Here is a 57671-nt window from a genome sequence, read left to right as displayed (position 1 = left end):
TCTGCAATAGATAAGGCTTTTTCAGCCTGAAGAGCTCTAATTTTTTCATGTTCTTCATTAACTTTATCCAGAATACTTATAAAAGCAGATATACCGACAGCATTTGTTAGAGCCATGGGAATAGATATTACTTTTACAAGCTGTAGAGACTGTGAAAATGGCCTGCTTAAAAATAGAATAATTATCATTTCTATTGAAAGGGCCAGCAAGCCAATAAAAAATCCATTTTTATAATTTATTTGTCCCTTTAAATATTTTTTATGGAAAAGGCCGCCAATAAGTCCAGTTGTAATAGTGCCAGCCGCACAGGCAAAAGCAGTAAATCCACCCAGGGTATAACGATGTATACCACCGATCATTCCCGCTAAAATTCCAACTGCCGGACCGCCCAGCAGGCCTCCCATAAAAGCACCAATACCTCTAATATTAGCATAGGCTTCTAAAATATATATTCCCAGATATGTTCCCAGCAGTGAAAGTATACCAAAAAATATAATTAAAAAAGTTTTTTCTAGTCTCTTCATCGGAGAAATAAAGAAAAGTTTAATGCTGTTAATTCTGCTTAATATATAAGCAAAAGTTACTATAACAGACATACTTTTAAAAAGAGTAAATAATAAATTAAAAACTGCAGAATAGTTCATTTTATACCTCCAAAAAATTTCTTCTGTGAACCCCTTCACCTAAATCAAAAACAAGATTTAGATGGAGTTTTTTTTGGCTGTTTTAGATAAATTACCTTCTATAATTGCATAATACTACAAGATGATATAATATTCAAATATTAGTCAGGAAGACTCTTTGCTTAATGAGCCTTATTTAGCATCATAGTTGAGTTTTAGATAAATTTAAAAATTTCATTTATGACGCAATTTCTTTTTTGCAGTTCTAAAATTAATTTTGAAGAAACTCTTATTATTGCTATTTAATTTCTAAATTGATATACTAAAAGTTAACAAAAACAAAAATTGTGAGTGATTATATGAAAAATGAAGAATTGCGCTATCAGGAAGGAAAAAGAATAAGCATAATCAGTTTGATTACAAACCTATTACTTGCTGCTTTAAAAATTATAGTTGGTTATACTGCTAACAGTAAGGCACTGATTGCAGATGGATTTCATTCTTTTTCTGATATGGCATCCACTATTATTGTAATGTTCAGCATCAAATTTTCAAAAGCTCCTGCTGACAGCAATCATCCATACGGCCACGAAAAAGCTGAAGCTCTGGGAACCAACATTTTATCTGTTATTCTTCTGCTGACTGGTTTTTTACTGGCAAGAGATGCTGTTTATTCACTTATGGAAAGAGAAATCATTATCCCCGGCACTATTGCTTTAATAATTGCTTTTATTTCTATTATTAGCAAGGAAATACTTTACAGATATACAATTAAAATTGGAAAAAAAATAAACAGCAGAGGATTAATTGCAGATGCACATCACCACCGCTCTGATGCACTTTCATCTGTTGCAGCACTAATTGGTATAGGGGGAGCTAAACTTGGATTCTGGTATCTTGATCCCTTGGCTGGTTTTGTTGTAGCTGTATTGATATTAAAGGTAGGCTATGAAATAATGAGAGACTCTTCTAATGAGCTGATGGATGGTTTACCGGAAGAAGGGAAAATAGAACAAATAAAAAAATTATCCCAAAATGTTTCCGGTGTAATTGAGGTTGAGGAAATAAAAATAAGAAGTTATGGGCCAAAATTTATTGCGGATATAATAATTGTGGTTGATGATAATCTTACAGTTGGAGAAGGACATGACATTGCAGCTAAAGTTAAAAGAAATATAATGGATGTAGAAAAAGATTTTAAAGATGTTCTTGTTCATGTTGATCCTGAATCAGTTCACCAGTGATAGAAGTTAAAGTCTGTTAGCAGAGCACGTGGGATGGTTCAAGGGTGGACAAATTTTAGAAAAAACTACACAAAATGAAAGTTATCCACAATTTGTACACAAAACATGTGTTTTATCCACAAAAAAATAGTATATATTAACAAATACTGTGGATAATATAGTTATTCACAAGTTATCAACAATTTGTGGATATCAAAAATAATTACTATTAACGATTACTGTTTTTAAAGAGGTGGGCTTTATGAAAAATAATAATTTCTGCAGATTTGTTATAATAAAAAATATAAAAGGTGTTTTAAAAAATGGCTGTAAATGAGATATATACTGCAGCTGCAGGAGTTCTTTCAGGTGCTTTAACTGGATATCTGACAAATAATCTGGCTTTAAAGATGATATTTAAAAAATACGGGCCCTTTGGCGGAATTGTATTAAAAACCAGAGATGAATTTATAGCAAGTATCGCAGATTTAGTTGAAAATGAGCTGATAGATAAACAGCTTCTAAAAGAAGAGTTTTCTCGTAAAGAGTTCAAAAATAATTTCAAAAAAATGATAGAGGATTTTTATGGAAAATATCTGTACCGGAGAACAGGTAAGGTTAAAATTGGTGAAATACCGGCTTTTGAAGAAAATATGGATCTGCTGGCAGAATTTATCTGCAGAGAAAGCAGTGATTTTGTTGGAGATATTCTATCAACTTTCCGCAGTAATTTTGATTTTAAACTGCTGTTAAATGAGCAGGAATTGGAAAATATATTTCTGGAGATGTATAATTTTTTTGTAAAAAAAATGGATGACAGAGATTTTTTTATTAAGATCCTATTTTCGCTATTTGATGATTTAAAAGACTATCGAATAGAGGATATGACTGGGCAAAAATTTAAGGATGATTTCAAAGAAAATATTTTACAGCTAATAGAAACAATAAAAAAGGAAAAAACTGCAGATGAATCAAACTTTTTAACAGATTTATTAAATTTATTTGATCTGGATAAAACGATTGAGGATTTTTTTGAACAGCTGGAAAATAAAAGAATAAACTGTATATTAAATGATCCTGCAGAAATAGAAAAGTTTATTTTTTCGGATGATTTTTCAGATATAGAAAAAAATCTGAGCAGCAATTTAAAAGATTTTCTTTTGGAATCCAGCAGTTCATTTTCGGATTTATTAAATAAAGAACAGAAAAAAAAGATCGAAGCAGATATAATTGTAATACTAAAGTTTTTTCGGGAAGAAATAAAAAACTTTATAATTGAGAAAGATGATAAAATAAACTCCTTTATTTTCGAAATTTTTGCAGAAGAAATAGAATCATCTTCAGGTTTAAAAAAATTAAGTCGAGAATCGATCTATTCTCACTACAGAAAAAATATGACAGCAGATAATTCTCCTTCAGCACTGCTGTTAAATTATCTGGATAATTTAAAGCAGGATGATTTAAAAAAATTAAGCAGCCGTATTTTGAATCATCTAAGCAGCCAAAAAATTGATGAGAAATATTTAGACTTTGAAAGTATAAATTATGATAAAGAGAAATTAATTTCTCTGCTTTCTCAAAAATATAATAGTAAGATCTCAGAAATTTTTCCAGAACTATTCAAAAAAGATAAAATAAAAAACAGCAAAAAAAAGATATCAGAAAAAATGCCTGATATGCTTGAGGAGTTGCTTGAAGATCCAAAGAATATTAATAGAGTAACTGATTATATTTTTGCACTTAGTATTGAGAAAGCAGATTTTTCTTCACTGATTGAAAATAATATAGAGTTTTACTCATCACAGATAATAAAGTTCATGCAGCTGAAAAATAAAAGTATAATAAATAATTTTACTGCAGTTTTTAGAAAAAATTTAGATATGGAAAATAATCAGTTTTTAAGTATCCAAAAAGCCAAAAAGTCCGTCGAACAATTTTTGGATAAATTTTTTGCTGAGCAACGGGAAGGATTAAAAAAGAAAGAGCTGATCAATTTTTATGATCTACTAAGAAAAGAAGAAAAAACTGCTTCAGAAATTAGTGATTTTATTTTAGAAGTTCTCTATGTAAATATTCCGGAATTTCTTGAAGGAAAGATTAAAGAGACAGTTTCAGCCAATTTAAATAAGCTCAGCGATAGAGAAGTCCAGTCAGCACTGGAAGATTTTATCGGGAAAGAACTTAAGCCAATTACTTATCTTGGTGGATTTTTAGGTGCTGTAGTTGGTGGTCTATTTTCTGTATTTGCACCAGAACTTTCTTTAATTTCTACCAGTTCATCACTATGGATCGAATATTTAAGCTCAGCTTTTATTTATGGTGGAGTAGGATGGCTTACAAACGTTATTGCTCTATGGATGATTTTTCATCCATATGAGAAAAAATATTTAGCAGGAATTTCTATTCCGTTTTCACCTGGAATTGTTGCCAAAAACAGGTACAGATTTGCAGAATCAATGGGTTATTTTGTGGATAGAGAACTTCTGGAATCGGGTTCGACTGCTTCTTTAATAAATGATAATAGAGATAGATTAACAGAAGAATTACTGTCTCAGCTTGAGGAAGATAATTTTGCAGCTGTATACAGCTTTCTTGCGGATAATTCAGGTCTTATTTCCAGAAAAATAATGGAAATAATTAAATCTTTTATAGATAATTATCAGTTTAATGATGAAGATAGAAGTGTTGAATTTATTTCTGAATTTGCAGTCAGAAAAACTGCTGATTATTTATCACAGCAGGATATTGATAGTATATTACAGTTTGCAAGCGGCAGTCTGGAACATATTTATAGCAGAGAGTTATTTAAAAATTTAAATATTAGTAATAAACAATTAAACAAAATTATTCCTCAGAGGAACAGCTGGAATTTATACAGCCGTGATGTACAGAAATTATTGTTGAGCGGTGCAGCAGGAGATGTAATAAAATATATTCTTCCGAAAAATATAAAATATGAATTTTTTAATATTGATCTTTTAAATAGAGCTGAAAGATTTCTTTCTGAAATAAAACTTTCTACTCTGAACAGTCTGGTTCAGCAGAATATGTCTTATATAGCAGAGATTCTCAAAGAAAAGATGGAAGAGCTAATTGAAAGAGAAAAAAGAAAAAGAACGGGAATTATTGAAAATACGCTTATGTCAGGTGCAATTTATTTTGCAGATCTGGATGAGTTTTTGCAGAATACTTTAATGAGGATTAATGAGCGAAGGTTGGATAAATTTCTGCAGGAAGAAGAAAGTAATATACAAAATATTGTAGAGAAAGTTTTTCAGAAAGCACGGGAATCTAAAAAAAACCTTTATATAAATAATTTTAATGCTGCAGATTCTTTAATTAATTTAATGACTTCCAGTAGAGGAGATAAATTTATAGATGAGTTTTTTGCAAAAAACAGAGTAGAGATAGAAAAAATCACTGCAGAACTATTAAAAGACAGTGATGATACTTTAATTAGATTAATATTTGATATTGATAAAATAGAGCTCGAGAACTTTTTGCATAAATATTTTGTTCAGGGTCTATTTAAAGAAATTGCAGAAGGAGAAAATTATTTATTCAGTAGAGATAATATAAAATCTGTGCTGAAAAATATATCAGCAAACATTAGATTTTTGTCTACAAATAAATGCATAAATAATTTCTTTTCAGATATTGATCTGGAAAGAAGTGATGAATCAGTAATCATTAGTGCTGAACATTTAAATGAAATACTAAAAAAAATTAGAGATTTGACTGAAGATAAAAAATTCCAGACTGATATTAATAATATTTTGGAAAAAGAGACCCTCTCTCTGATAAATTATTTTAATGATAGAGGTTCTTATATAACATTTAATTATTTTGCTAAACTGTTTTTAATGGCAGGATTTGACAGTCTGGAAAACAATATCATTTCACTGTTTAATAGTGTTAAAATTAAAGAAATGGCCACTAATCAGGTTAAAGCAATGGATCCAGCTGAGATTGAAGCAATGTTCAACAGTTTTGCTGGAAAATATTTTTCGCATTTAAAACAGTATGGATGGTTTGGAGGCATATTTGGAGTGATTCAGATTTTGCTAAAAAACATAATCGAAGAAGGTGGTTTGTTTTGAGAAAGAATAGATATTATAATTATTTATATGTTATGCTTTTGGGAATAATTATGTTATTTTTTAGTTCCAGTATTATTTCCGGAGCTGTTTCAGAAAAACCGGCTGCTGCTCTTACGATAGCACCTCAGAAAGAGATGTTAAATGCTGTTGCAGGTGGAGAGGTTGATTCTTTTGTAATGGTTCCTCCAGGATACAGCCCGGCAAATTATGCACCTGCTCCTCAAGAAATCAGGGATTTTTCGGAAGCAGAAATATATTTTTCTATAGGTGTACCGGCAGATATACAGAATATCCTGCCACAAGCAGAAGAACTGAGTGGTAATTTAAAAATAGTAAAATTATTTGAAGCTGTTGACAAAAAATTCCCCCCAAGAGTTTTCAAAGATGGAGGAAGAGATCCACATATCTGGCTTTCACCATTAAGGTCAGCCTATATGGTAAATATAATGGCAGAAGAACTGGCAGAATTAATGCCTGAAAAAAAAGATTTTTTTATAAAAAATGCTGACAGTTATATTAAAAAAATTAAAGAAGCTGACAGAAGAAATAAAAAACTTCTTGCAAAATATAAAGGAGAAAAAATTCTTGTATATCATCCATCAATAGGTTATTTTACCGATCACTACAATCTGGAAATGATAACTATAGAAGATCACGGAAAAGAACCAGGGCCAAGACAGATACAAAAAATAATTGATGAAGCAAGAAAAGAAAATATAAAAACAGTCTTTTATCAATCTGAAATTGACAGCAAAAAATCGAGAGCAGTGGCAGAAGAGATTGGTGGGAAAGTGATTCAGCTTGATCCACTTGCAGAAAATTATTTGGGTAATCTAACTCAGATGGCTGAAATCATGGCTGAAACTCTAAGTAAAAGAGATGATCTAAAGTGAGTTATGCAGTTGAGTTAAATGGAATAACAGTTAAATATGGCAATTTACCTGTACTGGAAGATATAAATTTAAAGGTCAAAAATAAAGAGTTTTTGGGCATTATAGGGCCCAATGGTGGTGGAAAAACAACTCTGTTAAAGGTGATACTGGGGCTGATTGAGCCTGTAAAAGGTGATGTTATTATCTGTGGCTCCAGTTCAAAAAAAGCACTTAATAATATTGGTTATGTGCCGCAAATTTCTGCATTTGACAGAAATTTTCCTATTGATGTGCTCGATGTTGTTTTAACTGCCAGATTAAAGGGTAATATAAACTTTTTCCATCATTATAAAAAAAAGGATATCAATAAGGCAGAATCTATTTTAAATAAACTGGATCTTTATGACCTAAAAGACAGGCAGATAGGACAGCTTTCTGGAGGTCAGCTGCAGCGGGTGCTGATTGCCAGAGCACTGACAATGGATCCAAAAATATTACTTTTAGATGAACCTACTGCAAGTGTTGATACTGCTTCTACTTCCGCAATCTATGAAATTTTAAAAGATTTAAATAAAGAAAAAACTATTATTGTAGTTACACATAATCTGTCAGCAGTATCTTCATATTTTGACAGCCTGGCCTGTCTGAATAGAAGACTTTATCATCATGGCGAAAAGAATCTTAAGCAGGATATTACAGATAAAGTTTTCGGCTGTCCTGTTGATCTTATTGCACATGGACATCCACATAGGGTTTTTTCTCCTCACAGAGAAGAGGTAAATAATGATTGATGCTATTTTGAATTATCAATTTATGCAGAATGCTGTTATAAGTGCTGTTCTGGCAAGTATAGTATGTGGATTAATCGGCACCATAATAGTAGAAAAAAAACTGGTTATGCTCAGTGGTGGTATAGCACATACTTCTTTTGGAGGTATAGGGCTTGGCTATCTTATGGGATTTGAACCTATTTATGGAGCTTTTGGTTTTGCAGTTTTTTCTTCACTTACTATTGCTTTTGTGAGGCACAGGGTAGGAACAGGTTCTGATACTTTAATAGGTATGTTTTGGTCACTTGGTATGGCTTTAGGTATACTGTTTATAGGTTTTACCCCAGGTTATCCACCTGATATTTCATCCTATTTATTTGGAGATATTTTAACAGTAACAGCAGATGATGTCAGATTAATATCTATTTTAACAGTATTTATTCTTTTTTCTGTTATCAGTCTTTTTAATTACTGGAAGGCATATCTTTTTGATGAGGAATTTTTGAGTGTAATAGGTGTTAATGCTAAATTTTTTGAATATTTCCTGTTTATTATGATTGGCCTGGCTGTAGTTGTACTAATAAGAGTGGTGGGGATTATACTGGTTATAGCACTGCTGACTGCTCCTCCAGCAGCAGCCAGATTATTTACAAATAACCTAAAGAAAATAATGATTTTTGCCATTATTTTAGGTCTTATATTTTCTTTTAGTGGTTTAATACTTTCATATTATTTTAATCTACCTTCAGGTGCAGTGATAATCATAACAGCTGCTGTATTTTATTTTTCTTTTGCCTTTTCGAAGATGAAGGAAATAAAAAAATAATTACAGAAATTTAGTGTATATTTCTAAAATAAAAGTGCTTATTTCTAAAATAAAACAGAAGATAAAAAAAGAAAAATTTAATTATATAAAAGAAAAATAAAAGGAAAATCGGATTTGTTATAGAAACATATTTAAAACACCTGACAGATTTGAGTCAGGGTCTCTTTTATTAATTTAGGAGGTCTGCGTATGACATTAGAATTTGTAAGAAAAAGAGATGGCAAAAAAGTAAGGTTTGATAGGGAAAAGATTAAACAGGCTGTCTTAAAAGCAGCTGATGCGGTTGGCATAGAAGATGAACAGATTGGCACAGAAACAACAAAAGAAGTTCTGGCATATCTAAAAATTTTCTTTAAAAATGGCGGCATACCAGAAGTTGAGCAGATTCAGGATCTGGTGGAAAAAGTTCTTATTGAAAAAGGTTATGCAGAAGTAGCTAAGGCATATATTCTCTACAGAGAAAGACACAGCAAACTAAGGGACACTAAAAAATTATTTCAGGATGCTGTTGGGGCAATGAATGATTACCTTGACAGAAGTGACTGGAAAGTTAACGAAAACAGCAATATGGGATATTCTCTTCAGGGACTTAATAATTTTATTGCTTCACAGATTACAGGTCAGTACTGGCTTCAGGAAATATATCCTGAGGAGATTGCTGTACATCACACAAGTGGAGATATACATATACATGATCTGGGAAATTTGAGTGTTTACTGCTGTGGTTGGGATCTGGAGGATTTGCTTAGAACAGGTTTTTGTGGAGTTCCGACAAAGGTTGAAAGTTTACCCCCCAAACATCTAAAAACAGCTTTAGGACAGATAGTGAATTTTTATTATACTTTACAGGGTGAAGCAGCTGGAGCAATAGCTTTTTCCAATTTTGATACATACCTGGCTCCATTTATTGCATATGACAATTTGAGCTATCAAGAAGTAAAACAATCCATGCAGGAATTTTTGTTCAATATGAATGTACCAACAAGAGTTGGATTTCAGACACCTTTTACAAATATTACGATGGATCTTAAAACACCCAATTATCTTAAAGATCAGGCAGTAATAATTGGAGGAGAATATCAGGAAAAGACTTATGGAGAGTTTCAGAGAGAGATGGATATGCTCAACAGAGCTTTTGCAGAAGTTATGCTGGCAGGAGATGCAAAAGGCAGAATGTTTTCTTTCCCAATTCCTACGTATAATATCACAGAAGATTTTGAGTGGGAAAATCCGGTTCTTGATCCTGTTTGGGAGATGACTGCCAAATATGGGATACCGTATTTTTCAAATTTTATTAACTCAGATATGAATCCTGAAGATGCACGTTCAATGTGCTGCCGGCTCCGTCTGGATAATACAGAGCTGCGCAAAAGAGGAGGAGGATTATTTGGTGCCAATCCGATGACAGGATCAATAGGAGTTGTGACACTTAATATGCCTCGAATCGGTTTTTTAGCAGAAGATAAAGAAGACTTTATAGAAAGAGTTCACTGTCTAATGGATATAGCTAAAGAAAGCCTCGAAATAAAGCGAAAGGTTCTTGAAGGACTTACAGAACAGGGTCTGTACCCTTATTCTAAATTTTATCTTCGTGATGTAAAAAAGCGTTTTGGTGAATACTGGAAAAATCATTTTAATACTATAGGATTAAATGGTATGAATGAAGCAGTTATTAACTTTCTGGGCAGCAACATTGCTTCTAAAGAAGGAAGGAAATTTTCTCTTGAGGTAATGAACAGAATGAGAGATAAGCTGCAGGAATATCAGGAAGAAACAGATAATCTTTATAATCTGGAAGCAACCCCTGCAGAAGGTACAGCATATAGATTTGCGAGACTGGATAGGGAAAGGTATGGTGACAGCATAATTTCTGCCAATGAAGAGAGAGTGCAGAATGAAGGTGCTGATCCATATTATACTAATTCTACTCAGCTGCCTGTTGGTTATACAGATGATATATTTACTGCACTTGAACTTCAGGATGATCTGCAGTCCCAGTATACAGGTGGAACTGTACTACATGGATTTTTGGGAGAGCGAATGCCTTCTATTAAAAATACAAAAAAATTGGTTAAGAGAATTGCAGAAAACTTTAAGCTGCCTTATTATACTATAACTCCGACCTTCAGCATCTGTCCTGTTCACGGCTATATTCCGGGAGAACATTATTACTGCCCTAAATGTGCGGCTGAAGTAGAAGCAGAAGAAGAGGCAGAAACAGTTGGTGCTTAATATGAGGCTTGCTGGTTTAAGAAATACTTCACTGCTTGATTTTCCGGATAGAATATCAGCTGTGGTTTTTACCAGAGGCTGTAATTTTAGCTGTGGATACTGCCACAACAGTCAGCTGATACCTATGAAAGCTCCACCAGGTGATGAAGACCTGCCGGAAGATATATTCTTTTCATTTTTAGAGAAGAGAAGAGATCTTTTAGATGGAGTTACTATCACAGGTGGAGAACCAACTCTTCAGCCTGATTTAAAAGATTTTATAGTAAAAATAAGAGAAAAACATAATCTGCAGATAAAGCTTGATACAAATGGAACAGATTCTAAGAAAATAATTGAACTGCTGGAAGATGGTTTGCTTGAATATATTGCAATGGATGTTAAGCTGGGTCTGGACAGCTATCCTCTCCTGGCACCAAAAGGAGTTATCCCGGAAATTAAAAAATCAGTAGAACTCATTAAAAACTCTAATATTGACTATGAGTTTAGAGCCACTGTTGTGCCGGGAATGCATGATGAGAAGGAATTGAATGAAATCGGCAGAATTGTTGAAGGGGCCGAGAAATTTTTTATCCAGAATTTCCGTCCTGTAAACACTCTTGATCCTAAACTTAGAGAATCCAGAACTTTTGCACCTTCAGAACTTAAGAAATTCAAATACGTTATGGAAAACTATGTTTCTAAAGTTAAAATTAGAAATTGATTTAACTTTTTCAGAACTTATTTTTCACTGTTTCGAAGTGATATGCTGAAGCTGATAGTTATAATATGCTTTAAGATAGTTTAATTTAGGGTTAAAATTTAAGGAGGTAAAATTGTGGCTAAAAAACAAAAATGTGAAGTTTATTCTCGTGTTGTAGGATATCTTTCTCCTGTTTCGGACTGGAACAAAGGAAAGAAGGAAGAATTTAAGGACCGCAAAACTTTTTCAGTTAAAAAAGAGTTTTCTTCTTAAAAGATCTCAAATGATGCCGGATGTATGATTATTTTAAACATACTATCCGGCATTTTTTTGTGCAAAAATTTGTTGAAAAGAAAAACTTCTTATGCTATAATTGTCTGCAGTGGGTGAAGTTTAAATGAACGAACCCCATAAAGAAATTTTCCTAGGGGGAATGTATTAATTATGATTTACACAGGTAAAGTAAAATGGTTTGATGCAAAAAAAGGTTATGGTTTTATTGAGAGAGAAGATGGAGACGATGTATTTGTTCATTTTTCCGCAATTCAGGATGAAGGATTCAAAAGTCTTGAAGATGAACAAGAAGTAGAATTTGAAATCGTTGAAGGCGACCGTGGACCTCAAGCTGCCAACGTTGTAAAATTATAGAGTTTAACTGTAAAACTGTATAATAAAACAACTAACCCTGACTGGTATAATTCTGGTCAGGGTTTTTTAGCGTTTTTTCCAGAATGAATTTCTATTTCCAGATATTTGTCCATCCTCTTCTACTCTTAATCCAGAATAGAACTTATATCCAATTATATCGGTAACAAAAAATGCATTAGGGATATCTACAGCTTCCATTTTCTGGGTCAGGAAGTTCTCTGACCAGATATATCCCTGGCCTGAATAACCTTCAAAAGTTAATGTTTTTTCTTCAATATTTTCTAAAGAACCCAATGGTTCTCCTGTTATGGCATTAAATAATATTTTTCCATTTAATGAATATGCATACCAGGGTAGTGAACGGGTCCCCCCCAAATACATTTCAGCTTTTCCATGCAGAGAAGATAGAGTTTTTTCGGTTTCAAATGGATAATTTGGATGAGTCACACAGTTGATATATTTATGTCCCATAAATATTAATTCTTTTCCACCTTTAGGAATTGTATAATCTGCCAGCAGATCACTATCAAAATTGGTTAGATCATCTACTATTTTCCAGCTGGCTAACTTTATTTTTTCTGAACCATCATTTTTAGCAAAGTGAGAGGCAAAAAGATCGGCAATATCACTGGATATGAATTCAGCATCACTTCTATTAATTAGTTTGGGACCCTTTTCAAATTCTATTTTATCTCTTTGAATACCATGAAAGTTAATTAAGTTTGATTCTGTAAGTACAAGCAGACTGACATTGCTTTCCCCATGATCAGACTTTGTTATTTCTAATGGGTAATATAATTTATCACTTTTAAATTTATAGTAAATAGCTTCATTAAAATAAGGCTTTGGACCTACATCTACAGTATCAAAAACGAAAAAATTATAATCTTTGTCAATATATTTTTTTATTGTTTTCTTTAATTCTTCTGGTATAACAGGATTATCTTTTCCCTTCTGCTTCAAATAGTTATTAACCCAGTTTGTAAATGTATTTTCGTTTAACACTTTTACAACTGTGATATCATGTGAGCCAATAACAACTTCCTGCTTTACTTCTCCACCCTGAAGTTGTCTGCTGTCTGAAGATCGTGTTATAGGTTGAACCAGCTGTTTTGAATGATCTAGAGTTAAAAGTTCATTTGCTTTTCTCAAAACATTTCGACTGGATTTTTTTATTTCTGGTTCGTGAGGTAAGGGTAATACTTCAAGAATTTTTGTATCCTGATCAGCATAAAGTTTGGTAGAAAGAATAAGAATTTCTTCTTTTCCATTCCAGGCGATTAATGCCTGCTGATTGGGTTCAAATATTCTTATCGCTGGCTGAAAAGGAATAGAACCTCTATCAGCAAAAACATAAGATGATATAGTAAACATTAATGCAAATATAATGAATAATATAAGTGATTTCTTCAACAAAATCACTCCTTTCCAATAGATTTATATATTCTAATTCTTCTTAGAGATTATTTTTCCTGCCATTTTATTAAAAAATAGTGGTAATATTTAATTAATTTAAATGATTTCGAATATATTTAGATACCTTTCAGAAGGTGGGAAATATTTGACAGTTGAACTGTAAAGTAATATACTTAAAGAGAAAGAAACTAATAAATTTACCTTACTAATAGGAGGGAAAATTATAATGGCAAAAGTAATGAAGACTATGGATGGAAACACTGCTGCAGCTCATGTAGCATATGCATTTACAGATGTTGCGGCAATCTATCCAATTACTCCTTCATCTCCAATGGCTGAGCTGGTTGATTCATGGAGTGCACACGGCCGAAAAAATATTTTTGGTCAGAGAGTTAAGTTGACAGAAATGCAGTCTGAAGGTGGAGCTTCTGGTGCAGTACATGGTTCACTTGCAGCAGGTGCACTGACGACAACATTTACAGCTTCACAGGGTTTGCTGCTGATGCTGCCTAATATGTATAAAATTGCAGGTGAGTTATTACCTGGAGTTTTCCATGTTAGTTCTCGTACGGTTGCAACCCACGCTCTTTCAATTTTTGGTGATCATTCTGATGTAATGGCTGTTCGTCAGACTGGAACAGCAATGATTGCTTCTGGTAGTGTACAGGAAGTTATGGATTTAGCTGGTGTAGCCCATTTAGCTTCAATAAAAAGCAGTATTCCATTTGTACATTTCTTTGATGGATTTAGAACATCTCACGAGTATCAGAAGATTGAGGTTATGGATTATGATGACCTGGCAGAACTGGTTGACTATGGAAAAGTAAGTGAATTCAGGCACAGAGCTTTAAACCCTGAACATCCAGTTACAAAAGGTACAGCTCAGAATCCGGATATTTTCTTTCAGGCTAGAGAAGCATCCAACCGTTTTTATGAGGCAGTACCTGATATTGTAGAAGAATATATGCAGGATATCAGCGAGATTACAGGTAGAGAATATCATCCATTTAATTATGTTGGTGCAGAGGATGCAGAATACATTATAGTTGCAATGGGTTCTGTGACAGATACAATTGAAGAAACAGTCAATTATCTTGTTAATCGGGGAGAAAAAGTTGGGCTGATAAAAGTTAGACTTTATCGTCCATTCTCTGAAAAATATTTCTTTAAAGCATTCCCTGAAACAACAAAGAAAATTGCTGTATTAGATAGAACTAAAGAACCTGGTGCAGTTGGAGAACCTCTTTACGAAGATGTTAGATCTCTATTTTATGACAGAAAAGAAAAACCTGTTATAGTAGGCGGCCGCTATGGTTTGAGTTCCAAGGACACTACTCCATCTCAAATTAATGCTGTATTTGAGAATCTCAAAAAAGAAGAACCTAAAGACAGGTTTACTATCGGTATTATTGATGATGTAACACATACTAACTTAGAAATAAAAGAACATATTAGTACAACACCTGAAGGTACAGTGCGCTGCAAATTCTGGGGCTTTGGTTCAGATGGTACTGTTGGTGCTAACAAAAATGCCATTAAGATTATTGGTGACAATACAGATAAATATGCTCAGGCATATTTCTCATATGATTCCAAAAAATCTGGTGGTGTAACAGTATCTCACCTTAGATTTGGTGATGAACCAATTAAATCAACCTATCTTATTGATAAAGCAGAATATGTTGCCTGTCATAAAGAATCTTATGTAGATAAGTTTGATATGGTTTCAGATCTAAAAGAAGGTGGAACATTCCTATTAAACTGCAGATGGTCAGAAGATGAACTTGAGGAAAATCTGCCTGCAGAAATGAAGAAATTTATTGCTGAAAATAACATAAATTTTTATATTATTGATGGTGTAAAGATTGCTCAAGAAGTTGGCCTTGGCGGCCGTATTAATATGGTTATGCAGACCGCTTTCTTTAAACTGGCTGATATTATTCCAGTTGATGATGCTGTTAAATATCTTAAAAATGCTATTAAAGACACTTATGGTCATAAAGGTGATAAAATTGTAGAAATGAACTATAAAGCTGTAGATAAGGCATTAGATGCACTTGTTAAAGTTGATGTTCCTGCTGACTGGGCAGATGCGGAATCAGTTAAAGAAGAAGAAAAAGAGGCACCTGAATTTGTAAAAAATGTGCTTGAAGTTGTTAATAAACAGGAAGGTGACAGTCTACCTGTAAGTACATTTGTTGGACGTGAGGATGGACACTTCCCTCCAGGACTATCACAGTACGAAAAACGCGGTATTGCGATCGATGTTCCGGACTGGGATTTCGATACCTGTATTCAGTGTAACCAGTGTTCGCTTTCCTGTCCCCATGCAGTTATCAGACCTTTCCTTCTTGATGAAGAAGAAGCAGCAAATGCTCCAGAAGGTTTTGTAACTGTTGATGCTAATGGTAAACAATTAGAAGGACTCCAGTATAAGATTCAGGTAAGTCCTTATGACTGTACTGGCTGTGGAGTTTGTGCTGACATTTGTCCGGCAGATGCTCTCGAAATGAAACCATTTGCAGAGATGGCAGAAAAAGAAGCAGAAAACTGGGAATATGCTAGACATGAAGTAACAGTTAAAGATGACCTGATGCCTGTTACCAATATAAAAGGTAGTCAATTCCAGCAGCCGCTGCTTGAGTTTTCAGGGGCATGTGCAGGCTGTGGCGAAACAGCATATGCTAAACTGGTAACTCAGTTATTTGGCGATAGAATGATAATAGCTAATGCTACTGGTTGTTCTTCCATTTGGGGTGGATCAGCTCCTGTTTCTGTATATACTACAAATGATGAAGGAGAGGGACCTGCATGGGCCAACTCCCTATTTGAAGATAATGCAGAATATGGCTATGGTATGTATCTTGCTACTGCACAAATCAGAGATAAGATTGCCGATCTTATGCAGGAGGCAATTGAACTTAATTTAGACCCTGAACTAAATGAGTTAATGCAGGAATTCTTGGATAATATGCAGGATGGAGAAAGGACAAAAGAACTTAAAAAGAAAATGATGCCACTTCTGGCTAAATACAGTGACAATGAAGTGATTGCAGAAATTGTTGATAAAAAAGAATTTATTGTTAAAAAATCTCAGTGGATCTTCGGTGGAGATGGCTGGGCTTATGATATTGGTTATGGTGGATTAGATCATGTACTTGCATCAGGTGATGATGTAAATGTACTTGTATTTGACACAGAGGTTTATTCCAATACCGGTGGTCAGTCTTCTAAAGCTACACCAACTGCTGCAGCTGCAAAGTTTGCTGCTTCGGGTAAGAGAATCAAAAAGAAAGATCTCGGTCAGATGGCAATGACATATGGTTATGTATATGTAGCACAGATTGCTCTTGGTGCAAATATGAATCAGGCAATCAAAGCTATCGCTGAGGCTGAAGCCTATCCTGGACCTTCTCTAATTATAGCTTATGCTCCATGTATTGCTCATGGATTAAAAGATGGTATGAGCTGTAGTGTATCACAGGAGAAGAATGCTGTTGAGTCAGGTTACTGGCACTTATATCGCTTTAATCCTGAACTTCAGGATGAAGGTAAGAATCCATTCAGCCTAGATTCTAAAGAACCTAAAGGTAATTTCAGAGAACACTTATTAAGTGAGGTAAGATTTTCATCTCTTAAGAAGACATTCCCGGAAATTGCTGAAGAGCTGTTTGAAAGAGCTGAAGAAGATGCTAAAGAGCGCTATAATTCCTACAAGCGCCTGGTAAAAGCATATGAGCCAGAAGAGTAAATAAACTTGTTTAGCTTAATAAAAAATAATTATAATTTATGATCTAAAGTATTTGTATGGGGCGGTGGATTTATTGTACCGCCCTTTTAATATTATAAATAATTTAGAAAGGGGTATATATTTTATGAATAAGGAAATTCAAGATGTTGAAGAAAAACAGCACTTGCGTATATTTTAGATCAATTTTTACCCTGGTGGGGAAGTCTATAAATTTTTAAATATAATAGTAAATATTATATTGTTTCTAATTCTTTTTTTCGGGTTATTAATTCTTTTTCTCTTTTAACAATTTTTTCTTCATAGACATCTATTTTATAATTTAAACGCTCAAGTGTTTGCTGCATTTTGTTTATTTTTTCAGCAAGTTTATCTCTTTCCTCAGTCAAAAGTTCTTTTCTTTCTTTAATAGTAGAATCTCCTTTTTGGTATAGCTTTAGATATTCAATTAAGGTATCAATTGAAAGCCCGGCATCACGCATATATTTAATAAATTCTATCCAGTTACAGTCTTCTTCTGTATAATCACGATTACCACTGCTGTTGCGCCTGATTTCAGGAATTAAACCAACTCGTTCATAATAGCGAAGAGTATCTTTAGTTAGATCAAATCTTTCACTAACTTCGGAAATTTGCATTTTCTATCACCTCTTTTCAATATAATTTATTTATTCTGATAAAATATTATCAGAATATTTAGAATGTGATTAGATATAAATCATTTATGACTTTAAAATACATGTTAAAAAATATTTTTATATCTTTATTCTATTCTATTATATTATATCAAATATATCAAAAATATTGAAAAAGGAGTTTCCATTTTTTGGGAAACTCCTTAAATGACTTTTTTAGCTCAAAAAATTTTGTATTTAATTACTACTTTTATTTTATTGCTAATTCTTATCTTTTTTTACTATTGAGTTATTCTAAAGCTGCTCTCACATTTTTCAATTCTTTTCTAATAGGAATATCCTGTGGACAATGGCTCTCACAAATTCCACATTCTATACAGTTTACAGCTTTAGCTTCATCTGATAAAAACATCTCATATTGTGTTTTGGCTCCCTCTATATCATTAAATAAATAAGCATTATTATAAATGGCAAAGTTATATGGTATATCAACTCCTTGTGGACAGGGCATACAGTACCTGCATCCGGTACAATTAATTTTTGTTTTATCTTTAAACACTTTTTTGGCATAATTAACTAATTCAATTTCTTGTTCAGTTAGCGAATTAGGCTCTCCCCTTTGGGCAGTATTAATATTGTCTTTCACATGCTCCATAGCGGTCATCCCACTTAAAACTACTGAAACTTCTGGATGGTTCATTACCCATCTGAGTGCCCACTGGGCTGGTGTTCTTTTTATTGGTGCTTCCTCCCATTTATTCAAAATTTCCTCTGGTATTTCTCCTGCTAAATTGCCACCTCTTAGAGGCTCCATAATTACAACACCCAACCCTTTATCAGCAGCATATTCTAACCCTTCTCTGCCAGCTTGATAATTTTCATCTAAGTAATTATATTGAATTTGACAGAATGACCAGTCATAAGAATCCACAATTTCTTTGAAGGAATTAATATCACTATGAAAAGAAAATCCAGCATATTTTATCCGACCATCTTCTATAGCCTGATCTAAAAATTCCTCTATACCTAATTTTTTTAAATTTTCCCAACTGCTTTTATTTAATGAATGGAGTAAATAAAAATCTATTTTATCTGTTTCCAGGCGTTCAAGTTGTTCGTTCAATAATCTATCCATATCTTCTCTGCTTTGAACTAACCAGATTGGAAGTTTTGTTGCTAAATTTACTTTTTCTCGATAACCATCCTTTAAGGCTCTTGCTACAAATGGCTCGCTTTCTCCTGGTTTATCAAATCCTGTACCATGGTAAGGATATGCTGTGTCAACATAATTTACTCCGTTATCAATTGCATATCTCAGCATTTTTGTTGCTTTTTCCTCATCAATATTAGTTTGCTCACCATCAATAACAGGTAATCTCATACAGCCAAACCCTAAAACAGAAACCTTTTCATTTGTTTTTCCCATTTTTCTGTATAACATCTTTATCATCTCCTATAATAGATTTTTTTATTATTTCTTTTTCTAACACCTGTATTTTAATTCAACTCCAATTTATAGTTTGAATACTTTTTTACAGAAACTATTATTATTGTAATTAAAATTAACTGAATAATTATCACACCCAGTGGTCCACAAAATAAGTCCATCAAAAAACGGTATATGCATAAGGTAAAAAACTGGCCCTGGCAGTTTATAAGCATGAGCAGTGATAAAGGGTAGTAAAAATACCAATTCAATTTTTATTAAGATTACATAAATAGTTATTTATGAACTTATTAAAGCTCCTTATTTATAGGCCTTTTGATAAATATCTACAGTGTCTTCTAAACTTAATTCGCTTCTATCACACTGGAAAAGAGCTCCCATGGTTTCTCTTGCATTTTTTGCCATTGCCTCAAATTCATCTTCTTTAATTCCATAATCAGACATCTTAAGTTCTGCTACCCCACATTTCTGCTGCAGCTGTTCAAGTGCGATAAGGAAATCTTCTGCTTTTTCGGCATCATCTTTTCCCAGAGCTTTTGCCAGTTCAATAAATCTCTCTTCAGCAATTCCTCGCTCTACCATTTTGCCAAAATATGCCCTGCTTAGCATAATTAAACCCGAACCATGAGGAAGTTCCTGATGAAAAGCGGACATTGCATGTTCTAAAGAGTGCTGACTTGTTAATGCACCTACTTCCATTACTAAACCGGATAAAGTGTTGGCAAAGGCTACTTTTTCTCTTGCCTTCAGATTATCTCCATTTTCTACAGCTTTTGGCAGTCCTTCAGCTATATTTTTAACAGCGGTAATTGCATACATATCACTCATTTTATTGGTAAATTTAGATAGATATCCTTCTATACTGTGAAATAGGGCATCAAAACCCTGAAATGCAGTATATTTTGGCGGGACTGTGGTCATTAGTTCTGGATCAACAACTGCTATTTTAGGCAGAAGATCTGGATGTACAAATCCAATTTTCTCATTAGTTTCTGAATTAGTAATTACAGTTCCTCTATCAACTTCGGATCCTGTTCCAGCTGTAGTTGTAATTGCAACTACAGGGAGTGGAGTATTTTTAACTTCTTTACCTTTACCAGTTCCACCGGGAATATAATCCCAGTAATCACCTTCATTAACAGCCATCAGTGCAATTGATTTGGCGGCGTCCATACTGCTTCCTCCACCAAGTGCCACTACAAAATCACAATTATTGTCTGCGGCCATTCTGGCACCTGCCATAACTGTTGATTTTAAGGGATTTGCTTCTATCTGATCAAATAAAACAGTTTCTGCTCCAGCTTTTTTAAGCTGTTCTTCTGTTTTTTCTAAATAACCGTATTTTTTGGCAGAAGTTCCATTTGAGATAACAATTAAAGCTTTCTTACCAGGTAATTCCTCTTGATGCAGATTATTCAGCTGTCCAGATCCAAATAACAATTTTGTTGCTATATCCATTCTAAAACTCATTTTTACGACCTCCATTTCAAATTTTCTTATTTAATAGTTTATCACCTTGAGTTAACTCCAGGTCAAGCTTTTTTTGAAAATAATTTTTATCTGGTGAATTGTAGGCTGCAGTTTATCACTGAACTTCTTATTTATATAAAATTTGACAAATTAAAGAAATAAATATAGGATTTTTAAGATTAATGTAGAATCAATAATATAAGTATTATCACTAAAATGATGTCTGAGGTGGAAAATCTATGAAAAATCGATGGGAAGAGATGATCAATTAATGGAGAGTTTAATAGATAGGTTATCAATCGGAATTGTAATAGCTGATAAACAGGGCCAGCTTTTATTTACTAACCAGACTATAAAAGAGATGACTGGATATACAGAGGATGACATTAAAACAATGGAAGACTGGTACAAAAAAGCTTATCCTGATCAGGAATATAGGAAGAAAGCCAAAAAATATTTTCAATATGACATAGAAAATAATATTCAGGATAGAACATATAAAATTACAACAGCTGCTGGTGATTATAAATATTTTAATTTCCGTTACTCTCAATTAGATGATGAGAAAATTATCTTTGAGATTATAGATATTTCTCACCGTCTACAGCAAAAACATGAGCTAGAAAATAAAGAACATAATCAGTTAATTTATGCTGTGATTGATGATATTACTGAAAGTAAAAAACAAGAACTTGAATTAAAAGAGGTAAAAGAGAGATTAGAATTAGCTGTCTCTGGTGGTAATATTGGTATTTGGGATTGGAATGCTGTAAATAATACAGTACATTTTAATGAAAACTGGGCCCGGATGCTGGGATATGAACATTTTGAGCTGGAGAATAACCTTAATACCTGGCTTAATTTAGTTCATCCTGATGATAAGGAACAGGCTTTAAAAGACTTAGAAAATCATCTAGAAGGTAAAACTGAAAAATATTATAATGAGCATCGATTAAAAACAAAGTCAGGCAGCTGGAAGTGGATTAGAGATATTGGAAAAGTGACTGAAAGAGATGAAGCTGGAAATGCCATTCGGATTGTAGGAGTTCATATAGATATAGATCAGGAAAAAAGAGCAGCAGAAGAAATAGAATACCTATCGAATCATGATGAACTGACCGGTCTTTATAACAGAAGATTTCTAAATGAAGAACTTAAGCGTCTCCAGAATTCCAGAAAATATCCGATCAGTATTATCGTTGGAGATATTAATAAATTGAAAGATATTAATGATAATTACGGCCACAGTATGGGTGATAGGTATATTAAATTAACAGCAGAAGCTATAAAGAGCAGTTTAAGAGCCGAAGATATTGTTGCCAGAATAGGAGGAGATGAATTTGTAGTGATTCTGCCTGATACTAATTGTAATACAGCTGAGGAGGTAACTGAAAGAATTCTGGATAGGATAGAAGAAGTTAATAAAAACGAAGAATTGCCTGAACCTTTGAGTGCTGCATTGGGGTATGAAGCAACAGATTGTAACAGCGAGAATCATGGTGTTAAAAATATTAGAAAATGTTATGATAAAGCTGATAAAAAGATGTATGAGCAAAAATTTGTAAATAGATGTAGATGCTGATAAAATTAATTAAAAGTGATCATTTTAATTAATCATTGATGACGAAATTTATTTTTACAGCTGTAAAAATAAATTTTGGGAAACTCCTTATATTATATAAATTAGATTTAGGAATATTGGAGGTGGGATAATTGGAAAATATAATGGTCGGAAGACAGCCAATTCTTGATAAAAAGGAAAAATTATTTGCTTATGAATTATTATTTAGGTCTTCCCAAAAAAATGTAATTAATGATGGCGAAAGAGCTACAGCAGAAGTAATAACAAATAGTTTAGAGTCTATTGGTCTTGGTAATTTAACTCAGGATAAACCGGCTTTTATTAACTTCACCTCTAAAATGATTAAAAGTAAAATACCAGATATTCTGTCAAGTGAATCAATTTATATTGAAATTTTAGAAGATGTTGAAGTTGATTCTGAAATTTTAGAAATCTGCAGGGAATTAAAAAACGAAGGCTTTAAAATAGTGCTGGATGATTTTGAGTTTAAAGAGTCGCTAATTGATTTAATTAAAATAGCTGATATTATAAAAATTGATTTTTTAAATTCAACTAAAAGAGAAAGAAAAAGAACTCTGGAACTGATAAGAAACAAATATAATTCTCAGGTAAATTTTTTAGCAGAAAAAATAGAAGATTATTCTGATTTAGAAGAGGCAAAAAAATTTAATTATGATTATTACCAGGGCTTTTATTTTACAAAACCTGATATTGTATCCGGGAAAAAGCTGGAACCTCTTAAAGCTGGAACCTCTTCAGATGAGCTATAATAGTATACTAAAAGAGTTAAATAAAGATAACCCGAATTTTCGAAAAATAGAGAAAATTATAAAACAGGATTTATCTATGACTTACAGCCTTTTGAGACTTGTAAATTCTGCTGCTTATGGTTATAATATAAATTCTATAAGACAGGGGATAGTACTTTTAGGAATAGATAGACTCAAAAAATGGAGTCTTCTTTATTCATTTAAAAATTTAAGCAGTAATAAACCAGATATCTTATTAAAAACTTCATTAGTTAGAGCCTATTTTGCTGAATCATTAAAAACACATTTAGAAATTGAAGATGATTTATTTATACTAGGGATGTTTTCTTTAATTGATGCCTATTTGGATAGAGATCTAGAAGATATACTTAAACAGGTTTCAATGAAAACTGAATTTAAAGAGGCTTTAATTTCTGGAGAGGGTAAACTGGGTGATGTTTTAAAAATTATTGAGATTTACGAAAAGTCAAACTGGAAAGAGCTAAAAAATTTTTCTTTAAACCACAGTCTTATTTTTGAAGATTATCTTAAAGCAATTGAAAAAGCTGAAAAAATTTTTGAGATTACTTAAAACTATATTTATGGTAATGTTGTTTGCTTGAATATCTCCCACCTTTGTCATTACCGATTTGAAATATTTAATCAGACATCCTGACACTCCCTAAAATAGCAGCTATTATAACTATTCTTGATATATGAAGTTCTTTCCTGCAAATATGATAGAAAACAATTTACGCTGAATTCGGTGAGTAAAAAGTTCAAGTAAGTTTTTTTGATATATATTTTTTAATTCCCAAAAAAGTCTTTATAAAATCGACTTAATTCAGTTTTTAATTCAGGTATTGGTCCTATTACTTCAATATCTTTTTGACCGCTCTGAAAGACTTTTCTGCAGGGAAGATCAAGGGTTGGATTTTGTTCATCATTTCCAGTTATTTTTAATAATTTTTTTTCAGAAAGGCCAAAAACCACTCGACCAACATTTCCCCAATAGATTGCACCTGAGCACATAGCACAAGGTTCAACTGTTGTATAGAGTGTACATTCTTTCAAAATTTTTTTATCATATTTTTTTGAAGCCTGGACCATGAGCTGAGTCTCTGCATGTCCAGTACAGTCTGATTCAGTTATTTCAATATTTTCCTGCCTTAAAATTATATTACCAGCTTGATCAACTAATATAGCTCCAAAAGGCATATTATTATGTTTTACAGCAGCTTCTGCTTCTTTAATACTTTCCTTTAAATAATAAGTATGATCTTTCCAGCTCATTTTAGAAATAACTCCTTTTAATATTTAATTATTTAGATTTTTAATCAAATGATTGAACTGCGAAAAGTCAATTTTGGTCATTTTAACAATTTGACACTCTTATCATAATAGGGATTGTGAAATTCAAAAATTGCTGATTAAGACTTTTCGTAGTGTAGCCATTAAATACATTCTTAAATATTTATTTTTAGAGATTGCTTTAACCCTTAAATTCTCTGTCATACGGTACAGTTAATGCTGTAGGTTCAGCAAATTTTTCATGTGATAAAGCTAGCACTATAATAATTAAAAGATAGGGAAAAATAACTGTTACCTCATAGGGGAAAGTACTTCCAGAAATTTGATACCAGCGCTGAAATCCATTTGCTATACTAAACAGCATTGCACCTTTTAATATTCCAAAAGGCTTCCATCTGCCGAAATAAACCAAAGCAACTGCAATAAAACCTCTGCCTGCAACTAAGTCATTTGCAAACATATTTGCCTGAGCAACAGAAAGATAAGCCCCTCCTAAAGCAGCAAGCATACTTCCTAAAATTACACATTGATATCTTATTTTATTTACATTTGTCCCCATAGTATCTGCTGCCCTGGGAGTAGAGCCAACTGCTCTAACTTTTAAGCCCCAGGATGTTTTATATAAAACATACCAAGAAATTGGCACCAGAAGAAAAGCTAAATAAACAAGTATATTGTGAGAAAATAATAGTTTGCCTAAAATTGGAAGTTCACTTAAAAACCCCAGGTGGAGATTAGGTAAACCAGCTATATCTTCCACTCCACCAATAAAAAGTCGAAATAAGGTCCCGGCAACTCCCCAGCCAAACATATAAAGTCCAATTCCACTAATTCCTTGTTTAGCCTTTAAAGTTACGCTGACAAAGGACATTAAAAGTCCCATTAAAGCACCAACGAAAACTGCCAAAATAATACCTAATAAAATACTCTCATAGGCCCAGGCAAAATAAAAGGCGACAAAGGCACCCAACATCATTATTCCCTCGACTCCAAGATTTAAGACTCCTGATTTTTGAGAAAACATTTCACCAATAGCGGCAAATAAATAAGGGGCAGAAACTGCAATAGCTACAGTTAAAATTCTTAAAATTAAATTTAAAATTTCATTAATTGCCATGAAATAAACCTCCAGAATTAGTTTTTTTAATTATTTTGCATAAGAAAGCCGAGAAACTTCTTTCTATACTTTGGATTTTCCAGCAGCAGGTTACTTGATACAACTGCTAAAATAACCAGTCCCTGAATACTAATTACCAGGGCAGAAGGTATATTAACTGCTCGCTGCATCATTTCAGCGCCTATTAATAAAAGTCCAAAAAAGAAGGAAGCAGGAATTACACCAATTGGGTGTAACCTTCCAAATAAAGCAACAACAATCCCACTAAAACCATAATTAGCTGAAAGTCCTTCCAGAACCCGGTGGTGGACTCCAATTACTTCAATTGTTCCAGCAATTCCGGCCATTCCACCTGAAAGTACCATAGCAAGTATTAGATATTTATCGACTTTTATTCCTGCATAATTTGCCGCTTTTGGTTCTTCGCCAACTGCTCTTAATCTAAAGCCAAAAGTAGTGCGCCATAATAAAAAATAAACTAAAATTGCAATTATAAGGGCAATAAAAATACCTGAGTGAATTCTCTGTCCCTGCTGAATTAAACGTTCAAAGATTGTTGAATCAGGCATTCTAGCAGTTTGAGGTACCCCAGTACCCCAAGCAATCTCTGAAGGATCAATCAGGGGACCCCTTATCAGGAAAAGATATAACTGAAATGCTATGTAATTCAACATTACTGTACTTAAAACTTCATTAACTGACAGCTTTGCTTTCATCCAACCAGCAATCCCACCCCAAATGCCACCAACAGTAAAGCCAACTAAAATAATAATTGGTATAGCAATAGCCTTAGGAACACCTGGAATTGCCAGAGCAGCAGCTCCAGCTGCAACTGCTCCCAGCTGAATTTGACCTTCACCACCAATATTAATCATTTTTGATCTGAAAGCAATTGAGATTCCAATTCCAACCATCATCAGTGGTATTGATCTCACTAAGGCTTCTGAAAGTCCATAGACACTGCTGATTGGTCGAATAATCATTGCCTGATAAGCTACCAAAGGATTTACACCAGCAATTAATAAAATTATACTACCAAAAAGTAAAGCAACTATGAATGAAATTGATAAAACTAATATATTAAAAAGTATTTTTATGATGTTATTTCTCAACGCGAACCCTCCTTAATTCCAGCCATTAATAAACCTAGCTTTGATTTATCTGCTTCAGCTGTATCAATTACATCTAATATTTGATCTTCATAAATTACTGCAATTCTGTCACTTAAGTTTATTAATTCATCAAGTTCTTCAGTAATTAAAAGAATTCCCATATCATTATCTCTAGCTTCTAATAACTTCTCATGTATATATTGGACTGCAGCTATATCTACTCCTCTAATTGGATATGAAGCAACAAGGGCATCAGGTTCTCTTTTTAATTCCCGTGATAAGATTAATTTTTGAATATTACCACCAGATAAAGCATGAGTAGGTGTATTTATATTAGGACATCTTACATCATACTCATCAACTGTTGATTTACAGTAATCTTTAATATAAGTCCTATCAAGCAAAAATATTTTGCTGAAAGGGCTGCGTAAATAATCTTTTAAAATTAAATTTTCTTTGACTTTAAAACCTGGAATAGTTCCCATATGTAGGCGATCTTCTGGAATATAGCCCATTCCTTTATCTATAATAGATTGAACAGATTTATTTGCAATACTTTCACCTTTAAATCTTATATCTCCCTTGTAAATTTTTTGTAGACCAGTGATTGATTCTGCCAGTTCTTTTTGTCCATTTCCCGAGACACCAGCTATACCAAGGATTTCTCCTTTTCTAATTGTTAAATTTACTCCTCTTAGAGCATCTAGTCCGCGTTCGTTTTTAGCCCATACATTTTCTAGCTCAATAATTGTATTCCCAAATTTATTTTTTCTTTCTACAGTTGGTAATTCTACATCATGACCTGCCATTTTTCGGGCTAGCTGATTGATATTAGTTTTAGAAATTGGGGTTGAAAACACATTTTTTCCATTCCTTAAAACTTCAACTCGATCACTAACATTCATGACTTCATTTAATTTATGAGAGATAAAAATAACTCCCATGCCTTCCTTAATAACTGACCTAAGCCATTTAATTAAATCATCTGTTTCCTGAGGGGTTAAAGCAGCAGTTGGTTCATCTAAAACTAAGATATTGGCATTAAAATAAAGAGCTTTAATTATTTCAACTTTCTGTCTCTCACCCACACTTAGGTCAGAAATTAAAAGAGAGGAGTCAATATTGAGATCATGTTTTTTTGATAAAAGCTTAATTTTTTGAGCAACGTTATCCAGATCCATTGAAAACTTACTTTTAAATTTTATTCCAAGGGCTACGTTCTCGGTTACAGTTAGAGAAGGAACTAACATAAAATGCTGATGGACCATACCTATTCCTAAATCCAGAGCTTTCTTAGGAGAATCAATTTTAACTTCCTGATCATTAATTAAAATTCTACCACTGTTTGGATGATAAAGCCCATAAAGTATATTCATTAAAGTTGTTTTACCTGCACCATTTTCTCCAAGTAGAGCAAGGACTTCACCAGATTCTACCTTTAGATGAACATCTTTATTTGCTATAACTCCTGGAAATTTTTTAGTTATATTGACCATTTCTAAAGATTTAATTTTATCCATCAATCTGCCTCCTAAAACAATTCAAATAGGCCCTCCCAGATGAAGCTTCCAGGAGGGTTTTGATTTTAATTGATTTCTATTTCTATTTCACCGGACTTTAATTTTTCAATATTTTCATTAATTAATGCATGCAGCTCATCATCAATCAGATTATCCAGATTTTCATTAAGCTTATAGCTTAAAAATCCATTTTCAAATGATAAGGATAGATGCTCTCCACCATAAACTCCGTCAGCTCTCGCATTAATCATATATCTAACTACTTCTTTAAAATTAAGCACTTGAGATGCTATTACAGTATTTGGTGCTAGACTGCTCTGATCAACATCTGTAGATAACCAGTAAACGCCTGCCTCTTCAGCTGCTTTGATTGCTCCAACAGTCTGCTGAGCTGAACCAGTTAAAACATCAGCACCTTCAGAAATCTGGGTTTCAGCCATTTCTCTGGCAGCAACAGTATCTCCAAAACTACCTGTATAACCAACTTTTATTTCAACATTAGAACTTACTGATTTAACTCCCTGTATAAAGCCTGTATTATATTTAATTGCATCACCTGCTTCAACAGGACCTACAATGCCAACTATGCCGGTTTTAGTTACATGGGCAGCGATGATTCCTGATAAATAGGCTCCTTCTTCAGCATTAGGATCATAAGCATAGACATTATTATGCATAGCATTATATGCTGTACCGTAAGCAAAGGTAGTATTTGGGAAATCTCGTGCTACATCATCAACAATATTTTGATACTGGGCTCCGTGAGCTATAACAATATCATAATTTGGAGCATACTCTCGCATAGCTGAACCAACCTGCACAGCATCATATAGGTTTTCACTGTAAGAAATTTCTGAAATCTTTTTTTCTCCTAATTCTTCTTTTAAGCTAATAACTCCATCATACATTGCCTGACTCCAGGCCATATCGTCAATAGTACTGGGGAATATCATAGCAATACTAACTGCTTCATCTTCCTATAACTAATAATTGGAAATAGAGGTGAAATAATATGAGTGATAAAAAATATGTTTATATTAGAATTTCCAGTAAAGAACAGAATCCGGCCAGATAGGAAGATGGACTTTTAAAAGCTGGTGTTGAAAAAGATTATATTTTTATTGATAAAATGAGTGGGAAGGATTTTGACAGACCCGAGTATTAATTAGTTAAAAGACTGCTTAAAAAGGATGATGTTTTATTAAAGATTTGGATCACCTGGTTAGGAACTGCAGAATGATTAAAGAAGAGTGGAAAGAGATCACGATGGATATTGGAGCAGATATAATAGTTTTCGATATGGATCTTTTAGATACCAGCTTTCAGGTAGAGTTTCAATACAGGATTTTAAAAAATTAAGGAATTCATGATTGCTGTGATGAGTACCTTCTTCCAGTGTCAGGTTAAGTAATTCATCAGTTTTAGATATGATTCCAACTTTTTTTTAAAGAAGGTCTGCCTTTATATCTTGGATTATATCCATTTGCAGAACCTTCCTGATTACCAAAAACAGTACAGACTGTATCATCAAAATCGAGTATTACTTCTTTAGCAGGTTTTATTTTTATAAAATTTGCTTATGATTATAATAAATTACCCATTTGGGTAATTTATTTTTTATATTAATAGTAATATAATTATGGCAATCTATGATTTTATCCAGAACCACAGAGAGCGATTTCCTGTGTTCCCGTGACGAAAATATACCAGGTATTAGAAGGTTTCCAGTCTACTTTCTATGACTGTCTGGATAGAAAACCCAGTCAAAGATAACTTAAAAACTATAAACTAAAACTAAAAATAGCTAAAATACAATGGCAGCATAGCGGCTGCTATAGGAAGCCAGGCAAGACAGAAATTTTTAAATATATAGCTGTTTATCACAACAGAATCAGAATGTATTCGGCGTTAAATTATAAAAGTTTAGAAGATTATGAAAACGACAGGAAATTGCCTAAACTTTGTGTCTAATTTAATGGGGGAAGCTTATTTTTTCTTTCATAAATAGAAAAGCTCTAACTTTAATAAAGTTAGGAGTTTCCCCAAAATTTATTTTCAAGCTGCAAAAAGGGGGCTTTAGTCATCAACGAAATTTTTAGATTTATCTAAAACTCAATTCGGGTGTGAAATAGGGCACACTAATCAATGAGTCCTCCTGACTCATGATTAGCTCACTCCATCCTGCAGTTCAACCCTATTTCTTCCTTCATTTCGTTAAGATTCATTGACTAAAAATTTCAATATTCCTGCATCTCCCTTTTTTGCAGCAGTATATAAAAAATGGGGAAAGTCTAGTTAATAAAGTTAGGTGAAATATTCAAATTATTGTGATATAATTAACAGATTACTACAGTTTAAAGTAAAATTAGGTAATCAAACTATAATTATGGAAACTTTTAGTCAAAAACCACCATTCAATCAGAAACAAAAATCTTGACTTTTCAACCCAAATAATGTAGTCTAGAAACTACGGAAGGGGTTTTGCAGGATTAAAAGTGTTAATACCCTAAAAGATCAGACGCTTTTCAAATTTTAATACTGGAAATCTTACTTAAATAACTCTAAATATTTTTTAAAAATGGCCTTTTTTATTGTCTTCAAGACAGCTTACTAACTCAAACAGCTTACAAAGGCTGTCAGATCAATGAATATAATTTTTTCTCACAAATTCCTTGACGATAATAAGAGCAGCTGTTATAATATTTATTGTTGCTTAAGAGAAGTTTTAGCTTGCGCCCGTAGCTCAACTGGATAGAGCGATTGACTACGGATCAATAGGCTGAGGGTTCGAATCCTTCCGGGCGCACCATTTATTTAGGAGTTTTTATGATTTTTTCTAATGAAGATAAAAAATATATGAAAATGGCCCTGGCAGAAGCCAGGAAAGCGCTAGAGTATGATGAAGTTCCAATTGGTGCAGTTGTTGTTTGTAATGGAAAAGTTGTTGGTAAGGGGTTTAATCTCCGGGAAAAAACCCAGGACCCAACTGCCCATGCTGAGATGATTGCTCTGCGTAAGGCTGCCGAAAAAAAGGTCAGCTGGCGGCTTGAAGACTGCCAGCTTTATGTAACTTTAGAACCATGTCCGATGTGTGCCGGAGCAGTGCTTCAGGCCAGGATAAAAAAGCTTATTTTTGCTGCCAGAGATCCCAAGGCTGGGGCTGTAAAAAGTCTTTATCAGCTGCTTGATGATTCGCGAATGAATCATCAGATAGAAGTTGTTGAAGGTATTATGGAAGAAGAGTCAGCACAGCTTCTAAAAGATTTTTTCCGTGATTTAAGAAAACGGAAGGATGGGTGAGTCTGGCTTAAACCGCTCGACTCGAAATCGAGTAGGCTTTACTGCCTCGAGGGTTCAAATCCCTCTCCTTCCGCCATTAGATTTTATCATTCATAGAATTATATATAAATTTTCAAAGTAGAGACTTTACGGAGAGGTGTCCGAGTCTGGCTTAAGGGGCCCGCCTGGAAAGCGGGTGTAGGCTCACGCCTACCGAGGGTTCGAATCCCTCCCTCTCCGCCATTTAAACTAAAATATAAGATTTGGCCGCACTAAATGGGGTGGTAGCGGTACCCTGTAACCTGCAACCCGCTATAGCAGGATTGAAGCCGTGGCTGAGGGTTTTGTCTTTCAGGGTCTGGCCCTAAAAAGTAGTGTTGACAATTGGGTCTTGCGCAATGGAGCCTTATGAACCCCGTCAGGTCCGGGAGGAAGCAGCGGTAAATAAGTGTCTTCATGTGCCGCAAGGGTGCCTGATTCGAGCCAACTATTAGGGTAACGCCTGGAAGATAAAATTCGAAGCAGGTGTGCGGTCATTTTTTTAACACCCGGAGTTGAGGGTGTTTTTGTTATATTATATAATAAAAATATAAAAATAAATAGAGGTGAATTTAATGTCTTTTCTCTCACTTTATAGAAAATACAGGCCGACCAAATTTAAAGACTTAATTGGACAGGACCATGTGGTAAAAACATTAAAAAATGCAATAAAGAATGATAGAGTTGCCCATGCATATCTTTTTGCAGGTCCTCGTGGTACAGGGAAAACTTCCACTGCAAAGGTATTTGCCAGAGCATTAAACTGTGCCCAGCCTGCAGAGGATTTTGAGCCCTGTGGAGAATGCAATTCTTGTCAGAGAATAGAAAAAGGGAATTCACTTGATGTTATAGAAATTGATGCAGCTTCAAACAGAGGTATTGATGAAATAAGGGATCTGAGAGAAAAGGTTAAATTTTATCCAGGTGAGGGGAAATATAAAGTATATATTATTGATGAGGTACATATGCTCACCAAAGGAGCTTTTAATGCATTATTAAAAACACTGGAAGAACCTCCAGAAAGTGTTGTTTTTATACTGGCAACAACAGAACCACATAAAGTTATTACAACAATTATGTCGAGATGTCAGCGCTTCGATTTTTCGCTTTTATCACTTTCGGATATTAAAAAGAGGCTAAAATTTATCTGTCAGCAGGAAGAATTTTCAGTTGAAGCTGAAACGCTGGATATTCTTGCCAGAAATGCTCGAGGGGGCATGAGAGATGGGATTAGTCTGCTTGATCAGGCTATTTCTTTTACTGATGGTAAATTAACTGCAGATGGTGTAGCTAAAATGTTGGGCAGAGTGGAAAAAAAAGAACTGAAAAAATTTCTGGATGCAGTTAGTTTAAAGCACAGTGATCAGGCCTTAAAATTGGTTTCTAAAATTATCGCTATGGGGCTGGGTATAGAAAGATTTTCAGAAGAATTAATAGAATATTGTCGCGAACTTCTGCTTATTAAGGAATGTGGAGTTGAATCCGGAATACTGGAGTATTCCAAAAGCTATTTAAATGATCTTTCAGAAGAAGCCTCACAGTTGAGCAGCAGACAGTTAACTGAAATAATAGATCTTTTTTCGGAATTGAATCAGAAGTTAAAATACAGTAATCAGCCTAAACTTCAGCTGGAAATTGCAGTTATTAAATTGTGCAGCAGCGATAATAATGATCCTTTAATGCTTGCTGAAAGGATTGAAGAACTTGAATTTCAGCTTTCTCATTTAAAAAACTCTTTAGCTGCATCTTCTTCAGATAAGACAGAGGAATTAAAGAAGACAAAAGATGATGTTAATAAGCCACACCATATTAATAAAACCGTTAAGAATGTAGATAAAAAGATTAATTCAGCCGATGATAAAGATTTTGCAGATAAAGATGAGGTAAATGATGGAGCTTCAGAAAGGAATATTGAAGAGGCTGCACCCCAAAAACAGAAGAAAAATACTGATTTAAAACTGGATGATATTAAAAAAATATGGGGGAAAGTGCTCAATAATATAAGAAAAACTGATATATCAGTTCAGGCCCTTCTGAGGGAAGGAACGCCTGTTAAGGTAAATGGTAAAACAATTACAGTGGCTTTTCCTGAAGGAAAGAAATTTCATTACAAGGGAGCACTGTCCAATAGTTCAATGATCAATAAAGTTGTCAGGAATGTACTGGGCCAGCCGGTAGAAGTTGAATTCTTAATTTACAGCAGTGCTTCAGAAAAAAATAATCTTAAAAAAAAAATAAGTGATAATACTGATAATAATGATAGGAAAGAGAAAAAAGTAGAAAAAGAAAAAAAATATAATGAAGAAAACACTTTTGAAGATTTAAAAAAATTAGCAGATTTATTTGAAGGTGAAATTATAAGTGTAGACAAAAACATTCTGGAAAAAAGAGGAGGAGATTAAAATGAAGATGAATAATTTGATGAAGCAGGCACAGAAAATGCAGGCCAAAATGGCAAAAATGCAGGAAGAACTGGAAGAAAAGACAATAGAAACCACTGCAGGTGGTGGAGTTGTTAAAGTTGTTGTTAATGGTAAACAGGAGGTAGTAGATCTGCAGATCGATGAAGATGCAGTTGATCCTGAAGATGTAGAAATGCTGGAAGATCTTATTTTGGCAGCAGTTAATGAAGGTATGCGCAAAGTACAGGACATGGTAAATGAAGAAATGGGTAAAATTACCGGTGGAATGAATATTCCAGGGATGTTTTAATGGATCCATATCCAAGACCAATGGGTAAACTTATTGGTGAATTGAGTAAATTACCCGGTATTGGGCCTAAAACTGCTCGCAGACTATCATTTTATATTCTGGAACGCAGCAAAAATGAAGTAAAGGAGCTCGCGGATGCTCTATTGGAGGCTCGCGAAAAAATTAATTACTGTTCTGTATGCAATCATTTAACTGAAAATGATAAATGTTCATTCTGCAGTTCAGAAAGTAGAGATCAATCTATGATATGTGTTGTCGAAAGTCCCCGTGATATAGTGGTTATGGAGAAAACTGGAGAATATAATGGACTTTACCATGTGCTGCATGGAGCTATTTCTCCCATGGATGGAATTGGTCCTGATGAAATAAAAATTCGCAGTTTGATTCCCAGACTGGAAAACGGAGTTGAAGAAGTAATAATTGCAACAGATCCCAATGCTGAGGGAGATGCAACAGCGATGTATCTGGCAAAACTTATAAAACCACTTGGAGTTAAAGTTACCAGAATTGCTCATGGTGTACCGGTGGGTGGAGACCTGGAATATGCTGATGAAGTAACACTTTCGAAAGCACTGGAAGGACGCCGTGAATTATAAATTAAAATTTGCTAATAATAAAACCCTGTCCAGAGAATTTCTTTCTAAAGACAGGGTTTTATTAATTTTATGAATATCTTTTGAATTATTTTAATGGAAATTGTAGATATTGTAAATTTCCATTAACCAAGCTGGATGTTACAGTTCAATTAGCTCATAATCTCTGCTTCCCAGACCAATTTCTTCTGCATATTCTATCTGTCTTAAACCACCATCAGTACTGGGATGTACATGTTTGAATTTATTTTCTCCAGGCTTAATATCTTTATCAACAAGCATTCCAAAACATTTTTCTTCTTTATTAACCAGGTCCAGAGAAGCCTGTTCCAAAGCAACAGGATCTTTAGAAGCTAAAATACCTATATCGCGAACTATTGGTCGGTCATTCCATCCTGAACAGTCACAGTCTGGAGAAACATTTGTAATGAAATTTATATATGCTGTTTTATCTTTTTTCTCTTTTACAATTCCATATGTGAATTCTACCAGTCTTTCTTCCACTCCTTCACTTGTTGCTTCCCATTCTATTGTAATTGCTTCTGTTGGGCAAGTTACAACACATTCTCCACAGCCAATACATATATCATGATTAATAAAGCTTTTTTCTTCATTAATTGTAATACAATCTTCCGGACAGTATTTTACACACTGTTTGCATTTAATACAGTGTTCTTCTTCAATTTCTGGTAAAACTGCCGAATGCATCATCTGTTTTCCTGCACGGCTGCCCAGTCCCATTCCTATATTTTTAAATGTTCCGCCAAAACCGGTCAGCTGATGTCCCTTAAAGTGGGCCAGACTTATCAAGGAATCAGCATGCATTACTTCAGAACCAACTTTTATGTTTTTGAAGTGCTTTAGATTCACTTCAACTTCCATAGTATTCTTGCCTTTTAAACCATCAGCAATAATTATTGGAGCCTGAATAGATGCATAACCAAATCCATTGGCTATGGCACTGTTGAGGTGATCAACAGAATTGGCCCTTCCACCTACATAAAGTGTATTTGCATCTGTTAAAAAAGGTTTGCCGCCCATTTTTTTTATATCACTTACCAGCTGTCTGGTAAAAACAGGTCTTATAAAAGCAGTATTTCCGGGTTCTCCAAAGTGTTGTTTAACAGCCACCAGATCATCTTTATCTATAAATTCATTGAATCCAGCCTTATAAAATAATTTGCTCAACTTTTTAACAAGACTTTCACTGTTGGTTGTTGACTTCATGTCAGCTATATATACTTTTGATGACATAATATTCCTCCTTGTTGAATTATTTAATGTATTAAAACTTATTTTTAATTATATGATAAATTTCAGGATATAACAAGTTATGAATGTCAAATAATATTTTACACTTTTCGCTCATTAAGATTTTACACCTAAGATTTTCCCCTTTTCTGCAGTTCTAAAAATAATTTTGGGGAAACTTTATTATTTCACTGCTGCTGATAAATTTTCTGCATAGACTTTCCCCATTTTTTATATACTGCTGCAAAAAAGGGAGATGCAGGAATATTGAAATTTTTAGTCAATGAATCTTAACGAAATGAAGGAAGAAATAGGGTTGAACTGCAGGATGGAGTGAGCTAATCATGAGTCAGGAGGACTCATTGATTAGTGTGCCCTATTTCACACCCGAATTGAGTTTTAGATAAATCTAAAAATTTCGTTGATGACTAAAGCCCCCTTTTTGCAGCTTGAAAATAAATTTTGGGGAAACTCCTATTTTCTGCAGCTTGACATTGTGCTCAGGCTTTGTTAAAATACCTTAAATATATGCGAATCTAATACCTTAAAAAGTCATTAAATTGCAGTGGAAATTTTATAAAATATTTTAAAATTTAAATAGGAGGCGGAAAAATGGATAAAATTGTTAAAGAAGGATTAACTTTTGATGATATTTTGTTAATTCCTGCCAGATCTGATGTTGTGCCTAAAGAAGTTGAAACCAGAACAAAGCTGACAGATGAAATTAGTTTAAATATTCCAATCATTAGTGCTGGTATGGATACAGTTACAGAGGGTGATATGGCAATTGCTATGGCAAGAGAAGGTGGACTTGGTATTATCCATAAAAATATGTCCATCAGACAGCAGGCATCTGAAGTAGATAAAGTTAAGAGATCTGAAAGTGGAGTTATTGTTGATCCGTTTTACCTTCAGCCAGATGCCACCATCAATGAAGCTGAAGCACTGATGTCAAAATATCATATTTCTGGAGTTCCAATTGTAAATGAAGAAAAAATTCTTGTTGGAATCCTTACCAATAGAGACCTCCGCTTTGTTCAAAATTATGACCGTCCAATTTCAGAAGTTATGACAGATGAAGGGCTCGTAACAGCTCCTGTTGGAACTACACTTGATGATGCAAAAGATGCCCTGCAGAAGCATAAAATAGAAAAATTGCCCATTGTAGATGATAATGGTATTTTGCGGGGACTTATTACAATTAAAGATATAGAAAAAGCAAGACAGTTTCCATATGCTTCTAAAGACAAACAGGGAAGGCTTCTTGCAGGTGCAGCAGTTGGAACAGGAACAGATACAATGGAAAGAGTTAAAGCACTTTATGAAGCTGATGTAGATATCCTGGTTGTTGATACTGCTCATGGACATTCACTGGGAGTTATTGAAATAGTAAAGAAAATAAAAAGTGAATTTCCGGATCTTCCCATTATAGCTGGAAATGTAGCTACAGCAGAAGCAACTGAAGAATTAATAAAGGCTGGTGCAGACGTGGTTAAAGTGGGTATTGGACCCGGTTCTATCTGTACCACAAGAGTTGTTGCAGGTGTGGGAGTACCCCAGATAACCGCAATTTATGATTCAGCTAAAAAGGCTGCTGAATACGGAAAAACAGTTATAGCTGATGGTGGTATTAAATATTCCGGTGATATAGTAAAAGCACTTGCAGCTGGAGCACACACTGTAATGATTGGAAGTTTACTTGCCGGTACAGAAGAAAGTCCTGGTGAACTGGAAATTTACAAGGGTAGAAGCTATAAAGTTTACAGAGGAATGGGATCTGTTGGTGCTATGAAACAGGGAAGTAAGGATCGGTATTTTCAGGAAGATCAAGAAGAACCGGAAAAATTTGTTCCAGAAGGAATAGAGGGGCGTGTTCCCTATAAAGGTACACTATATGAAACTATCTATCAGCTGGTAGGTGGATTAAAATCAGGAATGGGATACTGTGGGACAAAAAATATAGAAGATCTGCGTGAAAATGGACAGTTTATAAGGATTTCTCCTGCCGGACTAAGAGAAAGCCATCCACATGATATAACAATAACCAAAGAGGCGCCCAACTACAGTGTGGATTAGCTGTTGCCGGTTTTACAGACAAAATTATAAAAAAGTAATAATATAAGCTGTGAATTAAATAAATAATAGTCCATAACAGGAGGGCTTATCATGTCTGAAGAAAATAGAAAAGAAGAAAAATTAATCATTATTGGAGGGGGGCCGGCCGGGCTTTCTGCAGCAATTTACGCTGCCCGTGGAGGTCTTGACCCTTTAGTAATAAACGGACCTGAGCCAGGTGGTCAGATTACAACTACTTCAGAATTAGAAAATTATCCAGGTTTTCCCGGCGGTATTGGTGGATTTGAATTGATGCAGAAGATAACAGAACAGGCAGAGAGTTTTGATGCACGTCTAGTTTATGAAATTGTAGAATCTGTCAATTTTTCTGGTGACAGCTATATTATAAAAACTGATATGGAAGAATATATTGCTGAATCTGTAATAATTGCCACCGGTGCAGAACCGCGTCAGCTGGGTTTAGAAAAAGAAGATAAATTCCGTGGTAATGGAATTTCCTACTGTGCTACCTGTGATGCGGCATTTTTTAGAGATCAGGATATTGCCATTGTCGGCGGTGGAGATACTGCTTTATGGGAAGCAACATTTCTAACTAAGTTTGCCAGTAAAGTATATGTACTGCACAGGAGAGATAAGTTTAGAGGAACAAAAATACTTGGTGATAGAGTAAAGAATAACGAAAAAATAGAAGTTCTCTGGAATACAGAAGTAAAAGAACTTCTAGGGGAAAATAAACTGCAGGGAATTAAAATTTTTAATAACAAAAATAGAGAAGAAAAAGATCTGGGAGTTTCCGGACTGTTTATAGCAGTTGGTCATACACCAAGGACCAAACTTTTTAAAGATATAATCAAACTGGATGAGCAGGGATATATTATTACAGATGAAAAACAGCAGACCAGTATTAAAGGTGTCTATGCTGCTGGTGATGTTCAGGATCCTGAATACAGGCAGGTTATTATTGCTGCTGCTTCTGGAGCAAAAGCAGCAATTCAGGCTGGCAAGTATTTAGACAATAAAAATTAAAAATTGATCATTGAAATATATTACCCTCAAGGTAATTTAAGCTGCCTTAATTTTCCTGTTGTATTAGAGAATACAGGAATATAGGGCAGCTTTTCGTATATTGCAAAAAAAAGATGATTATTATATAATGAGACAAATAGAATAAAGTAAGGAGAGGAGCTGGACTCTTTGGCTCAAGGATATTTTATAACATTTGAAGGAATAGAAGGATCCGGAAAAACTACACAGATTAAACTGCTGTATAAATTTCTCACAGAAAAGGGAAGAGAAGTAGAATATACCAGGGAACCTGGTGGAACAGAAATTGGCAGAAAAATAAGAGAAATCCTGCTTGATCCCCACTATGATATTATGGATTATAAAGCAGAAATACTTTTATATGCAGCTGATAGAGCACAGGATATGAAAGAAAATATTATTCCAGCTTTAAAAGAAGGTAAAATAATACTTTCAGATAGATTTGTTGATTCCAATTTAGCCTATCAGGCTTATGGCAGGGGCTTGGACTATAAAACAGTTTATTCTATCAATAAATGGGTTGTAGATCCGTACTGGCCTGATCTCACTTTTATCCTGGATATAGAAATCAAACAGGGACTTATGAGAGCTCGTTCAATTAGTAATGATCAGACAGGAGATCGCCTGGAAAGAGAAGGAGATTATTTTCATCAGCGTGTTAGAAAAGGTTATCTCAAGATGGCAGAAGAAGATAGATTTGTAGTAGTTGATGCTGGTGGAGAAACGGAAAATGTACATGCTCAGATTAAAAAAATTATTTCCAGGAGGTTATTATAATGGAAAAAAAAGCTAACATGGCTAAAACGGTCAAGATGATAATAGCAGTAGTACATGATCATGATGCAGCCGATCTTTTAGAGGCACTAACTACAGAAGGTTTTCAGGCCACCAAAATGGCTTCTACAGGTGGTTTTTTAAGAGAAGGAAATACAACTTTTATGATAGGTTCTGATGAAGAACATATAGATAAAGTAATAGAGATAATTAGAGAAAACTGCAAATCACGCAAAAAAACTGTAGCACCTATGTCACCTGTTGCCAATTCTCTTGAGGGCTATTATTCCTTCCCTATGGAGGTCGAAATTGGAGGAGCAACAATATTTATTATCAATGTTGAAAAATTTATCAAAGTTTAAATAAAAAAGGAGTAATTCAAAAATGAGTTTTTCTTCGGTAAGTGGTCAGGATAAAGCTGTAGAAATATTGAAAGATGAAATTAAAAATGGACGTATCAGCCATGCATATCTGTTTTCTGGACAGGGTGGGCTGGGAAAAAAGAAGCTGGCGCTGGAATTTGCCAAAGCAGTTTTCTGCAGCAATAAAAAACTGGACAGCTGTGACAGCTGTATAAGCTGCCGCAAAGTTGATCACAGTAATCATCCGGATTTAAAGACTATAGTTAAAGCTGAAGATAAATCTGCAATATCAATAGATCAGATTAGAGAATTGAAAAAGGAAATAACATATAAACCATATGAAAGTGATAGAAAAATATATATTATTGAAGATGCTGACTTAATGACTAAAGAGGCAGCAAACAGCCTGCTTAAGACACTGGAAGAACCTCCTGAATTTGCTACTATAATACTCCTTGTTGAAGATGAAGGAAAACTCCTACCGACAATAGTATCACGCTGTCAGAAAGTGAAATTAACTGATGTTTCAGCTGAACTGATAAAAGATATTTTATTAAAAAAAGATCTGCCACAGGATAAGGCGGAAATATTATCCTATCTTGCAGAAGGAAGTCCGGGTAGAGCTGTTAAATTTGCAGAAAATGAGTCTTTTTTTGAAAAAAGAAAAAGTATATATAATTTTATAGCAGCTATTGATAAAAAAACTACTGTGGAAATATTTTCTGCGGCAGATCAATTTAATAAATTAATTAATAATGATTTTCCTTTCTTTTATTTGCTATCAAACTGGTATCGCGATATAATTATGTTCAAACAGAATTATGAGCAGGGAGTCAAAAACATTGACTATCTTGACTTAATAAAGAAGAGTACTGATAAATACACAGAAAAAAATATTATGGATAAACTTGAATATATTGAACTTGCTAAAAAATATATTGACAGCAATGTACGCAAGGATTTAGCTTTGGAAGTATTGCTTTTTAAACTGCGCCAATTAGAGCAAAAGTAGATATAAAAATAAATTGAGGTGTGTAATTGAATGTATACTGTAGTAGGAGTTAGCTTCAAAAAAACCGGCAAGATCTATTATTTTGATCCTGGTAATATAGAACTTGAAGCCGGTGATTTTGTTATTGTAGAAACAGCAAGAGGAATTGAATATGGTAAAGTTGTTGTAGGAAAAAAAGAAGTGACTGAAGAAGAGATAGTTGCTCCTTTAAAAGATGTCATGCGGAAAGCAACTTTAAAAGATAAAGAAAAACATGAGGAAAACCAGCGTTTAGAAAAAGAGGCTTATGATATCTGCCTTAAAAAGATAGATAAACACGGGCTTCCTATGAAGCTGATAGATGTTGAGTACACTTTTGATCACAATAAAATAATATTTTATTTTACAGCTGATGGAAGAGTTGATTTTAGAGAACTTGTTAAGGATTTAGCTCGTGTGTTTAAAACACGAATTGAGCTGCGCCAGATTGGTGTTCGAGATGAGGCAAAAATGGTGGGTGGACTGGGACCATGTGGTCGTCCAATTTGTTGTGCTACTTTTTTGAGAGATTTTCAGCCAATTTCAATTAAAATGGCCAAAAAACAGGACCTTTCACTTAATCCTGCTAAAATATCAGGACTATGTGGCAGACTTATGTGCTGTCTGGAATATGAGTCAAAAACATATAAAAAACTCAAAGAAATAATGCCCAAAGTTGGAGAAACTGTAGATTTAGAAATCGGTGAAGGGGAAATTGTGGACCGCAATCTTGTCAAGAAAACAATTAAAGTTGATATAGGTGGAGAAGATTATATAGAAGTTGAGGTTGAAGATTTGGATGAATACGATTTTGACTGAAAGGAAGGGAAAACTGATGGATCAAGAAGTTCTCAGTGCCCTTGCCCACTTCCAGGAGCAGATAGAAGCCCTTTCTCTTAGATTTCATAAATTAAAAGATATAACTTATCAGCTTTATCAGGAAAATGAAGAACTGCGTACAGAAAATGATGAATTAAAGAATCTCATCTTCAAATATGAAGCTGAAGATGAAATACCGGCTGAAAGGCAGGGCTATATAAACTTAATTCATATTTATGATGAAGGGTATCATGTCTGTCCGCTCAGTTTTGGAGAAAAAAGAAAGGGAAACTGTCTTTTCTGCCTTAATCTGCTGGAAAATCAGGGTAAGGAGAAATAAAGCGATGGAAGAGACTCACTATTTGATTGAAAATGAGCTAAAAATTATTCAAAATGATAAATATTTTAAGTTTGGAACTGATTCAGTATTACTGGCAAATTTTGCTGAGTTTAGACCTGGTGATAAAGTAGTGGATCTGGGAACCGGATCAGGTGTAATACCTCTGCTTCTGGCATACAAAAACAGTGGAATAAAAGTCAGTGGTGTGGAAATTCAGTCACCACTGGTTGAGCTGGCCCGCCGAAATGTGGAGATTAACAATCTTAAGGAGCGTGTGAATATAATAGAAGCAGATTTGTGTTCACTTGAAGATGTTTTTGCTGCCGGTTCTGCAGATGCTGTAATTTCCAATCCGCCCTATTTACCAGTTCAATCTGGAGAAACAAAAGAGAATAAATTTATAGCAGCTGCCAGACATGAAATTCATGCAGACATAAAAGATGTGATAAAAGCTGCATCGCGTGTAATTAAATTTGGTGGGAATTTTTACCTTGTTTATAGAAGCTGGCGGCTGACTGAAGTTATAGAGCTTTTGAGCCGATATAATTTTCAAGCAAAGAAAATGCGATTTGTGCATTCTCGGCCTCAAAAAGAGTCTGATATATTTTTAATGAAGGCTAAAAAGGGAGCTAGCCCTGGTTTACGTGTTGATCCTGCTTTATTTATATACAAAGAAAAGAGTAATCTTTATACTGATGAGGTAAAAGAAATTTATGGAGAGGACTGTTAGTTTGGAAAAAGGAAAGTTATTTATCTGTGGTACTCCGATGGGTAATCTGGAAGATATATCTAAAAGAGTATTAAAAACTTTAAAAAAAGCTGATATAATTGCGGCAGAAGATACAAGACGAACCGGACAGCTTTTGAATTATTTTGACATAAAAAATAGGATGATCAGTTATCATGAACACAATGAAAAAAGGAGAGCAGAAGAAATACTGGGAAGACTTCAGAGTGGGGAAAATATCGCTCTAGTAAGTGATGCCGGTATGCCGGGCATATCTGATCCCGGCCAGATAATTACTAAAATGGCAGTTAAAAATGGAATTGAAGTAATTCCTGTGCCTGGTCCAACTGCTTTCGTTTCTGCACTGGTTGTTTCTGGTTTTGATTTGAGCAGATTTGTTTTTCTTGGTTTTATCCCGAGGTCAACTAAAGAGAGAGATGGGTTTATTGATGAAATATCGCTGGAAGAAAAAACAGCTGTATTTTACGAATCTCCTTACAGACTTTTATCTACTCTGAAAGAATTTGCTGATTACAGTTCAGAGCTTGCCGAAAGAGATATAATGGTTGCAAGAGAGCTGAGCAAAATTCATGAAGAAAAAATTTATGGTAATACAATAGAAATAATTGAAAAATTAAATAGCAGAGAAATAAAGGGTGAGGTAGTAGTGGTGGTTTCCGGCAGAAAAAAAATAAAAGAAGAGGAAGAAGGGTGGGAAAATCTTAGTATACTGGAGCATATAAAACTTTTAATGAATAATGGATTTAGCAAAAAAGAAGCAATAAAAAAAGTCGCCGATTTACGGGATTTACCAAAAAGCGAAGTTTACAGAGTTGCGGTGGCTATTAAAATAGATAAGCAGTAAAATATTATAAGTGGGAGATGATCAGATTTGAGTAAAGAAACATATTATGTAACCACCCCAATTTATTATCCGAGTGACAAATTACATATAGGTCATGCATATACAACAGTAGCGGCAGATACAATAGCACGATTTAAGAAGATGCAGGGTTATGATACCATGTTTTTAACTGGTTCTGATGAGCACGGACAGAAGATTGAACGTAAAGCCAAAGAGTCAGGTAAAGATACAAAACAGTATGTGGATGAGATAGTAGCCACTTTTAAAAATTTATGGGAAAAATTAGATATAGACTATGATTATTTTATCAGAACAACTGAAAAAAGACATGAAAAGGTAGTCCAGAAGATATTTAAACAGCTTTATGATAAAGGTGATATTTATAAAGATAAATATAAGGGATGGTACTGTACACCATGTGAGGCATTCTGGGCAGAAAGGCAGCTTGAAGAAAAAAATGGAGAAAAAGTCTGTCCTGACTGCCACCGTCCTGTGGAATGGGTGGAAGAAGAGAGCTATTTTTTCAAAATGAGTAAATATGCCGATAAACTTTTAGCTCACATTAAAGAAAACCCGGACTTTATTCAGCCTGAAAGCAGGAAAAATGAGATGATTAATTTTATTGAACAGGGGCTGGATGACTTAAGTGTATCTCGTACAACATTTGACTGGGGGATCCCTGTCCCCATTGATGAAGATCATGTAATTTATGTCTGGATTGATGCACTCAGCAACTATATAACTGCAATTGGATATAAAACTGATCCCGAAACATTTGAACATTACTGGCCTGCAGACCTTCATATTGTCGGCAAGGATATACTTCGTTTTCATACAATTATCTGGCCGATAATTTTAATGGCACTGGATCTGGAACTTCCCAAACAAGTTTTTGGCCATGGATGGCTTTTAACCAAATCAGGAAAAATGTCCAAATCAAGGGGAAATGTTGTTGATCCAGTTGTACTGATTGATGATTTCGGCAGAGATGCGATTAGATATTATTTATTAAGAGAAGTTGCTTTTGGTTCAGATGGAATTTATTCGACAGAAGCTTTGATTCAGAGGATAAATTCCGATCTGGCCAACGATTTAGGGAATTTGCTCAATAGAACTGTTGCCATGGTTGAAAAATATTTTGCTGGTATTATTCCGGAAGTAAAAACTGTAGAAGAAGTTGATAAAGATTTAATTGCAAAAGCAGAAAAGACTAAATCTATTGTTGAGGAAGAGATGGAAGAACTTCACTATACTGCAGCACTTGAAGAGCTGTGGAACTTTGTCCGCAGAACAAACAAATACATAGATCAGACTACTCCCTGGATCTTAGGGAAAGATGACGCCCAGAAAGACAGGCTGTCAACAGTGATATATAATCTGCTGGAATCACTGCGTATAACTGCGGTAATGTTAAAACCATTTCTGACAGAAACACCATATAAAATAGCAGAACAATTAGGCCATTTAAATGAAATTAAAACTGCTGTGTGGAAAGACGCTGTCTGGGGTGGCTTAATTCCGGGTAGAAAGGTTATCAACGGTGACCCTATTTTCCCAAGGATAGATATAGAAGAATATTTTGAGAAGGTTGAAGCAAGAACTGCAGTCAAAAAGGAAAAACAGGTAGATGACTTGGAGCTGGAGAATATAAAAGATAGAATTTCATTTAACGAATTTATGAAGACTGATATTAGAGTTGCGGAAATAGTGGAGGCAGAAAGAATAGAAGACAGTAATAAGCTTATTAAACTTAAAGTAGATATTGGATTGGAAGAAAGGCAGCTTGTTGCCGGTATTGCTAAACACTATTCTGCTGAAGATGTTGTCGGTAAAAAGATTTTGATAGTTGCCAATTTGGAACCTGCAGAGATATTTGGCGTCAAATCTGAAGGTATGATTTTGGCTGCATCTGATCCGGAAGGTAATATGGTTTTATCTACTGTTAGTGCAGATATTGCAAACGGCAGTCAGGTAAAATAAATTGAATATAAGGGCCGTCTAAAGCTGACGGCCTAATTTGATTTTGAGTTAAAAAAGGATTTTTGTAGTTTGTATAGTAATATTATAATATGGATTAGTTATTCACTTCACTATCAATAGGAGGAATTATCGGAGGAGGAATTACTGGTGAAAGAGAGAAATAATATACCTAAAGCAACTATAGAAAGACTTCCACTTTATTACAGATGTTTAGATAAACTTTCTACTTTTGAAGAAGTAGAGGTGGTTTCTTCTAAAGATCTGGGAGGGCGTCTTGGGATACCTTCCACACAGGTTAGGAAAGATCTTTCTTATTATGGAGAATTTGGCAGACGTGGAGTTGGCTACAATGTTCAGGAATTAAAAAGATCTGTTGGTAAGATATTGGGAGTTGATAAGCTCTGGCCGGCTGTTATAGTTGGTGCAGGTAATCTTGGGCGTGCACTTGTTAATTATGGCAGTTTTGAAATGATGGGTTTGGAAATAGTAGAAGTTTTTGATAATGATTTAAGCAAAATAGGAAACCAGATTAATGGTATTGAAGTTAAAAGTATTCAATCTATTAAAGAAACTCTGCAGGGGAGAGATATAAAATTAGGAATTATCTCTGTTCCTGCCGATTCTGCTCAGGAAGTAGCAGATGAAATGATAGCAGCAGGGATTAAGGCAATCTGGAATTTTGCACCCACCAGACTGTATATTCCTGAAAATATTGTTGTTCGTAATGAAGATCTTGCCGTTGGAATTGTAAGTTTAATCTATCATTTGAGCTGGCAGGAAGAAATGGATGTGTAAGAATTGAAAACTGAAGTAGCTGTCCTGGCTAGTGGAAGCAGTGGTAATGCAGTTTATATAAGTTCTGGAAAATATTCTGTGCTTATTGATGTGGGGCTGAGTGGAAGAGAAATTGAGAAGAGAATGAAGAAGTTGAATCTCAATCCAGAAAACCTTTCAGCTGTTCTGATAACTCATGAACATAATGACCATATTAAAGGAGCAGGAATTCTGTCACGACGCTATAATATTCCTATTTATGCTAATCAGGGAACGTGGGCAGAAGGAAAGCAAAAATTAGGTAAAATAAAAAATGAAAACTGCAATATTTTTTCCGAAGATTTTATGATTGGAGATCTTGCTTTTACACCTTACAGTATTTCTCATGATGCAGCTGACCCGGTAGGATATATATGTCAGGCTGATGGAAAGAAAATCGCAGTTGCGACAGATACAGGAGTGCTGACAGATGAAGCGGCAAAAAAGCTGAGCGGTTCAGATTTTCTCATTCTGGAGTCCAATCATGATTTGGAAATGCTTATGACAGGTAAATACCCCCATTATCTAAAAAATAGAATTAAAAGTGAGTTTGGACATCTTTCCAATGATGCTGCAGCAGATATTTTACCAGATTTGATCGGCAGCAACTTTCCAACAGTAGTACTTGCCCATTTGAGTCAGAAAAACAATAATCCTAAAATTGCATATATTACTGTTAATAACAATTTACAGAAATCTGGGCTAAAGGTTGGTAGAGATCTTAATTTAGAATGTGCTGTCCAGAACAAACCTACAGAATTGTTTGATCTTGACAAAAGGTATACAGCTGATGAATATTAATATTGTTGGAGTGGGAAGTGTAAAAGAAGATTATTTAAATTATGGGATTTCAGAATTCAAAAAAAGGCTGCAGCGGTTTTGTGACCTGAAGATTATTGAAGTAAAAAATGAAAATTTAGGGAGTAATCTTTCTGAAAAGGATTTAATAAATATACGCAAAAAGGAAGCTGCAAGAATTTTAGATAAAATACCTGAAAGAAGTTATGTATTTGCACTTGATGTAAGGGGGAAACCAATGACATCTAAAGGTTTTGCAAAATCACTGCACAATCTTCAGCTTAGGGGCTGCAGCAGCTTTACCTTTATTATTGGAGGCGCTACCGGGTTGAGTAAAAATTTGCTGAATAAAGCTGATTACAGACTTTCGCTGTCACCCATGACATTTACACATCAGATGATAAGGCTAATTATACTGGAGCAGATTTATAGAGCATTTAAAATAAATAATAATGAACCATATCACCTATAAATTTACACATCTAAATAATTATATTTTTAAATTGTGGGGCATCTCTACAGCTGCTTCTATTTTATTAATTAGTGTTTAATAGATTTAATTTTTTAATTTACATGAACATGAACTTGTTTTCTGTAATATAATATTATAATTAATTAATGGGAGGTTTAATAAGTGAAAAAAATTTTTTCGGTTTTTATTTTAACTTTGTTTTTAATGCTTGTTTTAGCAGGTGGAATACAGGCTTCAGAGAGATATCTTTTTAGAAATGATCTAATAGATCTGGAGCTTTTGTATGTAGACGGAAAATTAATAATAAATAATGGTGATCAGGAGATAGCTCTGGATTCTGCAGTTTCTGCTTCAGGAGCTAAATACGAAAAAGATGACCTTATGTTCTGGTCTAAAGGAAATGATGGACTGCTGGAAATAAGGGGAAAACTGGTATCTTTTTCTGATGAAAAAATCTATGACTCCTGGCAAATAGCAGCAGAAAATGGAGTTGATTTTCGGGCAGTGGGTAATGAACCTGGATGGCATGTTGAGATTAGAGATGATGCAGAAGTGAAATTTGTAGGTGATTATGGAAAAACTGAGATCCAGGCTCGAGTTAATGATGTGTGGATTGGGCCGGCTGGAGATGACAAAATATATTATATAGATAGTCCTGCTGTAAAATTTCAGGTTATTCTGATTAAAAAACAGTATATAGATACCATGACTGGAGAAAAGCTTCCCTATCAGGTGAGAATTATATTCCCTAATGAAAGTTATACTGGTGGAGGCAGATTTCTATCATAGAATGAACAAAATGTCCTTCGAATTTCTTTATTACAGTAAGGTTAAATTTTGTTGATGTCGGAAATTATGAATGCATAAATTTTATCCACAATAAACCATCTGGTGTAATTTCCTGGACATTAAAGAAAATCCTCTAACTTTTTTAGTTAGAGGATTTTTCAGCAATAAATTATTTTATAGACTTTCCCCAAAATTATCTTTAGAGCTGCAAAAAAGAGGAAAGTCTTTATTATTTTTCATTGAAATTTAAAGTATAATTATTAACAGCAGAAAGAAAAATAGAAATAGTCTGCCGAATTGATTACTTTTTGTTTACAGCTTAAAGACTTATATTAACAGGTGTTTCATTTGTAAGATTATCACTTACAGGGCATCTTTCTTCTACGGCTTTAATCCATTTTTCTAGAGCTGCCTCATCTGCATCACAGTCAGGCTTTACAGTTGCATTTATTTCCTGATATCCTGCTCTTTTTTCTTCTGACTGGCCCATAAATTTAGCTGGATCCAGTTTCCCACTGATTTCAAACTCTATTCCTTTCATTTCAATACCCATTTCTTTTGCCACAAGATGTCCTACTACATTTAGACATCCACTCAAAGCAGCAAGGACATATTCTACTGGATTTGGTCCATCATTTGTGCCACCCTGATTTTTTGGTTCATCAACAATAATTTTAAAACCTGTTCTTGTTTCTGCTACAACTTTAGTTGAATTTTCACTTTTTGAAGTAACTGAAAATTTTGCTAATGGCATAAAAATTCGCCTCCTGTAATTTAAATTTATATATTATTTTATCTCAAATAATATATTCTATAATTCTTAAGAAAACCCTTTTTTATTTTAAGGTATTAGAATTAATATTTAGTTTTTTGTAAAACAACATTAATTATCATATAGAATTAAATTTACTGGTGTTTATTTAATACAGCTGTTAACCAGATAACTTAAGATTATGAACAAATATAGTATTATAAAAACAATATGTTTTTTTGCAAAAATTAAAATATGGTTTTCCCACAAAAAGATTATCTAAAAAATTCAAAAATGCTTAATGAAAAAGAAGAAAGGGGATATTTAAATGAAAATTAATGTTGACTGGCAGGGAGATATGGAGTTTTTGAGCAGTTTACCGTCCGGACACAGTATTACTCTGGATGCATCTCCAGATAGTGGAGGTCACAATAAAGGACCGCGGCCGATGGAAATGCTTTTAACAGGTCTGGGTGGATGTACTGGAATTGATATAGTTATGATTCTCGATAAAATGAAGCAGAAAATAGAATCTTTTTCGATGGATATTGATGGTGAAAGAGCAGCGGAGCCCCCAAAAAGATTTACCAAAATTCATATTACTTATAAGTTAAAAGGTAAAGATCTTGATGAAAAAAAAGTTGAAAGAGCCATTAAATTGTCAGAGGAAAAATATTGCTCAGCAAGAAGTTCTTTAAATGCCGAGATTACTTCAAGCTATGAAATAGAAAATATTTAACTTTCAACCCGGTTAAAACCGGGTTTTTATGTTGTTTGCTGGCATGAATATTGGCTTGATTAGTAAAAGCCTGATGCAGGGGGGGGTAATAAGGGCAGTGCCAACCACTGGCTGAAGAGAGGGGTGTTCATTGTGGTGAAAAAATTAAAGCATAACAATTAAAGGAATGAACCGTCCTGTATCAAACGGTATGCTGTAGTTATGTGTGAGGTCAGGAAATAAACTAATTATTTCTCTCCTGCTCAATTTTTAAAAAAAATAAATATTCCTGCAGGAAATTATTAAATAACATTGAATATATATTATAAGAGTTAAGTTTCATTTAATAATTTTTATAATTTTACAATAATTCACAATTAATGTGAGGAGGAGAAAAGTTAGATGATAAATCTTAATATCAATGAGGAAAAGCTAAAAAAGGTGATAAAAAGGGCTAGAGAGAACAATATAATTCTGCCTACATTTGAACAGATGAAAAATCCCGAACTTATACCTAAAAAAATAAAAGAAAAATTAAAAAATATAGGTCTATGGGATATAAACAGCTACAATCTTTTTAGAATTACCTGGAAAAATGAGCCAGTAAAAGATGGTGGTCTTTATGATGGAGTTAATTATATAGAATTTCCCCCGGAATTAACTGGAGTAGAAAGCAGAATTTTTGCAATTGTTGGAAAATGGTTTCCTACAGGTGCACATAAAGTAGGGGCAACTTACGGCTGTTTAGCTCCACAGTTAGTTACCGGACAGTTTGATCCAACTTCCAGTAAGGCAGTCTGGCCTTCAACGGGAAATTACTGCCGTGGAGGAGCATATAATTCTCAGCTTTTAGCATGTGATTCTATAGCTATTTTACCTGAAGGCATGAGTAAAGAACGATTTGACTGGCTAAAAAAAGTTGCAGGAGAAGTAATACCGACTCCCGGTACAGAAAGTAATGTAAAAGAAATTTTCGATAAAGTCTGGGAACTAAGAAAAACAAGAGAAAATATTACTGTTTTTAATCAATTTGAAGAATTGGGCAACCACCTCTGGCATTATGAGGTTACAGGTTCTGCAATGGAAGAAGTAATAAACAATGAGATGGGTGAAGATGATAGATATTTTGGCTTTTTTGCAACAAGTGGTTCTGCTGGGACCTTAGGTGCTGGAGATTATCTAAAAGATGTATTCCCTACAAGTAAGCTTGCAGTTGGGGAAGCACTTCAGTGTCCGACAATTCTGAGCAATGGATTTGGTGCACATAGAATTGAAGGTATTGGAGATAAACACATACCATGGATTCATAATGTTAAGAATACAGATATGGCTGTTGCAGTAGATGATAATAGAACTATGGCACTTTTGAGATTATTTAACGAAAAAGCAGGTAGAGATTATTTAATAGAAAAGGGTATTCCAGAAGAATTCATTTCTAAACTTGAACTTTTAGGTATTTCTGGAATTGCAAATTTAGTTGGAGCTATAAAGATGGCAAAATATTATGAGCTTGATGCTAATGATATGTTGATTACTGTTTTAACAGATTCTCTAGAATTATATACATCCAGACTAGAAGAGATGAATGAAGAAATGGGAGAATATACAAGAGAAGATGCCATTAAAGATTATCATCAATACCTAAAAGGTATTAATACAGAAAATACTTTAGAGATGGGTTATCAGGAAAGAATGAGAGTCCACAATCTTAAATATTATACCTGGGTAGAACAGCAGGGCAAAAGTTCAGAAGAATTAAATGCTCAGTGGTATGATTATGATAATTACTGGGGCAAATTACACAAACAGGCTGCAGAAATTGATGAATTGATTAAAGAGTTTAATGATAGAACAGGGCTTTTAAAAGAATTATAAAATTAAATTTTATTATCTATAACTTATATTATATGAGGTGTAACCAATGAAGTATGTTGATAATCTTGTCTGTATAAACTGTGGAAAAACATATAAGGCAGACCCGGACCGATACATGTGTGATGATTGTGGAGAAGATGGTATTTTGGATGTTCAATATGATTATGAAATGATAAAAGCAGAGTGGAGTAAAAATGAATTGTCAAAAAACATAGATAAGAGAATATGGCGTTATGAACCACTACTTCCTATCGAGCCAGATACAGAAAAGCCAAAACTCAGTGTTGGTAATACTCCAATCTATAATGTTCCTGCTCTTGCTGAAGAGATTGGTATAGAAGAACTCATTATAAAAGATGATGGATTAAATCCAACAGGTTCACTGAAAGACAGAGCTTCAGCACTGGCAGTAGTTAAAGCTCAGGAAGCAGGAGTTAAAACGGTTTCCTGTTCATCAACAGGCAATGCAGCTTCTTCTCTTGCCGGCAATATTGCTTCAATGGGTGGAAGAATGAAAGCGGTTATTTTTGTTCCAGATAGAGCTCCAGGTGGAAAGCTTGTTCAATTATTAATTTATGGTGCTGAAGTTGTTTCAGTTAAAGGTTCATATGAAGAAACGTTTTATCTCTCTGATAAAGCAATAAAAAAATGGGGCTGGTATAACAGAAATGCAGCAATCAATCCCTATCTGGTTGAAGGTAAAAAAACAGTTTCTTTAGAATTAGCTGAACAGTTAAATTGGGATATGCCGGACTGGCTTATTTTTTCGGTTGGAGATGGATGCACTATAGCTGGGGCATATAAAGGACTTTACGATTTAAAGGAAATTGGTTTTATTGATAAAATACCTAGGCTGCTTGGTGTACAGGCAGAAGGATGTGCCCCCATAACAAAATCTTTTAAAACAGGTAACAAACTTGCAGTAGAAAAAGAAAATACCCTGGCAGATAGTATTGCTGTTGGGAAGCCCCGCAACTGGATTAAAGCAGTCAGTGCAGTTAAAGCTTCTAAAGGTGATATGATAAATGTAAGTGATGAAGATATTCTTGCGATGATGAGAACTGCTGGAAGGAAAACAGGTGTATTTGGAGAACCAGCAGGAGTTGCAGGACTGGCAGGTCTCAAAAAGGCAGTAAAAAACAATATTATAAAATCTAATGAGAGAGCTGCTGCTATTATAACTGGCAATGGGCTAAAAGATGTAGAAAATGGAAAAAAAGCTGCCGGTGCCCCTATTGTAGTAGATGCTGATATTAAGAAATTGGCTGAAATTTTTAAGCAAAATGGGGTGACAGTATGAAGTCAGAAAACAAAAGACTGGGACAAAAAATAAGAAAAAAGAGACTTGCAAGAGGTCTAAGTCTGGCTCAGCTGGCAGATATGATAAGCAAAACATCCAGTTATTTAAGTCAGGTTGAAAGAGGTCTTGCAGAACCCTCAATTACTGCTTTAAGAGAGATAGCTAAAGCACTTGACGTGCCAATATTCTACTTTCTGATAGAAGATGAAGTTCACAATTCTGTTGTAAAAAAGGAAGAAAGAAGAGTACTCAATTTTCCTGGTTCACACCTTACTTTTGAACTTCTGTCTCCAGACTTGAAGCGAGATATGGAGGTAATCGAAGCCAGACTTGAACCTGGGGCAGAAACTTCAGATGACCCGCTTTCTCATACTGGAGAAGAATGTACTGTAGTTATTCAGGGGAAAATGCATATAAAAATTGGTGATAAAGAATACGAACTAAACAGAGGAGACAGTATATATTATAAAGCAAGTCTTCCTCATAAAATAACCAGTGTAGGAGAAAATGATCTGGTATTTATCTCGGCCATAACTCCACCAAATTTTTAGAAATTATCGTCAGGAATGCAGATAAAAAAATGTTTTCTGTACATTTTTATTACAGGAAGTTAGAAAGATATTAATTAAATAATATTTAGGATATTTGGTCTATAATAGTTTCTTAAGCTCCGGTGTTTTGAATTTAGAGTAAATCAAATTTGGAGGTGCCTACAAAAATGGAATTTGCAGAAATACTTAAAAAAGCAGAAGAGTATAGAGATGATATCAGTTCTTTTCTGCGGGATATGATAAGACTTCCCAGTGAAAGCTGTGGAGAAGAAAAAGTTATTGAGCGTATAAAAGAAGAAATGGAGAAAGTGGGTTTTGATAAAGTAGAAATCGATCCGATGGGAAATGTACTTGGTTATATTGGCAGCGGCAGCCATGTAATAGCTATGGATGCACATATTGATACTGTCGGTGTAGGAGATAAATCTCTATGGGATTATGATCCATTTGAAGGTTATGAAGATGATGAAATAATTATTGGACGAGGGGCTAGTGACCAGGAAGGTGGAATGGCTTCTATGGTCTATGCCGGTAAAATCATTAAAGATTTAGGCCTTGAAGATGATTATACACTTGTAATTACAGGTACTGTTCAGGAAGAAGACTGTGATGGTTTATGCTGGCATTATATTTTGGAAGAAGATGGGATTAAACCAGAATTTGTTGTTATAACAGAGCCAAGTTCCTGCAATATATACAGGGGCCACAGAGGAAGAATGGAAATTAAAGTTACCACACATGGAGTTAGCTGTCATGGTTCTGCTCCCGAAAGAGGAGAAAATGCAATTTACAAAATGGCACCTATAATCAATGAACTTAAAGCTCTGCATCCAAACCTCACTCAACATGAATTTCTTGGAAAAGGTAGTTTAACTGTTTCGGAAATTTTCTTCAGCTCACCATCACGCTGTGCAGTAGCAGATGGATGCAGTATTTCTATTGACCGCAGGTTAACTGCTGGAGAAAGCTGGGAATTTGCACTGCAGCAGATCAAAAACCTCCCATCAGTTCAGGCAGCAGATGCAGAAGTTGAAATGTATACTTATGAAAGGCCTTCCTACACAGGTTTAGTCTATCCAATAGACTCTTATTTTCCGACCTGGTTAATAGAAGAAGATCATCCGGTGTGTCAGACTGCAGTTGATGCATATAAAAAATTATTTAATGAAGAGCCGCTTGTTGACAAATGGACTTTTTCTACAAATGGTGTCTCTATAATGGGTAGACATGGTATCCCCTGTATCGGTTTTGGTCCAGGACATGAAGATCAGGCACATGCACCTAATGAAAAAACATGGAAATCAGAGCTTGTAAAAGCTGCAGCTGTATATGCGGCGATTCCTGGAATTTATATTGATAAATATGCAGATAAAATGCCGGAAACAACAGAAAATCTTTTAGACTAGAATTGTAGAGTCGGTACCTGGTACAAAAACCCTTTTTTTGTACCAGGTACGAGAGACATATTTTGTACCCGGTACACAAAAATAATCCAAGGAGGAATTTATTGATGGAAACTCAATTAACTGGTAAAGACTTTATTACACTTCAGGAATGGACAAAAGACGAAATTGATACTCTACTGGATGTATCATTTGATTTGAAAAGAAAATTTGCGATGGGGGTACCTACTCCATATTTAACTGGCAAAACAGCATTTTTAATGTTTTTTGAACAGTCAACAAGAACCAGAAATTCAATGGAAGCAGGTATAGCTCAATTAGGTGGACACGGCAACTATCTTGATACAAGTACTATGCAGGTATCTCACGGTGAAGTGGCAAAAGATACAGGTATTATTCTTGGCAGCTATGGTCATGCAATAGCCTGCCGCAACTGTTTCTGGGAGATAGGTAATAAATATTTGCGCAGTCTGGCAAAATGGGCTAAAGTACCAGTAATGAATTTACAGTGTGACCTTTACCACCCAATGCAGGGTTTAGCTGATTTGATGACAATCGTCGAAAAGAAAAAAGATACAAGAAATTTAAAAGTTTCGGTGATCTGGGCTTATGCAACAAGCCATAAAAAACCTATTTCTGTTCCTTTAACCCAGGTACTGCTCTTTCCACGCTATGGTATGGATGTCACACTTGCCTATCCAGAAGGATATGAACTGCCGGAATGGGTAATTGAACAGGCAAAAGAAAATGCTAAAAAACATAATGGAACATTAACAATAACTCATAACCAGGAGCAGGCATACAAAGATGCTGATATAGTAATTCCTAAAAACTGGGGAAGCTGGGTTACAAATCAGGATGATGCTGTAATAGATGATCTGCTGGAAGCAAACAGGCACTGGAAGTGTACGGAAGAGATGATGGCTTTAGCTGATGAAGATGTTATGTATATGCATGCACTGCCTGCTGATAGAGGTAATGAAGTGGAAGATTCTGTAATAGATGGCCCGCACTCGATAGTTTATACAGAAGCAGAAAATAGACTACATACTGCAAAAGCGGTTATGACAGTAACAATGGGAGGCAAATAATTACAGCGGGTAAGAAATAGTAGATATGTTATTTTACTTTTAATATAAATTTATAAATTTAGTAAGTACTTTACTTTATTGAAAAGGTCGATAATAGAAGTAGGTCGACCTTTTTAATCCCGTTTAATCTGAATATTTAAAAAACTAGAGGGAGATGGTTAAATTTGCAGAATAATAAAGATATGAGTAAAGAGATAGTAGAAGAAGAAACCGTCTACAGATTAGAGGATAACCCACCACTTATTGAAACTCTTTTACTTGGACTTCAGCACATGCTGGCCATGTTTGTAGGAATTATAACACCTCCTTTAATTATTGCAGGTGTAGCAGGATTAAGCTCTGCAGAGACAGGTTTTTTTGTAAGTATGGCCCTTATGGTGTCAGGGGTTACAACATATATTCAGACAACCAAAATTGGGCCAGTGGGGTCAGGCCTTTTAGGTGTACATGGAACAAGTTTTACATTTGTACCAATGGCCATTTCTGCTGCCAATGCTGGTGGATTACCACTTGTTTTAGGTATGACACTTGCAACTTCTCCAGTTGAAATGATTTTAAGTAGATTTATCAAGCAGACAAAAAAATTATTTCCACCTGTAGTCACAGGAACAGTTGTTATGCTTATAGGATTGGGGCTTATGGAAGTAGGAATTACAGATTTTGGTGGTGGAGCAGGAGCAGAAAACTATGGAGCTGTTCAGAATTTACTTTTAGGTTCTTTTGTTTTAGTGATTATAATTATAGCAAATAGATTTGGAAAAGGTTTGATAAAAGTTGGAGCTGTAGCAATAGGTTTAATTGCAGGTTATATAGTTTCTATTCCACTGGGTCTGGTGGATTTAACACAGGTAGCTGAATCAGGCTGGATAACAATTCCAATGCCATTTAAATATGGAATGTCATTTAGCTGGGGTCATCTTCTTCCCTGGGTTATGGCCTATATAATAACAACAGTTGAATCTATTGGAGATTTGACTGCAGTTGCAGAGGTTTCAGGTGAACCAGTAGAAGGAGAAATTCATACTGAAAGGCTCAGCGGTGGGATTCTTGCAGATGGAGTAGGTAGTGCAATTGCTTCAATATTCAATTCTCTGCCTAATTCAACATTCAGTCAGAATATTGGAGTTATACAGATTACC

The 57671-nt window shown here is 34.4% G+C and carries 50 protein-coding genes, 3 tRNA genes, 1 other RNA gene and 3 pseudogenes (2 of these 57 cut by a window edge); 44 read left to right on the top strand and 13 right to left on the bottom strand.

Translation table 11 applies throughout. The annotated features are described in order from the left end of the window. Positions 1-644: the 5' portion of a LytS/YhcK type 5TM receptor domain-containing protein gene (locus tag DFR78_RS01760; RefSeq protein ID WP_114457121.1), read on the bottom strand. It extends 1063 nt beyond the left edge of the window; only the first 644 of its 1707 coding nucleotides appear in the window; its start codon is at positions 642-644; its stop codon lies off the left edge, out of view. Positions 645-982: 338 nt separating this feature from the next. Here DFR78_RS01760 and DFR78_RS01755 point away from each other — a divergent pair, with 338 nt between their 5' ends. From DFR78_RS01755 to DFR78_RS01715, 9 genes and pseudogenes are all read left to right on the top strand, one after another. Further along, a complete protein-coding gene (locus DFR78_RS01755) occupies positions 983-1867 on the top strand; it encodes a cation diffusion facilitator family transporter (protein WP_114457120.1) in 885 nt (294 codons plus the stop codon). Positions 1868-2169: 302 nt separating this feature from the next. Further along, positions 2170-5946, top strand: a complete 3777-nt coding sequence (locus DFR78_RS01750; protein ID WP_114457119.1) for a DUF445 family protein — start codon at positions 2170-2172, stop codon at positions 5944-5946. Continuing rightward, entirely contained in the window at positions 5943-6839 is an 897-nt protein-coding gene (locus DFR78_RS01745) for a metal ABC transporter solute-binding protein, Zn/Mn family (protein ID WP_233486937.1), read from the top strand. Before DFR78_RS01750 ends, DFR78_RS01745 begins: the two co-directional genes overlap by 4 nt. Further along, a complete protein-coding gene (locus tag DFR78_RS01740) occupies positions 6836-7609 on the top strand; it encodes a metal ABC transporter ATP-binding protein (RefSeq protein ID WP_114457118.1) in 774 nt (257 codons plus the stop codon). The genes DFR78_RS01745 and DFR78_RS01740 overlap by 4 nt, the downstream gene beginning before the upstream one ends. After that, positions 7602-8414 (top strand): metal ABC transporter permease, encoded by an 813-nt coding sequence (locus DFR78_RS01735; RefSeq protein WP_114457117.1) that lies wholly within the window; start codon positions 7602-7604, stop codon positions 8412-8414. The genes DFR78_RS01740 and DFR78_RS01735 overlap by 8 nt, the downstream gene beginning before the upstream one ends. A 189-nt stretch (positions 8415-8603) precedes the next feature. Further along, positions 8604-10646: a ribonucleoside triphosphate reductase gene (locus DFR78_RS01730; protein WP_114457116.1), complete on the top strand. Its 2043-nt coding sequence runs from the start codon at positions 8604-8606 to the stop codon at positions 10644-10646. After that, positions 10639-11346, top strand: a complete 708-nt coding sequence (locus DFR78_RS01725) for an anaerobic ribonucleoside-triphosphate reductase activating protein (protein WP_233486942.1) — start codon at positions 10639-10641, stop codon at positions 11344-11346. The genes DFR78_RS01730 and DFR78_RS01725 overlap by 8 nt, the downstream gene beginning before the upstream one ends. Positions 11347-11472: 126 nt before the next feature. Continuing rightward, positions 11473-11598 (top strand): annotated as a pseudogene (gene nrdD, locus DFR78_RS01720) (anaerobic ribonucleoside-triphosphate reductase); the annotation flags it as partial. A 174-nt stretch (positions 11599-11772) separates the two neighbouring features. After that, a complete protein-coding gene (locus DFR78_RS01715; protein ID WP_233486941.1) occupies positions 11773-11973 on the top strand; it encodes a cold shock domain-containing protein in 201 nt (66 codons plus the stop codon). A 66-nt stretch (positions 11974-12039) separates the two neighbouring features. Here DFR78_RS01715 and DFR78_RS01710 read toward each other — a convergent pair whose 3' ends face one another. Continuing rightward, positions 12040-13386, bottom strand: coding sequence for a DUF2330 domain-containing protein (locus DFR78_RS01710; RefSeq protein WP_114457113.1), 1347 nt, complete (start codon positions 13384-13386; stop codon positions 12040-12042). Positions 13387-13615: 229 nt separating this feature from the next. Between DFR78_RS01710 and nifJ the strand changes: the two genes are divergently transcribed. Then, on the top strand, positions 13616-17140 hold the full coding sequence (gene nifJ / locus DFR78_RS01705) for a pyruvate:ferredoxin (flavodoxin) oxidoreductase (protein WP_114457112.1): 3525 nt from the start codon (positions 13616-13618) through the stop codon (positions 17138-17140). Between the two features lie 233 nt (positions 17141-17373). Here nifJ and DFR78_RS01700 read toward each other — a convergent pair whose 3' ends face one another. The 3 genes from DFR78_RS01700 to DFR78_RS01690 all read right to left on the bottom strand — a co-directional run bounded on the left by DFR78_RS01700 (position 17374) and on the right by DFR78_RS01690 (position 20689). Further along, entirely contained in the window at positions 17374-17775 is a 402-nt protein-coding gene (locus DFR78_RS01700; protein ID WP_114457111.1) for a MerR family transcriptional regulator, read from the bottom strand. A gap of 286 nt (positions 17776-18061) precedes the next feature. Beyond that, a complete protein-coding gene (locus tag DFR78_RS01695; protein WP_114457110.1) occupies positions 18062-19213 on the bottom strand; it encodes an aldo/keto reductase in 1152 nt (383 codons plus the stop codon). Positions 19214-19519: 306 nt separating this feature from the next. After that, a complete protein-coding gene (locus tag DFR78_RS01690; RefSeq protein WP_114457109.1) occupies positions 19520-20689 on the bottom strand; it encodes an iron-containing alcohol dehydrogenase in 1170 nt (389 codons plus the stop codon). Positions 20690-20960: 271 nt separating this feature from the next. Here DFR78_RS01690 and DFR78_RS01685 point away from each other — a divergent pair, with 271 nt between their 5' ends. The 3 genes from DFR78_RS01685 to DFR78_RS01675 all read left to right on the top strand — a co-directional run bounded on the left by DFR78_RS01685 (position 20961) and on the right by DFR78_RS01675 (position 23612). After that, positions 20961-22271 (top strand): diguanylate cyclase domain-containing protein, encoded by a 1311-nt coding sequence (locus tag DFR78_RS01685; RefSeq protein WP_158531688.1) that lies wholly within the window; start codon positions 20961-20963, stop codon positions 22269-22271. A gap of 131 nt (positions 22272-22402) precedes the next feature. Then, complete coding sequence (locus DFR78_RS01680; RefSeq protein WP_114457107.1) at positions 22403-23041, top strand: EAL and HDOD domain-containing protein; 639 nt, start codon at positions 22403-22405, stop codon at positions 23039-23041. Then, positions 23031-23612, top strand: a complete 582-nt coding sequence (locus DFR78_RS01675) for an EAL and HDOD domain-containing protein (protein ID WP_158531687.1) — start codon at positions 23031-23033, stop codon at positions 23610-23612. The genes DFR78_RS01680 and DFR78_RS01675 overlap by 11 nt, the downstream gene beginning before the upstream one ends. Before the next feature lie 215 nt (positions 23613-23827). On the opposite strand, the gene DFR78_RS01670 is transcribed toward DFR78_RS01675, so the two are convergent. The 5 genes from DFR78_RS01670 to DFR78_RS01650 form a co-directional block, all read right to left on the bottom strand. After that, entirely contained in the window at positions 23828-24313 is a 486-nt protein-coding gene (locus tag DFR78_RS01670) for a nucleoside deaminase (RefSeq protein WP_114457105.1), read from the bottom strand. A 199-nt stretch (positions 24314-24512) separates the two neighbouring features. After that, positions 24513-25448 carry an ABC transporter permease gene (locus DFR78_RS01665; protein ID WP_199505527.1) on the bottom strand — a complete coding sequence of 312 codons (936 nt, stop codon included), beginning with the start codon at positions 25446-25448 and terminating at the stop codon, positions 24513-24515. 26 nt (positions 25449-25474) lie between these two features. Continuing rightward, positions 25475-26560 carry an ABC transporter permease gene (locus DFR78_RS01660; protein ID WP_199505526.1) on the bottom strand — a complete coding sequence of 362 codons (1086 nt, stop codon included), beginning with the start codon at positions 26558-26560 and terminating at the stop codon, positions 25475-25477. Then, positions 26557-28080, bottom strand: coding sequence for an ABC transporter ATP-binding protein (locus DFR78_RS01655; protein WP_199505525.1), 1524 nt, complete (start codon positions 28078-28080; stop codon positions 26557-26559). The genes DFR78_RS01660 and DFR78_RS01655 overlap by 4 nt, the downstream gene beginning before the upstream one ends. 65 nt (positions 28081-28145) lie before the next feature. Beyond that, a complete protein-coding gene (locus DFR78_RS01650; RefSeq protein ID WP_114457103.1) occupies positions 28146-29033 on the bottom strand; it encodes a BMP family protein in 888 nt (295 codons plus the stop codon). A 283-nt stretch (positions 29034-29316) separates the two neighbouring features. On the opposite strand from DFR78_RS01650, the gene DFR78_RS12240 reads away from it, so the two are divergent. Then, complete coding sequence (locus DFR78_RS12240) at positions 29317-29439, top strand: hypothetical protein (RefSeq protein WP_255416509.1); 123 nt, start codon at positions 29317-29319, stop codon at positions 29437-29439. Here the strand turns inward: DFR78_RS12240 and DFR78_RS12100 are convergent. Then, positions 29387-29630: pseudogene (locus DFR78_RS12100) on the bottom strand (IS1380 family transposase); the annotation flags it as partial. The gene DFR78_RS12240 and the pseudogene DFR78_RS12100 sit on opposite strands and share 53 nt — an antisense overlap. A gap of 298 nt (positions 29631-29928) precedes the next feature. On the opposite strand from DFR78_RS12100, the pseudogene DFR78_RS12095 reads away from it, so the two are divergent. From DFR78_RS12095 to recR, 9 genes and pseudogenes are all read left to right on the top strand, one after another. Continuing rightward, positions 29929-30051: pseudogene (locus DFR78_RS12095) on the top strand (IS3 family transposase); the annotation flags it as partial. A 761-nt stretch (positions 30052-30812) separates the two neighbouring features. Next, positions 30813-30889: transfer RNA gene (locus DFR78_RS01645), tRNA-Arg, on the top strand. Between the two features lie 17 nt (positions 30890-30906). Continuing rightward, a complete protein-coding gene (gene tadA, locus DFR78_RS01640; protein WP_114457102.1) occupies positions 30907-31380 on the top strand; it encodes a tRNA adenosine(34) deaminase TadA in 474 nt (157 codons plus the stop codon). Continuing rightward, positions 31367-31456: transfer RNA gene (locus DFR78_RS01635), tRNA-Ser, on the top strand. The genes tadA and DFR78_RS01635 overlap by 14 nt, the downstream gene beginning before the upstream one ends. A 54-nt stretch (positions 31457-31510) precedes the next feature. Next, a tRNA-Ser gene (locus DFR78_RS01630) sits at positions 31511-31602 on the top strand. A 24-nt stretch (positions 31603-31626) separates the two neighbouring features. Further along, an RNA gene (ffs, locus tag DFR78_RS01625) (signal recognition particle sRNA large type) lies at positions 31627-31892 on the top strand. Between the two features lie 81 nt (positions 31893-31973). Continuing rightward, entirely contained in the window at positions 31974-33800 is a 1827-nt protein-coding gene (gene dnaX, locus DFR78_RS01620; RefSeq protein ID WP_114457101.1) for a DNA polymerase III subunit gamma/tau, read from the top strand. A 1-nt stretch (position 33801) separates the two neighbouring features. Then, positions 33802-34110, top strand: a complete 309-nt coding sequence (locus tag DFR78_RS01615; protein WP_114457100.1) for a YbaB/EbfC family nucleoid-associated protein — start codon at positions 33802-33804, stop codon at positions 34108-34110. Continuing rightward, entirely contained in the window at positions 34110-34706 is a 597-nt protein-coding gene (gene recR / locus DFR78_RS01610) for a recombination mediator RecR (protein ID WP_114457099.1), read from the top strand. The genes DFR78_RS01615 and recR overlap by 1 nt, the downstream gene beginning before the upstream one ends. A 138-nt stretch (positions 34707-34844) precedes the next feature. Here the strand turns inward: recR and DFR78_RS01605 are convergent, their stop codons facing one another. Next, positions 34845-35957, bottom strand: coding sequence for a DUF362 domain-containing protein (locus DFR78_RS01605; protein WP_114457098.1), 1113 nt, complete (start codon positions 35955-35957; stop codon positions 34845-34847). 609 nt (positions 35958-36566) lie between these two features. On the opposite strand from DFR78_RS01605, the gene guaB reads away from it, so the two are divergent. From guaB to DFR78_RS01535, 14 genes are all read left to right on the top strand, one after another. Then, a complete protein-coding gene (gene guaB, locus DFR78_RS01600; protein WP_114457097.1) occupies positions 36567-38030 on the top strand; it encodes an IMP dehydrogenase in 1464 nt (487 codons plus the stop codon). A gap of 90 nt (positions 38031-38120) precedes the next feature. Continuing rightward, positions 38121-39056 carry a thioredoxin-disulfide reductase gene (trxB, locus tag DFR78_RS01595; protein WP_114457096.1) on the top strand — a complete coding sequence of 312 codons (936 nt, stop codon included), beginning with the start codon at positions 38121-38123 and terminating at the stop codon, positions 39054-39056. A gap of 168 nt (positions 39057-39224) precedes the next feature. Further along, the gene (tmk, locus tag DFR78_RS01590; RefSeq protein WP_114457095.1) at positions 39225-39851 is read left to right on the top strand and encodes a dTMP kinase; all 627 of its coding nucleotides are present in this window, start codon (positions 39225-39227) and stop codon (positions 39849-39851) included. Beyond that, positions 39851-40210, top strand: a complete 360-nt coding sequence (locus DFR78_RS01585; protein ID WP_114457094.1) for a cyclic-di-AMP receptor — start codon at positions 39851-39853, stop codon at positions 40208-40210. The genes tmk and DFR78_RS01585 overlap by 1 nt, the downstream gene beginning before the upstream one ends. A 22-nt stretch (positions 40211-40232) precedes the next feature. Then, positions 40233-41222 (top strand): DNA polymerase III subunit delta', encoded by a 990-nt coding sequence (gene holB, locus DFR78_RS01580; protein WP_114457093.1) that lies wholly within the window; start codon positions 40233-40235, stop codon positions 41220-41222. A gap of 30 nt (positions 41223-41252) precedes the next feature. Continuing rightward, complete coding sequence (locus tag DFR78_RS01575) at positions 41253-42059, top strand: stage 0 sporulation family protein (RefSeq protein WP_114457092.1); 807 nt, start codon at positions 41253-41255, stop codon at positions 42057-42059. 16 nt (positions 42060-42075) lie between these two features. Further along, entirely contained in the window at positions 42076-42399 is a 324-nt protein-coding gene (locus DFR78_RS01570) for an initiation control protein YabA (protein ID WP_114457172.1), read from the top strand. A 4-nt stretch (positions 42400-42403) separates the two neighbouring features. Then, positions 42404-43129, top strand: a complete 726-nt coding sequence (locus tag DFR78_RS01565; protein WP_114457091.1) for a tRNA1(Val) (adenine(37)-N6)-methyltransferase — start codon at positions 42404-42406, stop codon at positions 43127-43129. 1 nt (position 43130) lies between these two features. After that, positions 43131-43991 (top strand): 16S rRNA (cytidine(1402)-2'-O)-methyltransferase, encoded by an 861-nt coding sequence (gene rsmI, locus DFR78_RS01560; protein ID WP_114457090.1) that lies wholly within the window; start codon positions 43131-43133, stop codon positions 43989-43991. Positions 43992-44018: 27 nt separating this feature from the next. After that, the gene (gene metG / locus DFR78_RS01555; protein ID WP_114457089.1) at positions 44019-45971 is read left to right on the top strand and encodes a methionine--tRNA ligase; all 1953 of its coding nucleotides are present in this window, start codon (positions 44019-44021) and stop codon (positions 45969-45971) included. A 147-nt stretch (positions 45972-46118) separates the two neighbouring features. After that, complete coding sequence (locus DFR78_RS01550; RefSeq protein ID WP_114457088.1) at positions 46119-46766, top strand: redox-sensing transcriptional repressor Rex; 648 nt, start codon at positions 46119-46121, stop codon at positions 46764-46766. A 3-nt stretch (positions 46767-46769) separates the two neighbouring features. After that, positions 46770-47585: an MBL fold metallo-hydrolase gene (locus DFR78_RS01545; protein ID WP_114457087.1), complete on the top strand. Its 816-nt coding sequence runs from the start codon at positions 46770-46772 to the stop codon at positions 47583-47585. Next, positions 47575-48054: a 23S rRNA (pseudouridine(1915)-N(3))-methyltransferase RlmH gene (rlmH, locus tag DFR78_RS01540; RefSeq protein WP_114457086.1), complete on the top strand. Its 480-nt coding sequence runs from the start codon at positions 47575-47577 to the stop codon at positions 48052-48054. The genes DFR78_RS01545 and rlmH overlap by 11 nt, the downstream gene beginning before the upstream one ends. A 162-nt stretch (positions 48055-48216) precedes the next feature. Next, the gene (locus DFR78_RS01535; protein WP_114457085.1) at positions 48217-48843 is read left to right on the top strand and encodes an MliC family protein; all 627 of its coding nucleotides are present in this window, start codon (positions 48217-48219) and stop codon (positions 48841-48843) included. Between the two features lie 319 nt (positions 48844-49162). Here DFR78_RS01535 and DFR78_RS01530 read toward each other — a convergent pair whose 3' ends face one another. Next, the gene (locus DFR78_RS01530) at positions 49163-49597 is read right to left on the bottom strand and encodes an OsmC family protein (RefSeq protein WP_114457084.1); all 435 of its coding nucleotides are present in this window, start codon (positions 49595-49597) and stop codon (positions 49163-49165) included. Between the two features lie 325 nt (positions 49598-49922). Between DFR78_RS01530 and DFR78_RS01525 the strand changes: the two genes are divergently transcribed. The 7 genes from DFR78_RS01525 to DFR78_RS01495 all read left to right on the top strand — a co-directional run. Continuing rightward, positions 49923-50333, top strand: a complete 411-nt coding sequence (locus DFR78_RS01525) for an OsmC family protein (protein WP_114457083.1) — start codon at positions 49923-49925, stop codon at positions 50331-50333. Positions 50334-50714: 381 nt separating this feature from the next. Beyond that, positions 50715-52187 (top strand): pyridoxal-phosphate dependent enzyme, encoded by a 1473-nt coding sequence (locus DFR78_RS01520; protein ID WP_114457082.1) that lies wholly within the window; start codon positions 50715-50717, stop codon positions 52185-52187. 46 nt (positions 52188-52233) lie between these two features. Continuing rightward, positions 52234-53487: a threonine synthase gene (locus DFR78_RS01515; protein WP_114457081.1), complete on the top strand. Its 1254-nt coding sequence runs from the start codon at positions 52234-52236 to the stop codon at positions 53485-53487. Beyond that, positions 53484-54038 (top strand): helix-turn-helix domain-containing protein, encoded by a 555-nt coding sequence (locus DFR78_RS01510; protein WP_114457080.1) that lies wholly within the window; start codon positions 53484-53486, stop codon positions 54036-54038. The genes DFR78_RS01515 and DFR78_RS01510 overlap by 4 nt, the downstream gene beginning before the upstream one ends. Positions 54039-54205: 167 nt before the next feature. Beyond that, a complete protein-coding gene (locus DFR78_RS01505) occupies positions 54206-55444 on the top strand; it encodes a YgeY family selenium metabolism-linked hydrolase (RefSeq protein ID WP_114457079.1) in 1239 nt (412 codons plus the stop codon). 104 nt (positions 55445-55548) lie between these two features. Then, complete coding sequence (locus DFR78_RS01500; protein ID WP_114457078.1) at positions 55549-56532, top strand: ornithine carbamoyltransferase; 984 nt, start codon at positions 55549-55551, stop codon at positions 56530-56532. A 164-nt stretch (positions 56533-56696) separates the two neighbouring features. Beyond that, positions 56697-57671, top strand: partial view of a uracil-xanthine permease family protein gene (locus DFR78_RS01495; protein ID WP_233486936.1) — the 5' portion only. Its footprint extends 372 nt past the window's final position; only the first 975 of its 1347 coding nucleotides appear in the window; the start codon lies at positions 56697-56699; its stop codon lies off the right edge, out of view.

It is taken from the genome of Halanaerobium sp. MA284_MarDTE_T2 (genome assembly GCF_003337245.1).
Classification (GTDB): domain Bacteria; phylum Bacillota; class Halanaerobiia; order Halanaerobiales; family Halanaerobiaceae; genus QPJE01.
The sequence above is the reverse complement of the archived record's forward strand: the minus strand, read 5'-3'. Positions and strand labels throughout refer to the sequence as shown.

Excerpts from the sequence above, each read along its gene's own strand:
- DFR78_RS01755 (WP_114457120.1), top strand. The coding sequence starts at position 983 with ATGAAAAATGAAGAATTGCGCTATCAGGAAGGAAAAAGAATAAGCATA.
- DFR78_RS01750 (WP_114457119.1), top strand. The coding sequence starts at position 2,170 with ATGGCTGTAAATGAGATATATACTGCAGCTGCAGGAGTTCTTTCAGGT.
- DFR78_RS01735 (WP_114457117.1), top strand. The coding sequence starts at position 7,602 with ATGATTGATGCTATTTTGAATTATCAATTTATGCAGAATGCTGTTATA.
- DFR78_RS01730 (WP_114457116.1), top strand. The coding sequence starts at position 8,604 with ATGACATTAGAATTTGTAAGAAAAAGAGATGGCAAAAAAGTAAGGTTT.
- nifJ (WP_114457112.1), top strand. The coding sequence starts at position 13,616 with ATGGCAAAAGTAATGAAGACTATGGATGGAAACACTGCTGCAGCTCAT.
- DFR78_RS01700 (WP_114457111.1), bottom strand. The coding sequence starts at position 17,775 with ATGCAAATTTCCGAAGTTAGTGAAAGATTTGATCTAACTAAAGATACT.
- DFR78_RS01695 (WP_114457110.1), bottom strand. The coding sequence starts at position 19,213 with ATGTTATACAGAAAAATGGGAAAAACAAATGAAAAGGTTTCTGTTTTA.
- DFR78_RS01690 (WP_114457109.1), bottom strand. The coding sequence starts at position 20,689 with ATGAGTTTTAGAATGGATATAGCAACAAAATTGTTATTTGGATCTGGA.
- DFR78_RS01685 (WP_158531688.1), top strand. The coding sequence starts at position 20,961 with ATGGAGAGTTTAATAGATAGGTTATCAATCGGAATTGTAATAGCTGAT.
- DFR78_RS01675 (WP_158531687.1), top strand. The coding sequence starts at position 23,031 with ATGAGCTATAATAGTATACTAAAAGAGTTAAATAAAGATAACCCGAAT.
- DFR78_RS01670 (WP_114457105.1), bottom strand. The coding sequence starts at position 24,313 with ATGAGCTGGAAAGATCATACTTATTATTTAAAGGAAAGTATTAAAGAA.
- DFR78_RS01665 (WP_199505527.1), bottom strand. The coding sequence starts at position 25,448 with ATGGCAATTAATGAAATTTTAAATTTAATTTTAAGAATTTTAACTGTA.
- DFR78_RS01655 (WP_199505525.1), bottom strand. The coding sequence starts at position 28,080 with ATGGATAAAATTAAATCTTTAGAAATGGTCAATATAACTAAAAAATTT.
- DFR78_RS01650 (WP_114457103.1), bottom strand. The coding sequence starts at position 29,033 with ATGATATTCCCCAGTACTATTGACGATATGGCCTGGAGTCAGGCAATG.
- DFR78_RS12240 (WP_255416509.1), top strand. The coding sequence starts at position 29,317 with ATGATTAAAGAAGAGTGGAAAGAGATCACGATGGATATTGGAGCAGAT.
- tadA (WP_114457102.1), top strand. The coding sequence starts at position 30,907 with ATGATTTTTTCTAATGAAGATAAAAAATATATGAAAATGGCCCTGGCA.
- dnaX (WP_114457101.1), top strand. The coding sequence starts at position 31,974 with ATGTCTTTTCTCTCACTTTATAGAAAATACAGGCCGACCAAATTTAAA.
- DFR78_RS01615 (WP_114457100.1), top strand. The coding sequence starts at position 33,802 with ATGAAGATGAATAATTTGATGAAGCAGGCACAGAAAATGCAGGCCAAA.
- recR (WP_114457099.1), top strand. The coding sequence starts at position 34,110 with ATGGATCCATATCCAAGACCAATGGGTAAACTTATTGGTGAATTGAGT.
- DFR78_RS01605 (WP_114457098.1), bottom strand. The coding sequence starts at position 35,957 with ATGTCATCAAAAGTATATATAGCTGACATGAAGTCAACAACCAACAGT.
- guaB (WP_114457097.1), top strand. The coding sequence starts at position 36,567 with ATGGATAAAATTGTTAAAGAAGGATTAACTTTTGATGATATTTTGTTA.
- trxB (WP_114457096.1), top strand. The coding sequence starts at position 38,121 with ATGTCTGAAGAAAATAGAAAAGAAGAAAAATTAATCATTATTGGAGGG.
- DFR78_RS01585 (WP_114457094.1), top strand. The coding sequence starts at position 39,851 with ATGGAAAAAAAAGCTAACATGGCTAAAACGGTCAAGATGATAATAGCA.
- holB (WP_114457093.1), top strand. The coding sequence starts at position 40,233 with ATGAGTTTTTCTTCGGTAAGTGGTCAGGATAAAGCTGTAGAAATATTG.
- DFR78_RS01575 (WP_114457092.1), top strand. The coding sequence starts at position 41,253 with ATGTATACTGTAGTAGGAGTTAGCTTCAAAAAAACCGGCAAGATCTAT.
- DFR78_RS01570 (WP_114457172.1), top strand. The coding sequence starts at position 42,076 with ATGGATCAAGAAGTTCTCAGTGCCCTTGCCCACTTCCAGGAGCAGATA.
- DFR78_RS01565 (WP_114457091.1), top strand. The coding sequence starts at position 42,404 with ATGGAAGAGACTCACTATTTGATTGAAAATGAGCTAAAAATTATTCAA.
- rlmH (WP_114457086.1), top strand. The coding sequence starts at position 47,575 with ATGAATATTAATATTGTTGGAGTGGGAAGTGTAAAAGAAGATTATTTA.
- DFR78_RS01530 (WP_114457084.1), bottom strand. The coding sequence starts at position 49,597 with ATGCCATTAGCAAAATTTTCAGTTACTTCAAAAAGTGAAAATTCAACT.
- DFR78_RS01525 (WP_114457083.1), top strand. The coding sequence starts at position 49,923 with ATGAAAATTAATGTTGACTGGCAGGGAGATATGGAGTTTTTGAGCAGT.
- DFR78_RS01520 (WP_114457082.1), top strand. The coding sequence starts at position 50,715 with ATGATAAATCTTAATATCAATGAGGAAAAGCTAAAAAAGGTGATAAAA.
- DFR78_RS01515 (WP_114457081.1), top strand. The coding sequence starts at position 52,234 with ATGAAGTATGTTGATAATCTTGTCTGTATAAACTGTGGAAAAACATAT.
- DFR78_RS01510 (WP_114457080.1), top strand. The coding sequence starts at position 53,484 with ATGAAGTCAGAAAACAAAAGACTGGGACAAAAAATAAGAAAAAAGAGA.
- DFR78_RS01505 (WP_114457079.1), top strand. The coding sequence starts at position 54,206 with ATGGAATTTGCAGAAATACTTAAAAAAGCAGAAGAGTATAGAGATGAT.
- DFR78_RS01500 (WP_114457078.1), top strand. The coding sequence starts at position 55,549 with ATGGAAACTCAATTAACTGGTAAAGACTTTATTACACTTCAGGAATGG.